The organism is Dactylosporangium sp. NBC_01737, assembly GCF_035963215.1.
GTDB lineage: Bacteria > Actinomycetota > Actinomycetes > Mycobacteriales > Micromonosporaceae > Dactylosporangium.
Window position 1 is genome coordinate 7,688,564 of sequence record NZ_CP109153.1, and the last position, 56,520, is coordinate 7,745,083.

At 73.2% G+C, this 56,520-nt stretch carries 53 protein-coding genes and 2 pseudogenes (2 of these 55 only partly in view); 34 read left to right on the forward strand and 21 right to left on the reverse strand.

Going from position 1 to position 56,520, the window contains the following annotated elements:
* Nucleotides 1-545 carry the 3' portion of a helix-turn-helix transcriptional regulator gene (locus tag OHA72_RS35080; RefSeq protein WP_327000339.1) on the forward strand. The gene continues 319 nt to the left of window position 1, outside the view, so only the last 545 of its 864 coding nucleotides appear in the window; the start codon falls outside the window, past its left edge; the stop codon is at nucleotides 543-545.
* A gap of 11 nt (nucleotides 546-556) precedes the next feature.
* On the opposite strand, the gene OHA72_RS35085 is transcribed toward OHA72_RS35080, so the two are convergent.
* On the reverse strand, nucleotides 557-985 hold the full coding sequence (locus tag OHA72_RS35085) for a GNAT family N-acetyltransferase (protein WP_327000340.1): 429 nt from the start codon (nucleotides 983-985) through the stop codon (nucleotides 557-559).
* A 51-nt stretch (nucleotides 986-1,036) separates the two neighbouring features.
* Between OHA72_RS35085 and OHA72_RS35090 the strand changes: the two genes are divergently transcribed.
* A complete protein-coding gene (locus OHA72_RS35090) occupies nucleotides 1,037-1,477 on the forward strand; it encodes a hypothetical protein (RefSeq protein WP_327000341.1) in 441 nt (146 codons plus the stop codon).
* Between the two features lie 233 nt (nucleotides 1,478-1,710).
* Here OHA72_RS35090 and OHA72_RS35095 read toward each other — a convergent pair whose 3' ends face one another.
* The gene (locus tag OHA72_RS35095) at nucleotides 1,711-2,955 is read right to left on the reverse strand and encodes a GNAT family N-acetyltransferase (protein ID WP_327000342.1); all 1,245 of its coding nucleotides are present in this window, start codon (nucleotides 2,953-2,955) and stop codon (nucleotides 1,711-1,713) included.
* Between the two features lie 227 nt (nucleotides 2,956-3,182).
* On the opposite strand from OHA72_RS35095, the gene OHA72_RS35100 reads away from it, so the two are divergent.
* From OHA72_RS35100 to OHA72_RS35120, 5 genes are all read left to right on the forward strand, one after another.
* A complete protein-coding gene (locus tag OHA72_RS35100; protein WP_327000343.1) occupies nucleotides 3,183-4,022 on the forward strand; it encodes a DUF1963 domain-containing protein in 840 nt (279 codons plus the stop codon).
* Between the two features lie 103 nt (nucleotides 4,023-4,125).
* Entirely contained in the window at nucleotides 4,126-4,362 is a 237-nt protein-coding gene (locus OHA72_RS35105; protein ID WP_327000344.1) for a hypothetical protein, read from the forward strand.
* Nucleotides 4,363-4,527: 165 nt separating this feature from the next.
* Nucleotides 4,528-4,983 (forward strand): DUF6069 family protein, encoded by a 456-nt coding sequence (locus OHA72_RS35110; protein WP_327000345.1) that lies wholly within the window; start codon nucleotides 4,528-4,530, stop codon nucleotides 4,981-4,983.
* Between the two features lie 77 nt (nucleotides 4,984-5,060).
* Nucleotides 5,061-5,747, forward strand: a complete 687-nt coding sequence (locus OHA72_RS35115; RefSeq protein ID WP_327000346.1) for a hypothetical protein — start codon at nucleotides 5,061-5,063, stop codon at nucleotides 5,745-5,747.
* A gap of 4 nt (nucleotides 5,748-5,751) precedes the next feature.
* On the forward strand, nucleotides 5,752-6,186 hold the full coding sequence (locus tag OHA72_RS35120; protein WP_327000347.1) for a hypothetical protein: 435 nt from the start codon (nucleotides 5,752-5,754) through the stop codon (nucleotides 6,184-6,186).
* On the opposite strand, the gene OHA72_RS35125 is transcribed toward OHA72_RS35120, so the two are convergent.
* Nucleotides 6,143-6,853: a GntR family transcriptional regulator gene (locus tag OHA72_RS35125; RefSeq protein WP_327000348.1), complete on the reverse strand. Its 711-nt coding sequence runs from the start codon at nucleotides 6,851-6,853 to the stop codon at nucleotides 6,143-6,145. The two genes, OHA72_RS35120 and OHA72_RS35125, sit on opposite strands and share 44 nt — an antisense overlap.
* A gap of 85 nt (nucleotides 6,854-6,938) precedes the next feature.
* On the opposite strand from OHA72_RS35125, the pseudogene OHA72_RS35130 reads away from it, so the two are divergent.
* The 6 genes and pseudogenes from OHA72_RS35130 to OHA72_RS35155 form a co-directional block, all read left to right on the forward strand.
* Nucleotides 6,939-7,328, forward strand: a pseudogene (locus tag OHA72_RS35130) (FAD-binding oxidoreductase); the annotation flags it as partial.
* A 523-nt stretch (nucleotides 7,329-7,851) separates the two neighbouring features.
* Nucleotides 7,852-9,651 carry an FAD-binding and (Fe-S)-binding domain-containing protein gene (locus OHA72_RS35135; protein WP_327000349.1) on the forward strand — a complete coding sequence of 600 codons (1,800 nt, stop codon included), beginning with the start codon at nucleotides 7,852-7,854 and terminating at the stop codon, nucleotides 9,649-9,651.
* Nucleotides 9,652-9,721: 70 nt separating this feature from the next.
* Nucleotides 9,722-10,996 carry a phage exclusion protein Lit family protein gene (locus tag OHA72_RS35140; protein WP_327000350.1) on the forward strand — a complete coding sequence of 425 codons (1,275 nt, stop codon included), beginning with the start codon at nucleotides 9,722-9,724 and terminating at the stop codon, nucleotides 10,994-10,996.
* Complete coding sequence (locus OHA72_RS35145) at nucleotides 10,993-11,394, forward strand: hypothetical protein (RefSeq protein ID WP_327000351.1); 402 nt, start codon at nucleotides 10,993-10,995, stop codon at nucleotides 11,392-11,394. The genes OHA72_RS35140 and OHA72_RS35145 overlap by 4 nt, the downstream gene beginning before the upstream one ends.
* Complete coding sequence (locus tag OHA72_RS35150; protein ID WP_327000352.1) at nucleotides 11,391-12,050, forward strand: hypothetical protein; 660 nt, start codon at nucleotides 11,391-11,393, stop codon at nucleotides 12,048-12,050. Before OHA72_RS35145 ends, OHA72_RS35150 begins: the two co-directional genes overlap by 4 nt.
* A 175-nt stretch (nucleotides 12,051-12,225) precedes the next feature.
* A complete protein-coding gene (locus tag OHA72_RS35155) occupies nucleotides 12,226-13,173 on the forward strand; it encodes an acyltransferase domain-containing protein (RefSeq protein WP_327000353.1) in 948 nt (315 codons plus the stop codon).
* Here OHA72_RS35155 and OHA72_RS35160 read toward each other — a convergent pair.
* Together OHA72_RS35160 and OHA72_RS35165 are read right to left on the reverse strand one after the other, a co-directional pair.
* Nucleotides 13,170-14,168 carry an ABC-2 membrane transporter-related protein gene (locus OHA72_RS35160; RefSeq protein ID WP_327000354.1) on the reverse strand — a complete coding sequence of 333 codons (999 nt, stop codon included), beginning with the start codon at nucleotides 14,166-14,168 and terminating at the stop codon, nucleotides 13,170-13,172. The two genes, OHA72_RS35155 and OHA72_RS35160, sit on opposite strands and share 4 nt — an antisense overlap.
* Entirely contained in the window at nucleotides 14,165-15,025 is an 861-nt protein-coding gene (locus tag OHA72_RS35165) for an ABC transporter ATP-binding protein (protein WP_327011727.1), read from the reverse strand. The genes OHA72_RS35160 and OHA72_RS35165 overlap by 4 nt, the downstream gene beginning before the upstream one ends.
* A gap of 117 nt (nucleotides 15,026-15,142) precedes the next feature.
* Between OHA72_RS35165 and OHA72_RS35170 the strand changes: the two genes are divergently transcribed.
* Both OHA72_RS35170 and OHA72_RS35175 read left to right on the forward strand, forming a co-directional pair.
* Complete coding sequence (locus tag OHA72_RS35170) at nucleotides 15,143-15,796, forward strand: response regulator transcription factor (RefSeq protein ID WP_327000355.1); 654 nt, start codon at nucleotides 15,143-15,145, stop codon at nucleotides 15,794-15,796.
* Between the two features lie 2 nt (nucleotides 15,797-15,798).
* Nucleotides 15,799-16,986 carry a sensor histidine kinase gene (locus OHA72_RS35175; protein ID WP_327000356.1) on the forward strand — a complete coding sequence of 396 codons (1,188 nt, stop codon included), beginning with the start codon at nucleotides 15,799-15,801 and terminating at the stop codon, nucleotides 16,984-16,986.
* Here OHA72_RS35175 and OHA72_RS35180 read toward each other — a convergent pair.
* Nucleotides 16,970-17,536 carry a TetR/AcrR family transcriptional regulator gene (locus OHA72_RS35180; protein ID WP_327000357.1) on the reverse strand — a complete coding sequence of 189 codons (567 nt, stop codon included), beginning with the start codon at nucleotides 17,534-17,536 and terminating at the stop codon, nucleotides 16,970-16,972. The two genes, OHA72_RS35175 and OHA72_RS35180, sit on opposite strands and share 17 nt — an antisense overlap.
* A gap of 104 nt (nucleotides 17,537-17,640) precedes the next feature.
* Here OHA72_RS35180 and OHA72_RS35185 point away from each other — a divergent pair, with 104 nt between their 5' ends.
* Nucleotides 17,641-18,567, forward strand: coding sequence for an NmrA/HSCARG family protein (locus OHA72_RS35185; RefSeq protein ID WP_327000358.1), 927 nt, complete (start codon nucleotides 17,641-17,643; stop codon nucleotides 18,565-18,567).
* On the opposite strand, the gene OHA72_RS35190 is transcribed toward OHA72_RS35185, so the two are convergent.
* The 3 genes and pseudogenes from OHA72_RS35190 to OHA72_RS35200 all read right to left on the reverse strand — a co-directional run.
* The gene (locus OHA72_RS35190; protein WP_327000359.1) at nucleotides 18,543-19,199 is read right to left on the reverse strand and encodes a response regulator; all 657 of its coding nucleotides are present in this window, start codon (nucleotides 19,197-19,199) and stop codon (nucleotides 18,543-18,545) included. The genes OHA72_RS35185 and OHA72_RS35190 overlap by 25 nt on opposite strands.
* Entirely contained in the window at nucleotides 19,196-20,350 is a 1,155-nt protein-coding gene (locus OHA72_RS35195) for a sensor histidine kinase (protein WP_327000360.1), read from the reverse strand. The genes OHA72_RS35190 and OHA72_RS35195 overlap by 4 nt, the downstream gene beginning before the upstream one ends.
* A 134-nt stretch (nucleotides 20,351-20,484) precedes the next feature.
* Nucleotides 20,485-21,297: pseudogene (locus OHA72_RS35200) on the reverse strand (lysostaphin resistance A-like protein); the annotation flags it as partial.
* Nucleotides 21,298-21,526: 229 nt separating this feature from the next.
* Here OHA72_RS35200 and OHA72_RS35205 point away from each other — a divergent pair.
* Nucleotides 21,527-22,027, forward strand: a complete 501-nt coding sequence (locus tag OHA72_RS35205; protein WP_327000361.1) for a YfbM family protein — start codon at nucleotides 21,527-21,529, stop codon at nucleotides 22,025-22,027.
* Between the two features lie 26 nt (nucleotides 22,028-22,053).
* Here the strand turns inward: OHA72_RS35205 and OHA72_RS35210 are convergent, their stop codons facing one another.
* The 7 genes from OHA72_RS35210 to OHA72_RS35240 form a co-directional block, all read right to left on the reverse strand.
* Nucleotides 22,054-22,500 (reverse strand): GyrI-like domain-containing protein, encoded by a 447-nt coding sequence (locus tag OHA72_RS35210; protein WP_327000362.1) that lies wholly within the window; start codon nucleotides 22,498-22,500, stop codon nucleotides 22,054-22,056.
* 19 nt (nucleotides 22,501-22,519) lie between these two features.
* Nucleotides 22,520-25,198, reverse strand: a complete 2,679-nt coding sequence (locus OHA72_RS35215; protein WP_327011728.1) for an anti-sigma factor RsbA family regulatory protein — start codon at nucleotides 25,196-25,198, stop codon at nucleotides 22,520-22,522.
* 117 nt (nucleotides 25,199-25,315) lie between these two features.
* Nucleotides 25,316-27,529, reverse strand: a complete 2,214-nt coding sequence (locus OHA72_RS35220; RefSeq protein ID WP_327000363.1) for an AAA family ATPase — start codon at nucleotides 27,527-27,529, stop codon at nucleotides 25,316-25,318.
* A 48-nt stretch (nucleotides 27,530-27,577) separates the two neighbouring features.
* Nucleotides 27,578-27,910 carry a DUF4387 domain-containing protein gene (locus OHA72_RS35225; RefSeq protein ID WP_327000364.1) on the reverse strand — a complete coding sequence of 111 codons (333 nt, stop codon included), beginning with the start codon at nucleotides 27,908-27,910 and terminating at the stop codon, nucleotides 27,578-27,580.
* Complete coding sequence (locus OHA72_RS35230) at nucleotides 27,900-29,282, reverse strand: acyclic terpene utilization AtuA family protein (RefSeq protein ID WP_327000365.1); 1,383 nt, start codon at nucleotides 29,280-29,282, stop codon at nucleotides 27,900-27,902. The genes OHA72_RS35225 and OHA72_RS35230 overlap by 11 nt, the downstream gene beginning before the upstream one ends.
* 41 nt (nucleotides 29,283-29,323) lie before the next feature.
* Nucleotides 29,324-30,283 (reverse strand): phosphoglycerate dehydrogenase, encoded by a 960-nt coding sequence (locus OHA72_RS35235; RefSeq protein WP_327000366.1) that lies wholly within the window; start codon nucleotides 30,281-30,283, stop codon nucleotides 29,324-29,326.
* Nucleotides 30,284-30,291: 8 nt separating this feature from the next.
* Entirely contained in the window at nucleotides 30,292-31,566 is a 1,275-nt protein-coding gene (locus OHA72_RS35240) for an MFS transporter (protein WP_327000367.1), read from the reverse strand.
* Nucleotides 31,567-31,665: 99 nt separating this feature from the next.
* Here OHA72_RS35240 and OHA72_RS35245 point away from each other — a divergent pair, with 99 nt between their 5' ends.
* On the forward strand, nucleotides 31,666-32,352 hold the full coding sequence (locus OHA72_RS35245) for a GntR family transcriptional regulator (RefSeq protein ID WP_327000368.1): 687 nt from the start codon (nucleotides 31,666-31,668) through the stop codon (nucleotides 32,350-32,352).
* A 5-nt stretch (nucleotides 32,353-32,357) separates the two neighbouring features.
* Nucleotides 32,358-33,473: a tartrate dehydrogenase gene (locus OHA72_RS35250; RefSeq protein WP_327011729.1), complete on the forward strand. Its 1,116-nt coding sequence runs from the start codon at nucleotides 32,358-32,360 to the stop codon at nucleotides 33,471-33,473.
* Here OHA72_RS35250 and OHA72_RS35255 read toward each other — a convergent pair.
* Together OHA72_RS35255 and OHA72_RS35260 are read right to left on the reverse strand one after the other, a co-directional pair.
* A complete protein-coding gene (locus tag OHA72_RS35255) occupies nucleotides 33,463-34,137 on the reverse strand; it encodes a 2OG-Fe(II) oxygenase (protein ID WP_327000369.1) in 675 nt (224 codons plus the stop codon). The genes OHA72_RS35250 and OHA72_RS35255 overlap by 11 nt on opposite strands.
* Nucleotides 34,138-34,141: 4 nt before the next feature.
* Nucleotides 34,142-34,924, reverse strand: a complete 783-nt coding sequence (locus OHA72_RS35260) for a hypothetical protein (protein WP_327000370.1) — start codon at nucleotides 34,922-34,924, stop codon at nucleotides 34,142-34,144.
* Between the two features lie 377 nt (nucleotides 34,925-35,301).
* Here OHA72_RS35260 and OHA72_RS35265 point away from each other — a divergent pair, with 377 nt between their 5' ends.
* The 3 genes from OHA72_RS35265 to OHA72_RS35275 are packed head-to-tail and all read left to right on the forward strand — an operon-like array spanning nucleotide 35,302 to nucleotide 41,202.
* Nucleotides 35,302-36,627 (forward strand): hypothetical protein, encoded by a 1,326-nt coding sequence (locus tag OHA72_RS35265; protein WP_327000371.1) that lies wholly within the window; start codon nucleotides 35,302-35,304, stop codon nucleotides 36,625-36,627.
* On the forward strand, nucleotides 36,624-40,745 hold the full coding sequence (locus tag OHA72_RS35270; RefSeq protein ID WP_327000372.1) for a tetratricopeptide repeat protein: 4,122 nt from the start codon (nucleotides 36,624-36,626) through the stop codon (nucleotides 40,743-40,745). The genes OHA72_RS35265 and OHA72_RS35270 overlap by 4 nt, the downstream gene beginning before the upstream one ends.
* A 40-nt stretch (nucleotides 40,746-40,785) precedes the next feature.
* Nucleotides 40,786-41,202, forward strand: coding sequence for a hypothetical protein (locus OHA72_RS35275; RefSeq protein WP_327000373.1), 417 nt, complete (start codon nucleotides 40,786-40,788; stop codon nucleotides 41,200-41,202).
* Between the two features lie 15 nt (nucleotides 41,203-41,217).
* Here the strand turns inward: OHA72_RS35275 and OHA72_RS35280 are convergent, their stop codons facing one another.
* Nucleotides 41,218-42,546 (reverse strand): amino acid adenylation domain-containing protein, encoded by a 1,329-nt coding sequence (locus OHA72_RS35280; RefSeq protein WP_327000374.1) that lies wholly within the window; start codon nucleotides 42,544-42,546, stop codon nucleotides 41,218-41,220.
* A 394-nt stretch (nucleotides 42,547-42,940) separates the two neighbouring features.
* Here OHA72_RS35280 and OHA72_RS35285 point away from each other — a divergent pair, with 394 nt between their 5' ends.
* The 9 genes from OHA72_RS35285 (at nucleotide 42,941) to OHA72_RS35325 (ending at nucleotide 49,454) form a co-directional block, all read left to right on the forward strand.
* On the forward strand, nucleotides 42,941-43,252 hold the full coding sequence (locus OHA72_RS35285) for an antibiotic biosynthesis monooxygenase family protein (protein WP_327000375.1): 312 nt from the start codon (nucleotides 42,941-42,943) through the stop codon (nucleotides 43,250-43,252).
* Complete coding sequence (locus OHA72_RS35290; protein ID WP_327000376.1) at nucleotides 43,249-43,938, forward strand: alpha/beta fold hydrolase; 690 nt, start codon at nucleotides 43,249-43,251, stop codon at nucleotides 43,936-43,938. Before OHA72_RS35285 ends, OHA72_RS35290 begins: the two co-directional genes overlap by 4 nt.
* Nucleotides 43,939-44,118: 180 nt before the next feature.
* Nucleotides 44,119-44,754, forward strand: a complete 636-nt coding sequence (locus OHA72_RS35295; protein ID WP_327000377.1) for a phosphotransferase — start codon at nucleotides 44,119-44,121, stop codon at nucleotides 44,752-44,754.
* 229 nt (nucleotides 44,755-44,983) lie between these two features.
* Nucleotides 44,984-45,559, forward strand: a complete 576-nt coding sequence (locus OHA72_RS35300) for a hypothetical protein (RefSeq protein ID WP_327000378.1) — start codon at nucleotides 44,984-44,986, stop codon at nucleotides 45,557-45,559.
* A 183-nt stretch (nucleotides 45,560-45,742) separates the two neighbouring features.
* Nucleotides 45,743-46,336 carry a hypothetical protein gene (locus OHA72_RS35305; protein WP_327000379.1) on the forward strand — a complete coding sequence of 198 codons (594 nt, stop codon included), beginning with the start codon at nucleotides 45,743-45,745 and terminating at the stop codon, nucleotides 46,334-46,336.
* A 136-nt stretch (nucleotides 46,337-46,472) separates the two neighbouring features.
* Nucleotides 46,473-47,357: a fructosamine kinase family protein gene (locus OHA72_RS35310; RefSeq protein WP_327000380.1), complete on the forward strand. Its 885-nt coding sequence runs from the start codon at nucleotides 46,473-46,475 to the stop codon at nucleotides 47,355-47,357.
* Between the two features lie 435 nt (nucleotides 47,358-47,792).
* Nucleotides 47,793-48,332 (forward strand): SigE family RNA polymerase sigma factor, encoded by a 540-nt coding sequence (locus OHA72_RS35315; RefSeq protein WP_327000381.1) that lies wholly within the window; start codon nucleotides 47,793-47,795, stop codon nucleotides 48,330-48,332.
* Nucleotides 48,319-48,483, forward strand: a complete 165-nt coding sequence (locus OHA72_RS35320; protein ID WP_327000382.1) for a hypothetical protein — start codon at nucleotides 48,319-48,321, stop codon at nucleotides 48,481-48,483. The genes OHA72_RS35315 and OHA72_RS35320 overlap by 14 nt, the downstream gene beginning before the upstream one ends.
* Complete coding sequence (locus OHA72_RS35325; protein WP_327000383.1) at nucleotides 48,468-49,454, forward strand: hypothetical protein; 987 nt, start codon at nucleotides 48,468-48,470, stop codon at nucleotides 49,452-49,454. Before OHA72_RS35320 ends, OHA72_RS35325 begins: the two co-directional genes overlap by 16 nt.
* Before the next feature lie 95 nt (nucleotides 49,455-49,549).
* On the opposite strand, the gene OHA72_RS35330 is transcribed toward OHA72_RS35325, so the two are convergent.
* Complete coding sequence (locus tag OHA72_RS35330; protein WP_327000384.1) at nucleotides 49,550-50,380, reverse strand: hypothetical protein; 831 nt, start codon at nucleotides 50,378-50,380, stop codon at nucleotides 49,550-49,552.
* 3,209 nt (nucleotides 50,381-53,589) lie between these two features.
* Between OHA72_RS35330 and OHA72_RS35335 the strand changes: the two genes are divergently transcribed.
* On the forward strand, nucleotides 53,590-54,228 hold the full coding sequence (locus tag OHA72_RS35335) for a GTP-binding protein (protein ID WP_327011730.1): 639 nt from the start codon (nucleotides 53,590-53,592) through the stop codon (nucleotides 54,226-54,228).
* Between the two features lie 28 nt (nucleotides 54,229-54,256).
* Entirely contained in the window at nucleotides 54,257-55,126 is an 870-nt protein-coding gene (locus tag OHA72_RS35340) for a DUF6892 domain-containing protein (protein WP_327000385.1), read from the forward strand.
* Here the strand turns inward: OHA72_RS35340 and OHA72_RS35345 are convergent.
* A complete protein-coding gene (locus OHA72_RS35345; protein WP_327000386.1) occupies nucleotides 55,113-55,556 on the reverse strand; it encodes a PPOX class F420-dependent oxidoreductase in 444 nt (147 codons plus the stop codon). The two genes, OHA72_RS35340 and OHA72_RS35345, sit on opposite strands and share 14 nt — an antisense overlap.
* Nucleotides 55,557-55,713: 157 nt before the next feature.
* On the opposite strand from OHA72_RS35345, the gene OHA72_RS35350 reads away from it, so the two are divergent.
* Nucleotides 55,714-56,520, forward strand: the 5' portion of a protein-coding gene (locus OHA72_RS35350; protein WP_327000387.1) for a M48 family metallopeptidase. Its footprint extends 123 nt past the window's final position; only the first 807 of its 930 coding nucleotides appear in the window; the start codon lies at nucleotides 55,714-55,716; the stop codon falls past the right edge of the window.

Sequence of the window (56,520 nt, forward strand, 5' to 3'; positions counted from 1 at the left end):
ACCCGGAGCAGGTGCCGCACAGCACCCGCCGGCTGCTGCACGTCATGGACACCCCCGCGGTCGTCCTCGGCCGGCACCTGGACGTGCTCGCCTGGAACCGCATGGCCGAGGCGCTGCTCGGCGACCCGGGCACCTACCAGCCCGACCGGCTCAACATGCTCCTGCTGATGTTCGACGACACCATGACGGACGAGCGCCGCTGCCCCGACTGGGAGCGCCAGGCCCTGGAGTACATCGGCATGATGCGCGCCGCGGTCGCCACCGACCCCACCCACCCGCGCGCCACCGCGATCGTCGGCGAACTGAGCATCCGCAGCCCCGAGTTCCGGCGCCTGTGGGCCCGCCACGACGTGCGGGAGTCGGTCAGCGGCTCCAAGACCTTCCGCGTCCCGGAGGTCGGCGACATCGTCCTGGACTGGGACACGTACCCCCTGCCCGGCAACCCCGGCCCGGTCATGCTGGTCTTCACCGCCGAACCGGGAACCGCGGACGCCGACCGCCTCCAGCTGCTGGCGTCCCTGCACGCCACCCGCGTCCGGACCTGATCCGGGGTTCCTCAGGGCCAGACGAAGACGCCGACCCGCCCGGCGGGCCGGAAGCCGTTGCGCTCGTAGAACGTCGAGGCAGCGCTGTCCCGGGCCGTCAGCAGGTACCAGCGCCGCACGTCGGGCAGGTGGCCCCTGAGCGCCTCGAGCAGCGCGGTGCCCTGACCCTGCCGTTGGAGCGCCGCGTCGACGCACATCTCCTGCAGCAGGAAGTGATCCTCGGATCCGTACCGCTCGCGACGCCCGACGGCGAAGCCGGTCATCGCCCCGTCCGCCGTGCTCGCACAGACACCGTGCGCACGTGGGGTCGCCAGGATGTCCCGCAGGCGTTGCGCGGCATCCGCGACCCGCCAGTCCTCGTTCCACGGCGGGGCGTTGAACGTCTCCGCGTACAGCGAGCTGCAGGCGGCAAGGTCACGCATCGTCAACGGCCTGATCACCGGCTCAGGATGCCACGCGCCGCGGTCCTGGATGTGCGACGATCCTGAGCCGTGGGCATCGTCGAGGACGTGCATGAGGCGGCGGCGTGGGTCGCGGCGGCGTTGACGTCATCGGGGTACCGGGCCGACTTCTCGCCGGGCTCGCTGTGGGAGGTCGAACGCTTCTTCGAGGTCGAGGCCCCGGACGGCCGGCCGCGCCCGGACGGCCTGCTGGCGCGGCAGCTCGGCGCGCGCCTGTTCGCCGTCGGCTCCTACGTCGGTGAGGTGATCCGCCGCAACGCCGGCGGCACCTGGTCCGGCGACGACAACGACCCCGCAGCCGAGATCAACGTCGCGCTGCAACAGCCCGACGGCGGCAGGATCTGGCCCGTCCAGCGGGTCATGAAGCGGTACTCCAACGGCGCCGAGGACAGCATCACCGCCTACGGCGCGGTCCTCGGCCTGGACATCGGCGCCCGCCCCGGGCAGCGCCGCCGCCGCTGGTTCCGCTGACCGCGACCAGGGCTGACGCCGTCCCGTGTGACTCAGGCGGTGCCGAGGGGTTCGAGGCCGCCGGCGCGCAGCATCCACTCGGCGACGCAGCCCATGCGGCCGCAGACCGTGCAGCGCGTCGCCACGGCGAGCGAACGGACGCCCATGCGATCGGCGTACAGGGAGAAGCCGACGGCGACGTTCGCCGGCTCCTCCTCGCAGACGCACACCGACTGGGCGCGGCAGGCGGGGGGTCAGAACCAGTGCAGGCAGTGCGGGTGCCGGTCGGCGTGGAAGAGGATGTCGGCGCGGGTGGCCGCGTCCGGGCGGTGGGCGCGGACATGTCCGGCACGCACGAGCGTGCTGGGCGCGGTGCCGCCGAGGTAGATCGAGCCGAGGTCGCGCACGTCCAGGGAGAGGTCGGGGTCCCGGTCTGTAGAGACGCAGCCGGCCTTGCCGTCCCGGACGGTCAGCAGGTAGCGGTGGTGCTCGCCGAGGAACGGGTCGTCGACGTCGAGGACGAGCTCGCCGTCCGTGAACCAGCCGCGTGCGGTCAACGCCTGCGGTACGTCCAGGAGCCGCACCCAGAGCCAGTCGGAGTCGCTGCTCACCTGGGCGGCACGGAAATCCGCCAGCTGCCAGCGCAGCGGGTGCCCGGGCGGGAAGTGCTTGAACGCGACCTGAGTGACGAGGTCGTGGCCGAGCAGGAATCCGATCAGGGCGGTGGAGACGGCGTCGTCGGTGGCGATGGTCTCGTCGACCGTCAAAATGCCGTCGCTGAGCGAGTAGCTGGCGTACCCGTCCGGGACGCCGTCGGCGTTGCGGTGGACGGCGATGTAGCGCGGCGCCTGAGTGATCGGGGGTTGCCCCGCGCCGAGGGTCCACCAGCGGTGCGGCCGGGACAGCGCGCCAGGCTGTGCACGGCGGTACCGGTCATAGACCTCCTCGAGGATCTCGCCGCACTCGGCACGCCGCATGACCTCGACCGAGCCGCTGTCCGAGGTGGTGCCCGTGTCCGCCGCCGTGGCGTCTGCCTGTCCGGGCGCCCGCAGTGCAGCGAGGGCGCCCTGGTGGCGTGCCACCGTGATCCGTCCCGTGTAGGTCGCCGGTCCGTAGCCGAACCTGCCGTAGATCGGGGCCTCGGAGGCCAGCAGGACGCCGAGGAACTCCCCGCGTGCCCGCAGCTCGGTGAGTTGGTGCCGCATCATCGCGGTGAGCACGCCCTGGCGCCGGTGCGAGGGCAGGACGCCGACGGCGCTGATTCCGGCGGCCGGGGCGAGGATCTCGCCGGGCAGCGTCAGTTCGAATGAGTATGCGGCGGCGGTCCCGACGGGCCGCCCGTCCGCGGTCACGGCCAGCAGCCCGCGGTCCATCTCGAACGCCGACCACCAGAGGCCGCCGCCGTCCTCGTCCGGGGTTTCCGGATGGAGCCCGAACGCGGCATGGAGTGTGGTGACGAAGACGTCGAGGTCCTGGTCGGTCGTGGGACGGATCTCCACTGTTGCTGCTGCCTCCCCCTGTGACTCGGGCACCACGACCGGTGGTGCCCGGCCCACAGTGCAGCGTCGACCCTTGGCCGGGTCAACCGAATTTCGCCGGGATCGGGAGGCGGCCGCGGCCGGTCGCTTGCCGCACCTCCCACGAAGGGCCGGCACCCATGAACAGCCCGACGCCGTATCGTTCGCACCGCGAAATGTGGGCTTCGTGAATCTTCAGGGACGGATCTGTGGAACTCGGCGCGGCCGGCCTGACGGCGCTGTACGCCACGCTTGACGCGGACGTCGCAGCGGCCGTGGCAGGCCTCGAACTGCCGTCGGTGCGGCTGGAGGCTGCGGCCGGGGCGTGCGAGCCCGACGCCGCCGTGACCCGGTTCGGGGGAGTGCCCCTGGTCAGCGGCGGCTTCGCGTGGCCGCGCACCGAGGACGGGCGACCGCTCTGCCTGGTCGGGCAGTGGGACTGCGACGAGGTGAACGGGTGGCTCGGCGAGGCGGTCCTGCCCGCCGGGACGCTGCTCAGCTTCTTCTTCGACGTCCTGGAACAGGCCGGCTGGGGTCTGATCCCGCAGGACGCCCCGCTCTGGCGGGTCGTCGTTGCCGCGGCCACCGCGGTCCCGGCCCGGCCCCCGGCCGGCGCGTTCACCTTTCCGGCCAGGCCGGCAGTGGGACGCCGGGTGGCGACCATGCCGGACGTGTGGGAGCCCGTGATCAGGGCCGTCTGGGCCGACGGCAGCGCCGCGGCCTGGGCGTACGAGCGCCTGCGGCTCGACGACGGACCCGGCCCGGTGCACCGCATGTTCGGCTGGCCCGACCCGCAGCAGGCATCGATGCACCTGGACTGCCAGCTGGTGGCCAACGGCGTCGATCTCATGCACGGCGGCTACGACGATCCCCGCGTCCCGGACCTGCAGGCCGGCGCCGCCGACTGGCGGCTGCTGTGGCAGGTCGGCACCGACGAGGAGCAGCTCGGGTGGATGTGGGGCGACATGGGCACCCTGTACTTCTGGATCCGCGCCGAGGACCTGGCCGCCGGCCGTTTCGACCGCGTCTGGGCCGTCCTGCAGGGCTGACGCCGCCTCCGGTGACTCAGGCGCCGGCCCGGCGGGACGGCCTCGCCTCGACTGCGGTGAGCTCGTTGAGCCACTCACCCTCGGGGCGGCCGTGTTGCGCGGCGTGCCGCTCGTAGATGTCGGCGACGACGCCGTTTCCGGGACCTGGGTGGCGTCGAAGGTCACGACCGTGGCCGGTCCCGAGCGCAGCCAGGCGGACGGGTCGAGCCCGAACTCCGCCATCGCGGCGAACACCCCGTCGCCGGTGCTGTCGACCAAGGGGAACTCCTCTTCGCTCGCCAGGGGCGTCGGCGACCCGCTCCACCACGGCGCCCGCGGCGAACGCGCCCGCGTGCCGTGACAACTCCTGCAACAGCGCGTCGGGCTCGGCGGCGGCGACGAGGTAACCACAGTGCAGGCCCATGGAGCCGCACATTAGCGGCACCGCCACGTCCGCGCCGTCCCGTCACGGGCGTCGTCGGACGTTCCGGTGGGCGTGTCGATCGGGGGCGGTGCCGTTCGACCTGTGGATGAGACCGGCACCGGGCCGGTCGTCATCCGACCGGAGGACACCATGACCACCACCACCGCCCCCAGCCGCACCGCGACGACCGCCTCGCTCGTCGGTGCCGGTCTCGTCGCCGCAGCCGTTGCCAGTGGCGCCACCACCGTCGTGGCGGCCGCGGGGAGCGCGGCAGGGGTCAGCCTCGACGTCGGCGGCGCGCCGATCCCCGTGCTGGGCTTCGCGATGCTGACCGCCTGCTTCTCACTGGTCGGCGTTGCCCTCTCCGCAGGACTGGCCGCCAAGGCCCGTCGCCCGCGCCGCGCGTTCGTGCGGACCACCGTGGCGCTGACGGCGCTGTCGCTCGTGCCGGACCTGGTCGCGGACGCCGCCCCCGGCACGAAGGCGCTGCTGATGCTGACGCATCTCGTGGCCGCCGCGATCGTTGTCCCGGCGATCGCGCGCCGGCTGGCCGGCTGACACCCGGCCACGGTCGACGGCCCGGACTAACCTGGTCGAGTCGGTGGCGGTGGCGGTGGCGGTGGTGAGGAGCGGACATGCGGTGGTTCCGGCGCAAGTCGGCCGGCAGGCCCCTCGCGGTCGACCCTGCGCGGCAGGAGGCGCTGATCGCCGACGTCCGCCGGCGGTACGGGGGACACGTCCCGAGAAGGTTCCGGGAGCAGGCCGGTGAGCTGGCGAGCCAGCTCGGCGGCGACGACGGGCTGGCGGTCGCGGACCGGATCGTGCACGAGACGGCCGAGCGGGCGCTCGCCGACGTCCGGGCGCAGGCCGCCGCCAGGGGGCTGGCCGCTGACCGGCGCAACTACCGCGCGCTGTACCAGCAGACGGCGCTGCAGTACCGGCTCCCCGAACCGCCGGACGGATGGCATCCCTACGTGCACCTCGCGGCGGCGCTGGCCGCGATCGACGCGGACGTCAAACGGGCGATGGCGCTGACCGATCCGAACTGGCTGCTGGTCCACACGCTCGAACTGCTCGACATGACGGTGTCGGGCTGGGAGTTCGGGCGGGTCCCGGTCACCGCCGACGCCGCCGACCTCGTGACCCGCCTCATCGCCGCCGCGACCCGGATGCGGCTGACGGAGGACGAGCCACCGGCGTTGCCGCCCGGGATCCGGGAGGTCATGCGCAGCAACCGGGCGACGAACGTCCACGACCAGGCCGGCGTGGTGATCGGCGTCATCAACGTGGGCGCGGAGACCCGCCGCTCATTCCTGGCCTGACGTCGTGGAGGCCGACCGGTTCCGGGATCCGGGGACAGGGCTGCACGAGCTCGCCGCGGCCGGCGTCGACGTGGTCTGCCCGCGGTGCGCGAGCAGGGCCGTGGTCACGCCGCAGCGCCGGTTCGTGTGCGCGGCCTGCGGGGCGACGGCATCCTGGTCGCCCGGGGACGGCCCGTCGCTGTGGGGCGCGCCGGTCGATCCGTACTTCCGGCATCCGCTGTGGCTGACCGCGCGGTGCTGCGGCGGGCGGACGCTGTGGGCGTTCAACGACGCGCACCTGACGCTGCTGGAGAACTCCGTGGCGGCCAGGCTGCGCGAGGGCGCCGGCATGACGCTCCTGGCCCGGCTGCCGGCGTGGCTGACGTCGGCGAAGCACCGCGACGAGGTGCTCCGCGTCATCGCCCGCCTCCGGAGGCCGCACGCCGGTCGGAGCCGCTGACCGGCTGCGATGACAGGTTCGCGGTCAGCAGGTGGCCGGTCGCCTCGAGGTGCGTGCGCATGGCCGCCTCGGCCGCGACGCCGTCGCGGGCGAGGACGGCGGTGACCACCGGCTCGTGCTCGGCGTGGATCTGGGCGAGGGTGCGGCCGCTGGCCGTGGTGGGCGGGCCGAGCAGGGCGGTGGTGGAGCGCAGCTGGGCGACGATGGCGGCGGCGCGGGCGTTGGCGGCGGCGTGCAGCAGCAGGTCGTGCAGCTCCCGGTCGGCCGGCCAGAAGGCCGCCTCGTCGTCGTGGTCGGCGGCGGCCGCCATCGTGCCGAGGGCCGCTCGGATGGCGGCATGCTGCGCCTCGGTACCCCACAGCGCGGCCTTGCGAGCGGCCGGCGGCTCCAGGGCGAGGCGGATCTCGATGATCTCCTGGATGTCGTGCGCCCGGGGCGGGGTGACGCGGAAGCCGCGGTTGCGCTGGATCACGACCAGTCCGGCCTCGGCGAGGCGGAGCATCCCCTCCCGGACCGGGCTGCGGGACACCCCGAGCAGCTCCGCGAGCTGATAGACGGAGTACGTCCGCTCGGGCACGAGCTCGCCGGCGGCGATGCCGTCGCGGACCGCCTGGGCGACGGCGTCGGCGAGGGAAGGGGCCTCCTGCGGCAGGCGGAGCGACGGCACGAGTAACATGTTACCCATGAACGACGTGGTGGCGGCGCTGGAGAAGGCCGGACTTGAGGTCCGCGCCGACGCCGGCACGCGCGGCATGTATTCCTCGGACGCCTCGCTGTACCGCATCCCGCCGCTCGCGGTGGTCCGGCCGCGGCACGTGGACGAGGTCGCCGCCGCGCTCGCCGTCGCCCGGGAGACCGGGGTGCCGCTCACGTCCCGCGGCGCCGGCACGTCCGTGGCAGGCAACGCCGTGGGCCGCGGCATCGTGCTGGACTTCTCCCGCCACCTCAACCGCGTGCTGTCCGTCGACCCGCAGGCCCGCACCGCGGTCGTGGAGCCCGGGACCGTCCACGCCGTGTTGCAGAAGGCCGTCCAGCCGCACGGCGTGCGCTTCGGGCCCGACCCCTCGACGCACCCCCGGTGCACGATCGGCGGGATGATCGGCAACAACGCCTGCGGTTCCCGTTCGCTGGCGTACGGGCGTACCTCGGACAACGTGGCAGGCATGGAGCTGCTGACGGCCGCGGGGGAGCGCCTGGTCACCGGCTACGACGGCAAGCCGTTCACGCGCGGGGCCGAGTCGACCGTCGACGCCGTCCGCGCGGCCGCCGGGCGGCACCTCGCCACCGCCCGCACCGAGTTCGACCGGTTCGGCCGGCAGGTCTCCGGCTACGCGGTGCAGCACCTGCTGCCGGAGCGCTTCGACCTCACCCAGGCGCTCGTCGGCTCCGAGGGCACCCTCGCCGTCATCACCCAGGCGACCGTGAAGCTCGTCGTCGACGCCCCGGTGCGGGTCGTGGTGGTCCTCGGCTTCCGCGACATCGTGGCCGCCGGCGAGGCCGCTCCGGCCGTCGTCGCGCACGGCCCGACGTCCTGCGAGGGCCTCGACTCGCGGCTCATCGACGTGCTGCGCGCCCGCACCGCCGCTCCGCCGCTGCCGGCCGGGGCGCCTGGCTCTTCGTCGAGCTCGCCGGCGACGACCTCGGCGAGGTCGAGTCCGGGCCCGGGTGCTCGCCGCGGCCGGCATCGGCGACGCCGCGCTGGTCGTCGCCGACCCCGTCACCCAGGCGCAGCTGTGGCGCATCCGCGAGGACGGCGCCGGACTGGCCGGCCGCGCCCCGTCGGACCGCCCGGCGTGGCCCGGCTGGGAGGACGCCGCCGTCCCGCCGCAGCGCCTCGGTGCGTACCTGGCGAGGTTCGACGAGCTCGTCGCCTCCTACCAGCTGACCTCCGCGCCGTTCGGGCACTTCGGCGACGGCTGCATGCACGTCCGCCTCGACTTCCCGCTCGACGAGCCGGGCGGCACGAAGATCCTGCGCGACTTCCTCACCGACGCCGCCAAGCTCGTCGGCGAGTTCGGCGGCTCGCTGTCCGGCGAGCACGGCGACGGCCGCGCCCGCTCCGAACTGCTGCCGCACATGTACTCCGCCGACGCGATCGCCCTGTTCGCCGCGGTCAAGCACGCCTTCGACCCGGGCAACCTGCTCAACCCCGGCGTCCTGGTCGACCCGGACCCCGTCGACGCCGACGTGCGACCCGCCGGCCGGTTCCCGCTCAAGGCCCTCGCGATGGCGTACCCGCACGACGGCGGCGACCTCGCCCAGGCCGTGCACCGCTGCACCGGCGTCGGCAAGTGCCGCGCCGACAACTCCGCCGCCGGCGGCGTCATGTGCCCCTCCTACCTCGCCACCCGCGAGGAGAAGGACTCCACCCGCGGCCGCGCCCGGGTGCTGCAGGAGGTCGTCCGCGGCGAGCTCGCGTGGTCCGACCCGGCCGTGCACGACGCCCTCGACCTGTGCCTGTCCTGCAAGGGCTGCGCCTCGGACTGCCCGACCGGCATCGACATGGCCACGTACAAGTCCGAGGTGCTGCACCAGACGTACCGTGGCCGGCTGCGCCCGCGCTCGCACTACACCCTCGGCAAGCTGCCGCTCTGGGCGCGACTGGCCGGCCGCACCCCTCGGCTGGCGAACCTGGGCATCCGGCTGCCGGTGCTCGGCCGGCTCCTGCTGTGGCTGGCCGGCGTCGACAGGCGGCGCACCGTCCCGGCGTTCGCGCGGCGCCCGTTCCGGCGCACGTTCCAGCCGGCGCCCGGCGGGACGCCGGTGGTGCTGTTCGCCGACTCGTTCTCCGACGCGTTCTCCCCGGAGGCGGCGCAGGCCACGGTACGGGTGCTGCGCGCCGCGGGATACGAGCCCAGGCTCCCGTCCGGGTCGGTCTGCTGCGGCCTGACCTGGATCACCACCGGCCAGCTCGACGCGGCCCGCACGATCCTGTCCCGCACGGTTGCGGCGCTCGCCCCCGACGCCCGCGCCGGCGTCCCGATCGTCGGCATCGAGCCGTCGTGCACCGCCGTGCTGCGCTCCGACATCCGCGAGCTGCTGCCCGGCGACGAGGACGCGGCTGCGGTCGCCGGCTCGGTGCGGACCCTCGCCGAGCTGCTCGCGCAGACGCCCGGCTGGACCCCGCCGGACCTGTCCGGGATCGACGTCATCGCCCAGCCGCACTGCCACCACCACGCCGTGCTCGGCTGGAAGGCCGACGCCGACCTGCTCAAGGCCACCGGCGCGCAGGTGCGGCGGCTGGCCGGGTGCTGCGGGCTGGCCGGGAACTTCGGCGTCGAGATCGGCCACTACGAGGTGTCGGTCGCGGTGGCCGAGCAGCACCTGCTGCCGGCGCTGGACGCCGCCCCGGACGCGGTCGTGCTCGCCGACGGCTTCTCGTGCCGCACCCAGGTCGCCGACCTGCGCGACCGCCCCGCCGTCCATCTGGCCCAGCTGCTCGACCCCGGGCGTGGCGGTCTCTGATCCGACTGCCCGGGCGGTCCCGCGGGCCGTATGGTTCCTCAGGGACGGCATCCCAGGTCGGAGGAGCGCGGTGACGGGCACGCCGGACGTCGACAGGGTCTTCCTGGACTACCTCAGCAGCCGGGGGAAGACCAGACCGTTCACCCTGGAGGGATCCGAGCACCTCGACGAGACCGTGATCCAGCCGATCGCCGACAGCGTCCTGGCCTTCGTCCGCGGCAGCGTGCTCGACCCGGCGCTCGGCGAGCTCGTGCGGCCGGACCGCGTCGTCGTGCGGACCGTCCCCCACGCCAAGGTCCAGGCCGTGACGATCTGGCTCGCCCCGGTCCACGCCATCGCCGTGAACCTCGGCCTGATGCTGTTCGTGTACCGCGTCGCCCGCGCCGTGGCCGGGCAGGTGATCGTCAGGACCGAGCAGGACCCGCCGGTGCCGCCGGAGCGGGAGGCGGTCGACGTCGTCGCCACCCTGGTCGACTGGCTGTCCTCACCGGTGCACGCGCCGCTCATCGACGACTGGCCGGCCGGACCCCGGGAGGTCCGCACCGCCGACAACATCGCCAGGGCCTGCGAGCGCTTCGTGCTGTGCCACGAGATCGCCCACATCCTGCACGGCCACCTCATCGCCGACGCCGGCCTGGCCGACCCCGCGGAAGTACCGCTGGAGCGGCTCGACCAACGCGGCTGGCAGCAGGAGATCGAGGCCGACGTGGTCGGCGCCGCGCTCACCATGGACTCGCTGCCGGACAGCGGCGTCGACCCGCGGGCCGGCGCCGTCGGTGCCGTGTTCTTCCTGCGGTGCCTCGCCATGGCGGAGTCTGTCGGGGCGATCACGCCCGGCGACACCCACCCGACCGCCGCGGAGCGGCTGGCCGCCGTCGACAGCGCCCTGCGGATGCGGTACGGCCCGCACGCCCCGAAGATGCTGGCGGCCGCCGACGAGTACGACGTCCTGCTGGAGCGCGTCGGCGCCGCCGCCCTCGTGGTGCGGGACCGGCGCCGCACCCAGGCACGGGCCGTGCTGGACCGGGCGTTCCGCGAACACCCGCTGATCTTCGGCGGCGACCGCGACTGGGACCGCGACGTCGCGCTGCTGGAGCAGGTGCAGACCATGCTCGCCACCGCGCCGAGCGCCGTGCTGGAGGCCGTCGCCGCGAACCTCATGGACACGGCCGAATACGAACGCTGGTGGAACGCCGTCGGCTCGCAGGAGCAGCTGCGCACCGACGACCGTTTCCGGCGGCACCATCTCGCGCTGTTCCTCGGCACCTACCTGCCGCCGCCCGTCAAACGGGCGCTCGGCATCAACACGATCGCCTTCACCACACCGCAGGAGCCGCCCTCGTGACCGGGACACTCACCTACACCGACTCGGTCGACGAGTCCTGGGCGGCGCGCGCGGTGGAGACCATCAGCGTGTCGGTGACGCCCGACGTCGACAACCCCATCGTGCTGGACCTGTCCGGCACGTGCCCCCGCTGCCGCGACGACATGGCCGACAGCCATTGGCTCATCGCGTTCAGCGGCGTGTCCGGGATGACCCGCGACGACGCGATCGTGGCCGCGACGGCGCTGCGCGACGCGGGCATCGTCGCGGAGTCGCTGCTGCCGGCGGAGTTCACCGTCCAGTGCCGGTGCGCCGTGCCGCACCCGGATCCGTTGCAGCGCACCGGCCTGCGCGGCTGCGGCGCCGCCTGGCGGATGCGGTTCGAGCTCACGGACGACGACCTCGCGGGGGACGAATGAGCGTGCCCGGGCGCCGGGTGAAGGCGGTGCCGCCGCTGCGCGCCACGCCGGGGCCGCGGGAGGTCGAGGACCGTGCACGCCTCGCCGATGAGCTCCGCACGGCGCTGGAGCGGACCAGGCGCAACGCGGAGAACTGGCGGACCGGGATGGCCGGGCTCCTCACCCTGGTCACCGCCACGCTGCTGTTCAAGGGCCGGGCGTCGATCGCCGACTACGCGCCGTGGGCCGGTTACGCGCTCGGCGCCCTGGTGCTCGCCGCGCTCGCCGCCGGCCTGGTGTCGCTGTGGCTGTTCCTGGCCGCCGCGTACGGCAGGCTGGCACCGACGAGCGCACAGCGGATCCTCGACGGCGGCGGGATCGAGCCGCACACCGTCCGGCTGGCCACGGTCGCCCTGGCCGACCTCAGGCTCGCCCGCCGCCTCGCCGTGCTCAGCGCCGGGCTGCTCGCGGTGGCGCTGCTGCTGTCCTGGTACGGGCCGGCGGCGGAGACCACCGCCCCGCTGGTCCAGGTGACGGCGCGGGAGGCGCCGCCGGTGTGCGGCACCCTCGACGGCATGGACGCCCAGACGGTGCTGGTGCGCGTCGCCGGCGAGCCGAGCGCCCGCAGGATCTCCGCCACCGAGGTCCTCTCCCTGCGTGTCGTGCAGCGCTGCTGACTCTCGCCCCCTCAGCGGTGATCCCCGGTCGCCGCCGGCCGCGTCGTTCTCCTTGCCGTAGACCGGCGTGGCCGGCCCGTCCGCGCAGTGCCGCCGGGCGACCTCCGGCGGTGCCTGCCCGCCGGCCGGATCAACGGGCGCACCAGGGTCGACGCCGGCGGGTAGGGTCGTCCGCGTGGATCTGGAAGACACCGCCGCCCGGCTCGCAGTGCCCGTCGAGGACGTCGAGCGGGTGCACCGGCTCGCCGGCGACCAGCCGTCGGCGCCGCTGCCCGCCAAGGCCGACGCCCCCGCCATCCTCGACCGGCTCGCCGTGCTCCCCGACGACGCCGCCGAGATCATGGCCGGCTGGCCCGACCCCGGCTCTCCACTGTGGACCCCGGAGCTGCGCTGGCTGCTCAACCGCACGATCGCCCTGGTCCGCGCCGACCTCGGCGGCCACGGCTGGCTACCGCCCGGCCCGGAGTTGCCCCGCGACCGCGGCCCCGCCTGGCAGCATCTCTACGTGTACGCCTACCTGGCCCTGGTCGACGTCGTCACCGGATACCACCGCGACCACGGCATCGCCGCTGCCGTGTCCTGGGCGACCCTCGCCGACCTGGGCCGCAACCTCGCGATCGACCGGCGCATGCACCGCGAGGGCTGGCCGGTCATGCAGGCCTGGCTGACCCTGCACGCCCGCGGCGGCCTCTACGAGCTGGGCCGCCTGCAGCACCAGCGCGGCGGCACCGCCATCGACCTGCACATCTTCGAGTCGGGGCCGCTGACCCCGGAGGCGATCGACGCATCGCTGGACGAGGCCCGCGCGTTCTTCCCGCGCCACTTCCCCGACGAGCCCTACACGGCGTTCGCCTGCGGCTCCTGGCTGCTCGACCCGCAACTGCGGGAGTACCTGCCCGAGGACTCCAACATCGTGCGCTTCCAGCGGCGGTTCGAGCTGGACCCCTACGAGGAGCCGGAGGGCCTGGACGCCGACGTCGAGGTCCTGCGATTCGTGTTCCGCTCCCTGACCACCCCCCTGGACCAGCTGCCCCGCCGCACCGTCCTCCAGCGCGCCGTCATCGAACACCTGAAGTCCGGCCGCCACTGGCAATGGCGCCGCGGCCGCTTCCCGATCGGCTAGACCCGGCGTCGCAGCCAGGCGAAGCCGAACGCGGCCAGCAGGAGCGACAGGGCCGTGTACAGGGACAGTTCGATCCACTGGAACGCCCAGTAGCGGTTGCCCGGCTGGTAGGTGTGCTGGAAGTGCAGGTGCTGCGCGACGGTGCAGGCGATGGTGGCCTCCACGCCGTCGGCGGCGGCGATGCAGCGCCTCGCATCGTCGCCGGTGTAGGGCGAGCCGTCCGCCTTGAACACCTGGGACGCGTCCTGCAGCGCCCAGCCGCCGGGGACGTGGTAGCCGTGGAGGTGGATGGTGTTGTCGTCCTGCAGGCCGAGGCCGACGCCGGAGTTCATGACGGACGCGTCCAGGGCGATGGTCTCGGTGACCGGCGGCATCAGGTGCTGCCGCACCACCGACGGGACCAGCAGCTGCAGGGCGGTGAAGGCGACGAGCGTGACCGCCATCGCCGGCAGGGTGCGCCGCGCGACCATGCCGGCGACGGTGCCGAGGACGAAGGCGAACAGGCCGTATCCGATGGGCACGATGTTGCGCGCGGCGAAGTTCATGGCCGCGAACCGGTCGCCGACGGCGGCGTCGTACCGGCTGACGGCCCAGGTCAGCAGGAGGCTGAACACGCCGGTCACCAGCGCGCTGCTCAGGCCGATGACGGTGAGCTTGGCCACCAGCCACCGGGTGCGGGTGACGCTCTGGTTCCACACCAGCCTGTCGGTGCGCTCCTCCAGCTCCCGGGCCACCAGCGGGGCGCCCCAGAAGATGCCGATCAGGGCGGGCGCGGCCATGAGCGCCAGGCCGATGACCGCGACGGTGTCGCTGTAGCCCCGGCGCAGCTCCATGAGCGCGACGCGGCACGCCTCGCCCGCACAGCCGGCGACCCTCGTGTCGGCGAAGGCGTCGATCTGGTTGCCGAGGTGGATGAGGTACAGCGCGAGCAGCGCCAGCGCGCCGCCTGCGGCCAGGGTCTGGGCGCGGAACTGCCGCCAGGTCAGCCAGATCATCGGTGTGCTCCTGTCATGGACGCCCGGGTCAGGTAGGCGAGGGTCATGTCCTCGAGGTCGACGGGCTCGCCGCCGGGCACCGGCCCGGGGCAGCGGACGATCATGGAGCTTTCGCCCCGGGTCTGCTCGGCGTGGATCAGCTCGGCCCCTTCCGGCAGCGGGTGCGGCGAGCCGGGGCGGCCCGTGATGCGGTGGTGGGCGGCGAGGAGGTCGGCGACGTCGCCGGCGATCTGCACGCGGCCGTCGGCGAGCACGATCAGGTGGTCGCAGACCTGCTCCAGGTCGCCGAGCAGGTGGGAGGAGAGCACGACGCTGACCTTGAGCTCGTCGACGAAGTCGAGCAGGTCACGCATGAACCCGCGCCGTGCGAGGGGATCGAGGGCGGCGACCGGCTCGTCGAGGACGAGCAGGTCGGCCCGCTTGGCCGCGGCGACGGTCAGGGCGAGCTGGGCGCGCTGGCCGCCGGACAGCGAGCCGGCCTTCTGGCCGAGGTCCAGCCCGCGCAGGCGGATCCGCCGCTCCGCGAGCTCCCGGTGCCATCGCGGGTTCAACCGGGCGCCGAGCCGCAGGTGTTCGCCGACGGTGAGCCTGCTGTACACCGGAGCGTCCTGCGCCACGAACCCCACCCGGGACAGCTGCTCGGCGCTGACCGCCGGCCGGTGGCCGAGCACCTCGATGGTGCCGCTCGTCGGCGCGATCATGCCGCAGACCAGCCCGAGGAGCGTCGACTTGCCGGCGCCGTTGGGGCCGACCAGGCCGACGATCCGCCCGGCGGGCACCGTCACCGTGCAGTCGTCCAGCGCGAGCCGCCGCCGGTACCGTTTGCTGAGACCTTCGGTATGGATGACCACGGTCATCACGTCCTCCTGGATGCTGTTGCCGGACACATGCCGCCTTTCTAGAGGGCGGGCGGTCACAGCACGGTCCGCGCCGTTGTGACCGGACTGTGACGGCGGAGTCGTTAGCCTGCAGCGATGCGGGTACTCGTCGTCGAAGACCAACCGGACCTGGCCGACTCCGTGGCCCGGGTGCTGCGGCGGGAGGGCATGGCCGTCGACGTCGCCTACGACGGCGGGGCGGCGCTGGAGCGGGCGGCGGTCGTCGCGTACGACGTCATCGTCCTGGACCGGGACCTGCCCGTGGTCCACGGCGACGACGTGTGCCGGACCCTCGTCAACGGCGGCTCGCTGAGCCGGGTGCTCATGCTGACCGCCTCGGGCACCGTCGCCAACCGGGTCGAAGGGCTGGGGCTGGGCGCCGACGACTACCTGCCCAAGCCGTTCGCGTACGCGGAGCTGATCGCGCGGATCCGGGCGGTGGGCCGGCGGTCGCAGCCGGCCGCCCCGCCGGTCCTGGTCCACGGCGACCTGCGTCTCGACCCCGCGCAGCGGACCGCCACCCGGGCCGGGGCCCGCCTGCCGTTGAGTCCCAAGGAGTTCGCGGTGCTGGAGTACCTGATGACGTGCGGCAGCCGGGTCGTGCCGGCCGAGGAGCTGCTCGACCGGGTCTGGGACGAGGCGGCGGACCCGTTCACCACCACCGTGAAGGCCACGATGAACCGGCTGCGGGCCAAGCTCGGCGACCCGCCGATCATCGAGACCGTGCCCCGCGCCGGATACCGGATCTGACCATGCGGTTGCGACGACACCCGCTGCGGCTCCGGCTGACGCTGCTGTACTGCCTCGTGTCGGTGATGTCGAGCGCGGTGCTGCTGGTCATCATGTGGGCCCTTGCCACGAGCCTGGACATGGGCGTACCGCCGATGCCCCTACCCCGGCCGCCGGCGCCGGTGTCCCCACCCGCCGACGCCCGGGGCGTCCCGGCGCCGAGGCCGGTGCCGGAGATGGACGTCGGTGTCGGCGTCGTCGAGACGTCCGGCGGGCTGGCGCGGCCCCTGATCGCGTTGGCCATCATGGCGGTGATCTCGCTGTTCCTCGGCTGGCTGATCGCCGGCCGCGTGCTGCGCCCCGTGCTGACCATGACCGAACGCCTGCACCAGATCTCCGACCGCAACGTGCACGAGCGCCTCGCCCTGCCCGGCCGCCGTACCGAGCTGAAAGACCTGGCCGACACCGTCGACGGCCTGCTCGGACGGCTGGAGACGGCCCTCGACGCGCACAAGCGGTTCGTCGCCAACGCCGCCCACGAGTTGCGCACCCCGCTGACGGTCGAGCGTGCGCTGCTCGAGGAGCCCCTGATCGACCCGGACGCCGACCTGGCGACGTTCCGGGCGAACTTCGAGCGGCTCCTGGCGATCAGCGAGCGGCGCGGGCAGCTGCTGGAGTCGCTGCTCACCCTGTCGAGCAGCGAACACGGCCGCGGCGCCGACGACCTGGTGGACCTCGCCGACCTGACCGAGCTGACGCTGCGCGAGCGCGCCCCCGAGGCCGAGCGGCGCGGGCTGCGGGTGACGACCTGGCTCCAGCCGGCGCGGGTACCGGGCGACCCGATCCTGCTCGGCCGGCTGCTGGTCAACCTGTGCGACAACGCGATCCACCACAACGTGCCCGGCGGCACGGTCGAGGCCAGTGTCCTGCGGGCCTTCGGCCGGGTGGTGCTCACCGTGGCCAACACCGGCGAGCGCATCCCGCCGGACCAGGTCGACCGGCTGTTCGAGCCGTTCCAGCGGCTGCACCGCACCGCTGACGACGGGCACCACGGCCTCGGCCTGTCGATCGTGCGCGCGATCGCCCACGCCCACGGCGCGACACTCACCGCACACCCACACCCCGACGGCGGCCTCGTCGTCGAGGTGGCGTTCCCGCTGGTCGCCGGCGCCGTCGAGGACGGCGCCCACGTGGTCACGGACGGGGGCTGACCCCCGCCAGGGTCAGTGCGAGGAGGCGGTCCGCCTCGGCCGCCGGGTCCGGGTGGTGTTCGGTGGCCAGGGCGATGCCGGTGATCAGGGCGAGGACGTCGGTGACGGTGACGCCCGGTGTCAGCTCGCCGGCCGCGGCAGCGCGGCGTACCAGTGGCTCGCCGGCCTCGGTGAGCTGGGCCGTGGCGCAGTGCTCGTGGACCGCGCCGGGGTCGGCGGTCAGGTCGCGGTTCAGGGCGATGGCCAGCCCCCGGATGGTTGCCGCGGAGGCGGTGACGGCGCTGAGCCACTCCAGCAGCGCGGCCCGGGTGTCGGGGCGGCCGGTCAGGTCGTGGGCGTGCGTGCACAGGGCCTCGACCCGTTCGCGGAAGACCGCTTCGAGGAGGGCGTGGCGGCTGGGGAAGTGGCGGCGCACGGTGGCCGAGCCGACGCCGGCGGTGCGGGCGATCTGCTCCAGGGACGCGTCGGCGCCGTGCGCGGCGACCTCCTGTGCCGCCACCGCGAGCAGGCGCGCGTAGTTGCGGCGGGCGTCTGCACGCTGGACGGGCATGGCGGTCACCTCGAGGTTGCTAAGTGGCGGGGCCCTCCGTATCGTAGGCCACGCAGAAACGGCGGGCCCCGCCGTTTTTCGTCAGCGCCGTCAAGAGGAGTCAAATGTCCACCGATTCGGCACCCGTCCTGGTCACCGGCGCCACCGGCCAGCAGGGCGGCGCCACCGCTCGTGCGCTGCTGGAGGCGGGGTTCCCCGTCCGGGCGCTGGTCCGCGACCCCACCACCGACAGGGCGAAGGCCGTCGCGGCGCGCGGCGCCGAGCTGGTGACCGGCGACCTGCGCGACCGCGACTCGCTGATCAGGGCCGCGCAAGGAGTGCGGGCCGTCTTCTCGGTGCAGATGCCCCCCATGCACGACGGCGGCATCGACTTCGCCGGCGAGCTCACCCAGGCCGTCAACCTGATCGAGGCCGCGCTGGCGGCAGGCGTGCCGCAGTTCGTGCACACGTCGGTCTCCGGCGCGGGGCAGCACACCGCGACCGCCGGCTGGGCCGAAGGCCGGTGGGCCGCCCTGGAGCCGTACTACACCACCAAGGCCGGCATCCAGGACCGCGTCCGTGCGGCGGGTTTCACGCACTGGACGCTGCTCAAGCCGGGCTGGTTCATGGAGAACTTCCTGCCCGAGGCCGCATACCTGTTCCCCCGCGGGGTCGAGGGCGGCCTGGTGACGGTGCTGCGGCCGCAGACCCGGCTGTCCCTCGTCGCGGTCGACGACATCGGCAGGGCGGCCGCCGCGGCCGTCGCCGAACCCGGCCGCTTCCACACCGTCGAGCTGGAGCTGGCCAGCGACCTCCGCACGATGACCGAGATCGCGGAGGTCCTCTCCCGAGCGCTGGGCGTGCCGCTGACGGCGCCGGACATGACCGAGGAGGAGGCGGTCGCCGCCGGCATGCCGGTGTGGGCGGGCGTCTCCCATGAGCGCATCAACGTGACCGGGCAGCCCGCCCGCCCCGAGGACGCGCGCGCCCTCGGCATCCCGCTCACCTCCTTCGAGCAGTGGGCGCGTCAGCTCACCAGCCCGCTGCGGTAGGCGTAGACCACCGCCTGGACGCGGTCGCGCAGGTCGAGTTTGGTCAGGATGCGCGACACGTACGTCTTGACGGTCTCCTGACTGATCACCAGCGTCACCGCGATCTCATGGTTGGACAGCCCCTCGGCGATGAGGCGCAGCACCTCCAGCTCCCGCGGGGTCAGCGCGGCGTCCCGCCCGGTCTCGGGCGGCCGGATCCGTGCCGCGTACCGCCCGACGAGCTCCCGCGTCACCTCGGGCGCCAGCAGCGCCGCGCCGGACGCGACGGTGCGGATGCCGTCCAGCAGCTGCGCCGGCCGGGCGTCCTTGAGCAGGAACCCGCTCGCGCCGGCGCGCAGCGCCTCGTACACGTACTCGTCGAGGTTGAACGTCGTCACCACGAGCACCTTCACGGGGTTGGCGACACCGACGCCGGCCAGCAGCCGGGTCGCCTCGATGCCGTCGAGCACCGGCATGCGGATGTCCATCACCACCACGTCCGGGTGCAGCCGGCCGGCGAGGTCGACCGCGGCCCGCCCGTCGGCGCACTCGCCGACGACCTCGAGGTCCGGCTGCGCGTCGATGATGGTGGTGAACCCGGTGCGGATGAGCGCCTGGTCGTCGCAGACCAGCACCCGCAGCCCAGCGGTCACGACTGGCTCCCGGTGGGGATGCTGGCACGCACCACGAAGCGGCCGTCGGAGCGCCGGTCGGCGTCGAACTCGCCGCCGAGGACGCCGACGCGCTCGCGCAGCCCGGCGAGCCCGCGCCCGCTCCCGCCGGCGTGCGCGGGGTGCGTGCCCGGGCCGTCGGTGCTGACCTCCACGATGGTCTCCCTTCCGCCGTAGTGGACGTCGACGGTGGTCCGGCTGCCGTGGGCGTGCTTGAGGGCGTTGGTCAGCGCCTCCTGCACGACCCGGTACGCCGCGACCTCGGCGCCGCCGGTCAGCTCCGCCGCCCTGCCGTCCTCGGTGAACTCCACCGGCTGCCCCGCCTGCCGGGCCTGCTCCACGAGCGCGCGGATCTCACCGACGGACGGCATCCGCGGCTCGGCGGTGTGGTCGGGGTTGAGCAGGTCCAGTAGGTGCCGCAGGTCCGTGATGGCCCGCCGGCCGGTGTCGGTGATCGCGGTCAGCGCCTGGTCAAGGCGTTCGGGGGCGGCGGTGAGATACCGCGCCGCCTCCGCCTGCACCACCATCGCCGTCACGTGGTGCGTCACGACGTCGTGCAGTTCGCTGGCGATGCGGGTCCGCTCGGCGGCGCGGGTGGTCTCCGCGACGCGCCGGCGGTGCTCCGCCTCGGTCGCCCGGGTCGTGCGCAGCCACGCCCCGATGCCCCACGCGAGCGCCAGCGCCAGGTAGAACGTGACGAATCCGGCCGGCCCCTCGGTCGACCCGTGCCGGTCGAGGGCGACGGCCAGCGGCACGTACGCGACGGAGGCCGCGACCATGGTGGTGCGCCGGAACCGCTCCAGGTGCGCCGCCGCGCTCAGCAGCGCGATGGGCAGCGCCGTCCCGGCGACCGTGTGATACCCGCGGAGCTGGTCGGCGGCGAACCCCAGCGACACCAGCGCCAGGCACACGGCCGGCCAGCGGCGGCGCATCGCGAGCGGCAGGCACTCCAGGGCGATCACCACGGCGGCGAACGCGTCCATGGGACGGCCCGGCAGGTCTCCGAGCTGCGTCCCGCGATTGTCGAGCGCGGGCACCAGCGACGCCGCGACGAGCAGCAACCCCAACGGGAGATCCCGGACCGTGACGTCGAAGCGTCGCCACAGGTCCGGGATGCGCCGTACGTCGATCACGGGGCGAGCGTAGCGGCCGCGCCGCCCGTGCCGCTTGTGCCCGTTGTGCCGCTGCCGTTCGTGCCGTTCGTGCCTGTGCCGCTGACGCCTGTGCCTTCCGTGCCGCTGACGCTCGTGCCGGTCGGGCCCGTCGTGCCGATGGGGGCGGCGCTCCTGCGGCGGGGCACCACGTTGCCGCGTCGCCGGGCGAGCCACATGAACACGATCGTCAGCGTCACGCCGGCCAGCAGCGAGTACACGCTGCCCTCCGGACCGAACCCGCCGCCGCTGATCGCGGCCGGGCCGGACGTCACGCCGTCGAGCAGGCCGTCCGGGGCGCTCTTGCCGGACACATCGGTGCCGAACACGCCGCCCGCGGCGAAGTTCCAGCCGAAGTGCACGCCGATCGGCACCCACAGGTTGCGGGTGGCCGCATACACGGCGGCGAGCAGGGCCCCGGCCTCCACCGCCACGGCGAGCGCGCTCCACAGCGTGGCGTTGGGGTTCGGCAGGTGTGCCAGACCGAACAGCGCGGCGGTCAGCAGCAGCGCGCCCCACGTGCCGATGCGCTCCTCGACGATCCGGAAGAGGATGCCACGGAAGATCAGCTCCTCCGTCACGGCGGCGGCGGCCATGAATCCGAACAGCGCCACCGCGCCCGTCACCGATCCCCAGCCGGCCACCCGGTAGCCGCCGAGCAGGGCGATGTTGGCGATGACCGCCGCGAACATGGCGACGCCGATCAGCACCCCACGGCCGAGCGCCGGCGCGGCGCCGTCCAGCGCCACCTCGACCGGCGCGCGACGCTCGGTGCGCCGCACCACCCACGCATAAGTGAGCAGCGACAGCACCGCCGTCGCCACACCGAGGATCAGGGTGAGCGGCACGTTCCACCCCGCCGCGCCGACACTCAGGCTGCCGGCGAGCGCGACCGCCGCGACCGCCCCGAACTGCTTCAGCAGTCGCATGGTTCCCCCTCGTTCGATCCCGCCGCCCAGCGCCGCGGGTACCTCGAACGTTATGGATTCCACGCCGCCGAATCGTCACCACGTGGTGGACATTGCCGGGTAGCTCGCACGGGGGACAGCAGGCGCACGGGCCGGGGTCACCTCGACCAGGCGTGGCGGGGCCGCGCGGCCGCCCGCAGCGCCGCCGTGTCCGGGCGGGCCTGGACGCGGCATGGTGGAGAATCTCGGCATGAGCATGATCACCGAGTACGTGCGGCTGCGGCCGCACGAGCTCGCCGAGCTTCGCCGGCTGCTGGCCGAGAAGCCGGATGACGCCCACGAGTACGCGGGCGACCTCGCCATGGGCGACGAGGACGAGGAGACGTCGTCGCGCGGCATGGACACCGACAAGGCCTGGGCCGGCCTGCAGTACCTCCTGTCCAGGCTGGACCCGCCCGTCGACGTCATCGGCGGCGGCGAACCGCTCACCGACGACGAGTGGGGCCACGACGCCCCGCGCCTGCTCACCACCGACGAGGTGCTCCGGGCGGCCAGGTTCCTCGCCGGCACGCCGTTCGCGTCGCTCGCACAGCACTACACGCCCGCGGAACTCGTCGCGGCCGAGGTCTACCCGGTGATCTGGGACGAGGGCTGGGCGCTGTCATCCCTGGAGGAGTGCTACGCGCGGATCGTCGCGCTGTTCGCCGCCGCCGCGGCCGACCATGAGCCGATGCTGGTCTGGAAGTCCTGACCGTCACCGGCGCGGCGCCGAGGCGTTCAGGGGCGCAGCAGCCAGTACACCTCGGTCCACACCTCGGCGGGGTCCTCGTGGTGCGGCCCGTAGACCTCCCACCGCGGACCCGCCGGCTCCCGCCCGTGCGCGGCGCACCAGCCGGCGACGGCCTGATGCGCCGCACCCAGCCCCGCATACGATCCGCGGTGCACGGTCATCGCCACCGGCCCGCCGGGCAACGCCGACATCGTCACCCGGCCGGTGAGCGGGCACGGCTCGTCCAGGGCCACACCGACCTCGACGTTCGGCACGCCGTCGCGGTACAGCATGACGTTGCGGCAGCCGCGGCTGATGCCGGCCGCCCGCAGGCAGCTCCACACCTCGTCCAGCAGACCCGGCCACAGCGCCGGGAACTCCTGCCACGTCGTCGTCGCCGCGACCACGGCGGTCGGCCTGGCGGCTACCTCGGTCGCCGTCACCTCGTGTGCCATCGGACTCCTTCCCTTCCGCTCAGCGCAGGAAGTGGACGCGGGTCGTGGTCCCGGCCTGCGTGGTGTACCGCTCTACCAGATCGGCCACCGCGTTGACCACCATCAGTCCTCGGTTGTGGGGGTCGTCCTTGTCCGGTCCGAGCTGGCCGGCCATGACGTCGGTGATGTGGCCGGCGTCGCTGACCTCGCACACGACCCGCTCGTCGTCATACCACGTCCGCAGGATGCCGGAGCCGCCGCCGTGCCTGATGCTGTTGGTCGTCAGTTCGCTCACCGCAACCTGCAGGTCGGAGATGCGATCCGGCGGGAGATCGGCCTCGAGCCCGATCTCGGCTGCGGCCCGCCGCACCTTGACGATGTCTCCCACCTCGAATCGCAGCGTGGTCGCGTGATGCGGTGAGTTGAGCAACGGCACGTTGTAGGTATCGGCGATGCTCAACGGCTTATACGCGTCGCTCGCCCGCAATCCGGTCGACTCGATGACGACGGGGTGCGTGGCGGAGACATCCTGGACGACGTCCCGATGCTCGCCGCCGTAGAAGCAGAAGATGGCAGCGTCGCGCCCGCCGAACGCCAGGTTGATCATTGCTTCGTACTGCATCCACGCCGCATACACCCCGGTGGAGTGGTCCGGCCAGACTGCCTCGATGATGATGCGAGCCCGCCGGCCGGCGTGTTCGTCCAGGAAGCGGCTCAGGGTCCACGGGATCATGCGCGCCGGGTTGCGGCCGATCTCGGTAACGTCCGCAATGCGCACCCGGTCGGCGAAGTCGCCGAGCCGCTCGCGCAGCAACGCCTCGGTCGCCGGTCGCACCGCGACCAGCAGCGGCTCGTCTCGAGCCACGGTCTCATACATCATTGCCATCATGGTCTCCAACTGCATCGTCGCGTCGTCGTGCAACCGGGCCTCGTGCACGAACGTGGCGACGTCCGGTGGCGAGGACCGTGCCAGCCAGCCGATGAGCGCTTCGACCTGTCCTGTCTCCTCTGCCGGCCAGGTCGGCACGAAATGAACCTCCGCGTGCGGGAGTAGCAGCAGCAGCGGCACCGGGCTCGGATCCGGCGTGCCGACGTAGAGGACACGCACCGGCATTGCGATGGATCTGGGATCGAAGTCCAAGTCACCGTGCAGGATCATGTCAAGGGTCGGGCCGGACACGACCGCCACGCGGGAGATCCGCCCGGTCAACAGGTCCGAAGCCGCGGCAGCCAGCGCGTGCTGCCCGCAGTCAGACTCACCCAACACCGCGAACTGCTCAAGGTCGAGAAAATCAGCAAGGAGGCGGATATCCCGAACGGTGCCGGCGACCGAACGGCCGTGCGCCCGCTGGAACACGATGAGCCGCACGCCGAGCCGGCGGAGGGCCGCATCCGGGAGCTTCGCGTCGCCGTGACCGCCGTGCAGGTACACCACCGGATAGCCGTCCGGGTCGCCGGAGACCTCGACCGACCGGTCGTCTTCGGGAACGGGACCGCCCATGGCGTGCAGGAGATCGGCCGCGACCGAGGCGAGCCGCACCATCGACGGCCGCGGCTGCGCGTCGCCGGGCAGCGCCAGCACGCGGAAGGTCTCCGTGCCGGGTGTGGTGACGTGCGCGCCGATCAGGTCGATGACCTCGAACGCCGTGTCGCGGGTCAGGTGGCGTTGCAGGACCGCGCGGACGCCCGGCAGGAAGTCGTACGTCGAGTCCTCGCTCTGCGAGTCGCAGTGCAACAGCCCGCCGAGCAGCACCTCGGCGAGGTCGGCCGGCGTGGACCGCGGCAGTTGGGCGCGCTGGACGAGGCGCATCGTCGGCAGCGTCAACGGCGCGGCGGCGAGCCGACACGCGAGGTCGAACGCCATCGGTGAGGCCGCCGCGCGGAAGGCGTCGACGAGCTCCGAGGCCGACATCGGCGCCGGGACCGGGATCGGCGCCGGTGGCACGAGCAGCGGGACGTCGTACCAGACCGGAGGGCCGCAGACCAGGTTGGCCCATCGTTCGAGGAAGCGGTCCGACAGGTGCAGCACCGGCAGCGGTGTGGCCCCGCGCCGGCCGGTCGTGGACCAGGACCGGTTCGCCAGTGCCGGTCGGGCGCTCAGCACGCGGCCGCGGGCCGCCGACAGCGCGGTGCCGGGCCAACGCGTTGGCGGCAACGGGTTCAGCAGGGCGACGCTGCGGTGCTCGGCCCACTGCCGGACGCGGGCCACGGCCGAGCCGTCCCGCCACTGCGGACCCGTGCCGTCGGTGAAGACCAGCGCCGCGCCGTGGCGGGCGGCGGGCAGGCGGCGCGCGGTGAGGGGCAGCACCTGCACCCGCCGGAACACGCCGGACTGCTCGATCAGGCGGCGGACCTCGTGCAGCGTCGGCGTCCACATCGCCATCGACGGTCCGGTGTCGACGACGAGCACGAGATCCAGCCAGCGGTGCCCGGCGCGGTGCCAGGCCGGGACCGGATAGGTCGCGGCGGCCGACTGCTCCGCGGTGACCGCCTCGTCGATGGTGCGCCGGGCGGGCGCGGCGTCCACGAGGCGGCGGGTGAAGGGCCGCAGCGCCCGCAGCATCGCCCGGGCGTGTGGCAGCGGCGGCACGGTGACACCTCGGGCGAGGTGCAGGGCTCGGCGCGCATCGTGCCGTCGGTGGTGTACAGCGCCGTCGCCGGCGACGGCGCGGGGCGGGCAGCTGCTCCGGCGGAGGGTCCGGCGCGGGTGGGCCGGCAGCGGCCGGTGCCGGTGCGGCCGATCCGTCGGGCAGGTCGGGGGTCATGAAACCGGCCAGCCACAGCACATCCGCGATCTCGGTCGCGGTCGCGTCGGACCGGTGCTCGAAGTCCGGGCTCATCGGTCGTCGGGTTCGGTCAGTTCCCTGAGCACGGCTTCGACCACGGCGTTCCAGGTCCACTTCGTTGCGTCGCCGCGCTGGGTGGTGAGGTAGACCAGGCTCAGCAGCTGGTCGCTGGCCAGCTCGTGCTGCGCCGCCCGGCGCAGGAAGTCCTCGACGAGCGCTCTGGTCGCGTCCGGCACCCCGCCGTCGAAGTGCGCCGCCACCATCTCCGTCAGCTCGGCCGCGGTCGGCGCGGCGAGGTCCAGCCGCACGCATCTGCGCAGGAACGCCGGTGGGAACTCCCGTTCGCCGTTGCTGGTGACCACGATGACCGGGAAGGCCCGGCACCGGACCCGGCCGTGCCGCACGTCGGCGTGGCCGTCCTGGTCGGCGGTCATCACCGTGACCGGCCGGTCGGCGTCTGGCAGGCGCAGCAGCTCCGGGATCTCGAACTCGCCGTCCTCCAGCACGTGCAGCAGGTCGTTGGGCAGGTCGAGGTCGCCCTTGTCCAGCTCGTCGACGAGCAGGACCCGCGGCCGGTGGCCGGGCAGCAGCGCGGTGCCCAGTGGGCCCAGCCGCACGTAGCGGCCGATGTCGGTGCGCCGGCCGTTGGACTGGGTGCGGTCGAGACTCTCGTCGTGCAGCCGGCCGATGGCGTCGTATTGGTAGAGCCCCTCGGCGAGCGCGGTCCGGCTGGTGACGCGCCAGCGCAGCACCGTGCCCAGTCTCAGCTCCCGGGCGATCGCATCGGCCAGGGCGGACTTGCCGACTCCCGGTTTGCCGGTGACCAGCAGCGGCCGGCGCAGGTACAGCGCGGCGTTGATGATCGCCAGCTCCCGGGTACCGTACCGGCGACCGGCGCCGACCGCGCCGAGCCGGCGCAGTGATGCCGGGTCGATGCCGCTGTCGCTGGCACCGTCGCCGATCTCGAAGTTCCGCCAGTTCGGCGGCGGCGGGAGTCGTTCGATGCCGTCATGGGGTACGCCGGCACCGTTGAAGATCTGCCAGGTCATCAGATGTGCGCCTTCCGGGGCTTCGGCGGCTGCAGTACGGAGGGGAGCGTCGCGGTCGCCTCGGGGTCGTCCCAGAGCAGCACGACGTCGTGGCCGGGGTGATCGGGTCCGGCGTCCGGCTCGGCGGCCTGCGCCCGTTGCGCGCGCACCGCCCTGGGCAGGTCCGCCAGCGGCCGCCCGCCGAGGACGTCGCGCAGCGCTGAGCGCCGGTCGATGCGGCGGCCGCGATGCCAGATCGCCACGTTGCAGTTGAGCCGGCGCAGCAGCCGTACCACGGCGGCGGGCTGCCCGGCGAGGCGATCGCCGATGACGGCGACGCAGGCGGCCCCCGGGCCGCACGTCCGTCACGTCGTCCACCCAGGTGACCCCGTCGGCGTCGCCCGTGGTGCCGAGGGTCCGCCGCCACCGCGCCACCTCGGCCTGGGCGTCCCGCGCCGGCGGCGACGTCGTGGGCCGCACCGTCACGATGCAGCAGGTGCCGAGCGCGACCGCGGCGCCCTGGCGGGGGACCTGCCACTGCTCGAACGGCGCGGCGACCAGGTGATCGGGCACGACGAAGGTCAGCCGTGCGGGCACGCGGGCGGTGTCGTGCGCGGTGTGCCGGCCGATGAGGTCGGCGACGACCCGGGACACCTCCGCGAGTCGCAGCGGCTGCCGGGGGACGGCGACCTGCGCCGGGCCGGCGCCGCCGTGCGCGTGCAACACCGTCAGCAGGTACCGGCCCGGGGTCAGCAGGTCGTCGTCCAGCCGGACCGTGATCAGCTGCGGCCCGATCAGCCCGGCGGCGTCACGGTCGGCGTCGGCCCGTACCGACGCCAGCTGCTGCCGCCGCTCCGGCTGCCGGATCTCGCCGATGTTGTCGTCGACCCAGGAGCGCAGCTGCCGGCGCATCGGGTCCCGGCAGCCGGCGGCGAGGTGCTCGACGAACGCGAACAGCGGGTAGGTGTCGACATAGGTGCGGAGCAGGTCGACGCAGCGCTGCGGATCCGACGGAGGGTCGGTGGCGCCGGCGATGCCACCGCCGGCGGTGCGGAACAGCAGCGGGACGTCGGCGACCGCGGGGAGCGCGCTGAGCAGGTCCGTCAGGGAGGAGTAGGCGGCCTCGTCGAGCGAGAGGCGCAGCTGCGAGTGCCCGCTGACGTTGTACTGCACGTTGCCGTCGCCGATTTGCACACCTTTCGCGTGCGGCATCGAATGTGGCGGCAGCTCCTCCATCGCCGCAGATTATCCATCCTGCGCCAGTGCACGTCACTGCCTCAGCCGTCACCCGGACGGGTGGGGCAGTGGGAGCAGGGCGAGGGGGACGTGGTGCTGGCCGGCGTGGATGTCGCGGTCGTGGAGGCTGCCCTGCGGGACCGGGCGGGGGAAGGAGATCTTGACGACGTTCAGGTCGGGCAGCCGGAAGATCTGCACGGTGTCCGCGGCGACCCGGTACAGGCGGGCGACCACCGCCTCGTCCAGGTAGCCGGGGTCGGCGACGATGGCGTACCCGGTGCTGTCGCGCATGAACAGCTCCATCGTCACCCAGAACGGGCCGGCGTTCTTCGACCGGACCTCCAGGGCGAGGTCGGCGACGGTGCGGGGGTTATCGGGCATCGGGGGCCTCCGGGAGGTGGATGCGGAACAGGCCGGTGGGGGAGTCCACGTCGACGGCGTGGTTGAGGGCGAACTCGTACGTCGCGCCGCGTTCGGTCTCGGCTGGTGAGGTGGGGAAGGCGAGGCTGGGCAGATGGCGCATGTCCGGGGTGGGCAGGTGCAGCATGAGCGGGTTGGCGATCTTCGCGACGGCCGTGGCGGTCTGCTGGTCGGCCGCGTGGACCAGGAGCATGACGCCGACCTCGCGGGGCGGGCGGGTGTCCGGGTCGATGGCGTCCAGGACGGCGTTGTGGCCGTACAGGCGGATGTCGAAGGCGTACTCGTCGGTGCGCAGCGCCAGGGTCTGGGTGACCCGGTCGACGAGGACCTGGCGCAGCAGCGCGGCCCAGGTGTCGATCTGGCCGAGGATGTGCGGGTCGCGGATGGCGGTGAACGACATCGTCTCGTACCCGGTGATGCGCGAGCCCTCCAGCTTGATGGTGTGCTGCGCGGCGGGCTCGAACCGGGAGTGCTCCACGCGGACGCGCCGGGAGTCCAGGGCGCGGTACGTGGCGTCGCCGACCATCAGCGTGCCGGCGGGTTCGCGCATGGAGAACGGGTTGACGGTCTCGTACAGCATGTGCGCCGCGACCGAGGTGGGTGTGCAGGAGACGGCCGGGTCGAGCGGCTCGATGGTGAAGCCGGTGGCGTCGATGGTGGCGAAGACGCCGCCGGAGCGCGGGTCCGTGGTGCACTGCGCGCCGCACTCGACGATCTTCGAGGCGTGCCAGGTCGGGCCGGCGGGCATGCCGGCCATGAGCGGGAAGGCCGCGACGACGGCGGTGTCGGTGGCGCGTCCGGCGAGGACCACGTCGGCGCCGGCGGCGAGGGCCTCCGCGATCGGTTCGTGGCCCATCATGGCGACGATGTGCTCGCAGCTGTCCAGCGTCGCCTGGTCCAGGTCGCCGGACGGCGGGAGCGGGCGGATCCGGCCCTGGTCGAGGTGTTCCTTGAGGTCGGCGGCCCGCTGTTCGCTGTAGACGGTGGCCACCCGCAGGCGCAGCCCTTCCGAGGCCAGGACGTCACGGGCGATGCCGGCGACCCAGTCGACGCCGGAGTCGGTGCCGCTGGTGCCGCACGAGCCGATGATCAGCGGGATGCCGGCGGTGGCCGCGGCGCGCAGCAGCAGGCGCAGGTCGCGGGCGACGGCGGCGGCGGTGGTCTTGGCGGTGCCGGTGCCGAGGTAGTACGGCCCGGAGTCGGTGGAGCCGCCGTCCAGGGCGATGACGTCGGCACCGAGCTCCAGCCCGCGGGTGACGATCTCGGGCGGGAAACCCGAGCCGAGCATGCCGGACGGCACCAGGATTCGGACGCAGTCACGGGGTGACGTCATGGGATCGCTCCTCGGAGTTCATCAGGTGGGCGTCGACGGGTTCATGAGGTGGACGTAGACGGGTTCATCAGGTGGGCGTTGACGGAGGATGCGGGGTGGCCGGCGAGTGCGGCGACGAGCTCCGTCGCGCCGTCCAGGCCGGCGGCGCGGCGCGCCTGCGCGGTCTGCCCGGCCATGTGCGAGTAGACGGTGATGCCGTCGACGCCGCGCAGCACGCTGTCGGCCGGCAGCGGCTCGACGTCCACGACGTCCAGGGCCGCGCCCGCGATCCGGCCGCTGCGGACGGCGTCGGCGAGGGCGGCCTCGTCGACGATCGGCCCGCGGGCGGTGTTGACGAGGTGGGCGGAGGGCTTCATCCGGGCCAGTGCGGCGGCGTCGATGAGGTGCCGGGTGCGGTCGGTCAGGGCGGTGTGCACGGACACGAAGTCGGCGTCGCGGAGCAGCTCGTCCAGGGTGACGAACCGGGCTTGAGCGGGCCGCGTCGGGACGGTGGTGTGGCACAGCACCGTCATGCCGAACGCGACCGCGAGGGGCGCCACCCGCTGCGCCGCCGCGCCCCAGCCGATGAGGCCGAGGGTCCTGCCGCGCAGCTCCTGGCCGTCGGCGCGGGGCCACTGCCCGGCGGCGACCCCGGTGGCCAGGGGCACCAGCCGCCGGGCCTGGGCGAGCAGCAGCGCGATGGTGTACTCGGCGACCGCGTTGCTGTTGACGCCGGGCAGGTTGCTGACGCTGATGCCGAGCCGGGTGGCGGCGGGCACGTCGACGGAGTCGTACCCCACGCCGGTGCGCACGACGGCCCGCAGGGCGGGCGCCTGCTCCAGCACCCGCGCCGTCATGGGCTCGTTGGCGATGAGCGCGCCGTCGACACCGGCGAGGGCGGCGATGAGCTGCTCGGGCCGGCGGGGCCCGCGCATCGGGTCGTGCCGGGTGGTGAAGCCCAGGCCGGTGAGGTAGACGTCCACCTCGTCGCCCGGCGTCAGGTAGTCGGTGGTGATGAGCACGGCCGGCATCAGAAGGCCACCGGTGCGGCCGCGTGACGGCGCTGCAGGCGCCCGAGCCGCACGATGACGAGGACCGCGAGTGTGGCGAGCACCGCGATGTCCAGCAGCATCCCGTGCCAGCCGGTGAGGTCGACCATGGCGCCGATGAGCGCGGGCCCGCCGAAGCCACCGAGGTACCAGGTGACCGCGTACAGGCCGGTGTAGGTGCCGAGGACCCGGCTGGACGGTGCCAGGTTCCACAGGGCGACGACCGCGTTGATGGAGAAGGCGGCGGCACCGGCGGCGGCGATGCAGAACACCACGACGGTGCCGGTGGCGGTCTGCACGAGCGTCCCGGCGGCAAGGGCCACGGCGAAGACGATCATGCCGAAGGCCATCGTGCGCAGCCGGCCGAACCGTTCGGCGGCGAGGGCGGCCGGGTAGCAGGCGAGCAGGTAGGCGACGCCGCTGGGCAGGGTCAGCCCGCCCGCCTCGCCGCGGGTGAGGCCGAGGGCCTGCATGCCGTACGGGGTGATCAGCGAGCGGGAGGCGAACCACGCCCCGCCGAAGAGCACGACGGTCAGCAGCAGCAGGAGCCGGCGGCGGTCGGGGTCGCGGATCAGCTCGGTGAGCACCTGCCGGAACGGCACCCGGGCCTCGGCGTGCCCGGCGGCGGCGTCCTCGGTGAGGGCCGCCTGGTACGCCGGCGACCGGCTGTCGCGCACCTTGGCGATCAGGACCGCGGTGGCGAGCAGCATGATGACCGCCGGGATGGCGAACGCGCCCCGCGGGTGCTCGTCCACCACGAACAGGCTGATCAGCGACGCGACGATGATGGTCAGCGAGGTCGCGATCTTCACGGCGGCGTTGGCGCGGCTGCGCCGTTCCGGGCGGATGAAGTCCGGCACCAGCGACTCCGCGAGGGGGCGCGTGCTGTTGGCGACCAGCGCGTACAGGAACATCACGGCGACCAGGGCGGCCAGGGACGTGGCCCAGGGCAGGAGCAGGAAGATCAGCGCGCCGAGCGGCATGCCGACGGCGATGTAGGGCATGCGCCGCCCCCACCGGGTGCGGGTGTTGTCGGAGCGGTTGCCGATCCACGGCTGGACGAAGATGCCCAGCAGGTTGTCCGCGCCCATGAGCAGGCCGACGAGCGCGGCGCTGCTCACGTGCTCGCGCAGCAGGACGGGCACCTGGTTGTCGTAGAAGTTCCAGGTCGACTCCTGCGCGAAGAGCGCCAGAGCGACGAAGAACGTGATCTTGCGGTTGGACACCGTACCGTCGCGGACCTTCAGATCGGCCATGCGGATCCTCCTTGGGGTGTCCGCGCCACGGTAATTTGCTATAGCAAACTCGTCAACAGTTGCAATTCAGTTTGCCATGGCATGCGCTAGAGTGCGGTCATGTCCGCTGAAACGCTCGCCGATCAGGCGTACCGCCACGTCCGCACCGCCATCGCCACCGGCGAGCTCGCGGCGGGGGAGAAGGTGACCGAGCGCGGCATGGCCGAGCGGCTCGCGATCAGCCCGACGCCGGTCCGCGAGGCGCTGCGCCGGCTGGAGCTCGACGGGCTCATCGAGCGCATCGGCCCGCGCACCGTCCTGGTCGCCGCGATCCGCGACGCCGCCATCGACGACCTCGCCGAGGTGGAGGTCGGCCTGCGCGGCCTGGTCGCCAGGTTCGCCGCCCGGCACGCCACCGCCGCCCAGCTCGACGCCCTCGACGCGATCCTCGACCGCGCCGACGACCTGCTGATCCTGCTCAAGGACCGGCGCGGGCAGGGCCAGCCGACCGACCGGCACCTCAACGCGCTGCTGGACACCATGCAGGAGTTCAACGACACCGTCGACGCGTGCGCGCACAACCCGGTGCTCGTGCGGATGCTGGAGCAGAGCCGGGTGTTCTCCCGCCCGCGGCGCCGTTCATTGTTGCTGCAGCACGTCGCCAGGGACGACACATTCGGCCTGGAGCGCTACACCAGCCACCGGGCCCTGGTCCGGGCGCTGCGCGCGGGCGACTCCGCCACCGCGGAGCGCATCGCCCTCGAAGACTCCCAGGGCGGCCTGTCGGCGCTGCGGGAGGAGCGGTGAGCGCGATGGGCACGGCGGGCACGCATCGCATCGCCGTCATCCCCGGCGACGGCATCGGCAAGGAGGTCGTCCCCGCCGGGCTTCTCGCTCTGGAGGCCACCGCCGGCCGGTTCGGGCTGCGGCTGCACTTCGACACCTTCGACTTCGCCAGCGCCGACTACTGGCAGCGGCACGGCACCATGCTGCCCGCCGACTGGGAGGAGACGCTGCGCGGCTACGACGCCATCTACTTCGGCGCGGTCGGCTGGCCGGCGGTGGTCCCGGACCACATCTCGCTGTGGGGCAGCCTGCTGCAGTTCCGGCGGACGTTCGACCAGTACGTGAACCTGCGCCCGTGCCGCCTCATGCCCGGCGTGCGCAGCCCCCTCGCGGGCCGTGAGCCGGGCGACATCGACTTCGTCGTCGTGCGGGAGAACACCGAGGGCGAGTACTCCAGCGTCGGCGGGCGCATCTTCGAGGGCACCGAGCGCGAGACGGTCCTGCAGGAGACCGTCATGACCCGCATCGGCGTCGACCGGGTCCTGCGCTTCGCCTTCGAGCTGGCGAGCCGCCGGCCGGGACAGCACCTGACGTCCGCCACCAAGAGCAACGGCATCTCCATCTCCATGCCGTACTGGGACGAGCGCGTGGCCGCGATGGGCGAGCGGTACCCGGGCGTGCGGCTAGACAAGTTCCACATCGACGCCCTCGCCGCGCAGTTCGTCCTGCACCCCGACTGGTTCGACGTGGTCGTGGCCAGCAACCTCTTCGGCGACATCCTGTCCGACCTGGGCCCGGCGTGCACCGGCACCCTCGGCATCGCCCCGAGCGCGAACATCAACCCGGAGCGCCACCACCCGAGCCTGTTCGAGCCGGTGCACGGCTCCGCCCCGGACATCGCCGGCAAGGGCATCGCCAACCCGGTCGGCCAGATCTGGTGCGGCTCCATGATGCTGGAGCACCTCGGCCACCCCGACGCGGCGGCGCACCTGCTCGGCGCCATCGAGGACGTCCTGGCCCACGGCCCCCGCGACGCCCCGCTGACCCCCGACCTGCACGGCACCGGCACCACGGCCGAGCTGGGCCACGCCGTCGCCGAACGCGTCCGGGAACGCCGACCGGAGGGGGACGTCAGCGGCTGAAGAGCTGCTCGTCCAGGCCGGCGGGGCGCAGCGTCTCCGGGCACGACGGCGAGTAGTAGTTCATCGTCAGCACGGCGCGCAGGGCGTCGTCACGGCGCAGGGGCTCGACGTAGTGCGCGTGCCGGCGGGCGTCGAAGAAGTACAGCTGACCCTTCGCCGGGTAGATCCGCATGGCGTCGGCGTCGACGGCTGCCACGTCGCGGGCGGCGCGGTTGCGGGCGACCACGAGAGCGCCGCCGGTCTCCTCGGTGCAGGAGGTCAGGTACAGCAGCCCCTGCATCGGGTTGCTGTCGACGTGGCACGGGTACCGCATCGTGATCCCGTCCTGGACGTTGAGGCTCAGCGCCCGGTTGTCGCTGCTGGTCTCGTGCAGCTTCTCCTCCGCGGTGCGCTCCCCGAGCTCCTTGAACCAGCCGCTGTACAGCTGATGCGTCCACGGCGCGGCCTCGCGCAGCACCTCGCCGTCGACGCTGTGCATCGGGATCTGCGCGTCGGCGACCTCGCGGGCGGTGGCCATGGTGGGCCGGAACACCCGCCGGACCGCATGCTCGCGGGCCACGCCGAGCAACGTCTCCGCCCAGCCGGCGGGCAGCAGGTGGCCGACGTCGTACACGTGCCAGTGGAACGGCAGCTCCTGCGGCGGCCGCCAGACGGTGCTGGTCATGCGCTCATTCCTTTCCGCGCCGGGTCTCGCCGGTCATCGATTCGTGGCAGTGCTGCACCGCCTGCCACAGGCGCGGGAACCGCATGTGCGCGACGAAGCGGTCCAGCACGTCGACGGACCGGCCGGTCAGGCTGACCGGCCCCTGGGCCTGCGGCATCGCGCGGAGGGTCGGGTGCCCGCCGAGGCGGGCCCACACCATGCGCTGGTGCTCCTGCTGCCAGCCGAGCATCGCGTCGTCGAGCTCCAGCATCTCCAGCGCGACCGCCCCCAGATCGGGGTGCGCCGTGCCGGCCTCCAGCAACTGCGACTCCGACGCCACACCGTCGGACTCCATCGCCGCGCAGAAACAGCGCCACAAATGCCGGCACGCCTTTTGCAGATTGCGCATGCCGGGAGAGTCCAGGCCGCTGCCACCATCCGGGAGACCCGCCCGTATCTGCAGGAACTCCGTCTGCGGAATGCCGGACCGCACCTGCTTGAGATGCGTCACCGTCAACCGTTGCAGCTCGGTCGCCCGGTGTACGAGACGTCGCGCCGAGCGATAATCGCGGCGCCCCAGGTCGTCGGCCGCGCGCACGATGTCGAAATGCATGTTGTACCAGAGCAGTTCCGCGGTCAGATGCAACGTCTGGAACAGCAGGAAATCGGGGTGCGGCATTTCCGGCAGCGGATGCAACGCCCGGACCGCGGCGGTGAACCGCACCACGTCGTCATACGCGGTCGGCCCGCCGACGGCGAAGACCGGCCCGGACATCCCGTGCTCGTGCTGCCCGTCACCGCTGGACACGCGACATTCGCTGGTAACGTAAATGTTTCACTCCGTTTCCACGCATGACGGATTATGCCGCGCACGTCCATCGGCGAGAATCGCACGCGGAGCATTGTGCCGGTCCGCATCATCGACGATCACTAACCATTGTCCGACCGCCCTGTCGCGGACACGCTACCGAGAGACACTGAGCAGTGTCAATGACGTCTGCAATATGCACCGGCACTTACGGCGCCGGCCAAGGAATGGTCAGACATCGGTCGTCATCACCGCGTGAGAACGTCGCGAGCGAGCCAGGCACGGCACGGTTGCCCAAGCGTCGTGCCGGCCGTCCTGAGGCTGTCCGTCAGAGAGCCCCAAGGATGGTGATCTGAGAGGTCGATGCGTCCGTGGGGATGAGCGCTGAGGAGATCCGGCGGCTGGCCGAGCAGGTGCGGTTCCGGCTGTCGCCGGTCGACGACGAGCTGGTCACCCGGGTCGAGGGGGAGATCGACGGATACCGCACGACCATGGGGGAGCCCCAGCCGATCCTGCCGCCTGCCGAGCTCGCCGAGACGCTGCCGGTGCTGGGGTGGCTGATCTCCGAGGCGGCGCTGAGCTACCTCTGGAGCGTGGCATCGGGCTTCGAGACACTGCCCGGCGACGAGGGGGAGGAGTCGCGGCAGGCCGCGCGGCTGATCGGCCGGCTGGCGGACGCGGCGCGACGGATGCCGTGGCCGGAGTTCGCGCCGCGGGCGCTCGGGGCACTGCGGGCGCAGGCGCTGGTGGAGTCCAAGCGGGACACCGAGGCCGGCTACGACGCCGCGTACATCTACCACGCGGAGGCCCGCGACAGGCTGAAGCACTACCGCGACAGCCACGGCGAGGATCCCGCCCGTGGGCGATACGCCCTGGCGCTCGACGAGACGCTGCTGCAGCTGGTGCTGGCCGAGACCGGCACTGCCTGCCGCACCGCCGAGCGGGTCGTCGGGCTCTGGGCCGAGGAGTGGGTCGACGGGGACAGCGCGGCGTGGACCGGCAGGATGTTCCGCCAGCTCTCCGACGGGGCGACGATCGGGGAGCACGCGCTCGCCACGGCCGAGCGGATCGAGCGGGAGCACCAGTTCACCTTCAAGGTGACCGAGGACCGGCTCGCGATACCGACCAGCTACCGCAACCCCGCGATCATGACCTGCCGCGCGCTGCTGCTGGTGTATTCGATGAGCCCCGAGATGCAGGCCCTGGGCCACGCGCCGAAGGACGCCGACACGTGGGACGCGTTCCGCGAGCAGGTGATCGGGCGGGTCGACCGGGCGTTCGGGTACCTGCGGCGGCCGGTCGTGCGGCAGGACGGCAGCCCGTGGCCGCTGCTGGCCGATCACCGCCGGTCGATGGTGCAGATCTGCCTGCACCTGGCGCTGCTCGTGCCCGGGCACGAGCTGGCGGCCGAGCTCGTCGTCGACGAGACGCTGACGCTGCGGCGGCTGGACGACGACGCGGCCGAGGCGATGTCGGCGTGGCTCGCGACGACGATCGACGGCCGGCAGCGCGGGGACGCCAACATCATCGGCAGCGCCTCCAAGCCTGACTTCATCGCCGCCGTCGAGGCGTGCCGGGCCGATGCGGGCGCCGCGCCGTACTACCGCGAATGGCGGCGGCGATGGACCAGGCTCGACCGGTACGCCGGGATCGAAGGCCGCCGCGAGCGACTGGCCGCCATCCTCGGCGATGGGCGAGCATGACGGCGCCCGCAGAGGTCCCGGCGTTTCTGGGGCGGGTCGTCGGCGCGGACGGTGCCGTGGGCGGGTCGTGCTTCCAGGTCCGGCCGGGTGTGCTGGTCACCGCGTGGCGGGTGCTGGACCTGCTCGGCGCGGGTGTGCCCCGGGCCGAGGTGCGCGTCGCCGACCTGCACGGCACCGGCCCGGTGCCGGCCACCGTGCACGCCGTGGACGAGCTGCGGGATCTCGCTGTGCTGGTGTGCGCCGAGCCGTTCGCCGTGTCCGTCGCGGGCCTGGTGGCCTCGGAGTCCGTGCCGGAGACCACGAACCTGCAGGTGACCGGGGGCGACCAGGACGCGGGCACGCACGGCGCGTGGCTGGGCTCCGCGGTCAGGGACAGCCAGGTGCCGTGCGGGGTGTTCGAGGCGGACCGGCTGACGACGGCGATGATCGGCGCCCCGGTCCGGCGGACCAGCGACGACCACGTGGTCGGCGTCGTGTCGGCGGTGCAGTACGGCAGCCCCGACGCCGCCCGGCGGCTGGTGTGGGCGGCCCGGATCGAGGACCTGATCCCGCTGCTCGCCGGCGTCGCCGACGTGGGGCTCGCCGACGACCGGGTCGCGGGCGCGCCGCTGGACCTGACGCTGACGGTGAGCGCAGGCACGGTGCGGCTGCGCGGCGCCGGCACGGACGTGACCGCCCCGCACGACGGGGTCCGTCCCGGGCTGGACAACGCCCTGCGCGACGCGTTCCGGGAGCGGGCCCGCGTGGCGCCGCTGGACGCGCCCCCCGGCCGCGACCTCTCCGCCGTGGGGTCGCTGCGGCCGGCGGGTGACCTGGTCGCGGCGTCGTTCCTGCCCGAACGGGTACGGCAGACGCTCGCCGTTGTGCTGGAGCGTGCGCGGCGGGAGACGGCACCGGTGCGGCTGGCCGTCGACGCGCCCGGTCACGGGCGGCTGCCGTGGGAGTCGATGCCCGATCCCGCGACCGGGACGCCACTGGCGTTGCATCCGCTGGTCTCCGTGTTCCGCCGCGTCCCCGCCGGCATGCCGGCGGCACGCCCGGGGCCGCTGCGGATCGTGGTCGCCATCGCGTCGCCGGAGCTCGGCGGCGGGCCGCTGCTGGACTACGAGCACGAGCTGAGCGCGGTGCTGGACGCGGTGCGGGCGGCCCGGCAGGACGCCGCCGAGGTGTCCGTCGTCCGGTTCGCCACCACCGCGGCGATCCGGGCCGCGCTGGACGGCGCCGACGCGCACGTCCTGCACCTGTCAGGGCACGGCCGCCCGGGCCGGCTGATCATGGAACACGAGGACGGCACCGCCCGCGAGGTCACCGCGGCGCAGTTCGTCCAGGAGGCGGTACCGCCGGGCCACATGCCGCCCGTCATCGCCCTGGCGGCCTGCTACACGGACGTCGCCGGGCAGGAGCAGGGCATCTCGTTCGCCGAGGACCTCGCCGCCGCCGGGGCGTGCGCGGTCATCGCGACGCGGACGTCGGTGAGCGACCGGTACGCGACGAGGTTCTTCGCCCGCGTCTACGCGGAGCTCGCCTCGACCGCCCGCACCGACGTGATCCGTGTCGTCGCCGACGCGCGCCGGGCGGTGCAGGAGGAGCTGGTGCGCTCCAGGCAGCCGTCCGACCTGCGGCTGGCGGGCCTGGACGAGTGGAGCGTGGTCACCGTCCTCGCCCAGTCGCCCGAGGTGACGCTGATCGACCCCGCGCGGTCGCGGCCCGCGTCGCGGGCGACCGCCGACACTGCCTGGGCTCCGGGGCAGTTCGTCGGGCGGCGCAGCGAACAGCGCCGCCTGCCCGCCGTGCTGCGGTCGCGCTCCGGTGCGGGGCTGGTGCTGTACGGCATCGGCGGCGTCGGCAAGACCACCCTCGCCGACGAACTGCTCGACCGGGTGCTGGACCAGGACACCGCCTGGCGGGTGGTGCGGTGCGCGGGGACGCTGACCGTCGACGGCCTCCTCACGGCTGTCGCGGACAAGCTCCGGCCGGAGCTGCTGCGCCGGCAGCTGTTCGACGGACCGCCGGTGGTCGCCGTGCAGACCCTGCCGCGGGTCGGCGTGCCGTGGCAGGACCGCCTCGCCCTGCTGCAGCAGGACCTGCTGAGCCGCATCCCGGTGCTGCTGCTGCTCGACAACTTCGAGGACAACCTGGGCGACATCGGGGGCGGCGGCTGGGTGGTGGCGGACCCGTCGGTCCGCGGGCTGCTCACGGCCTGGGCGACGGGACCGGCCCGCAGCCGGCTCGTCATCACCTCGCGGTACCGGTTCGCGATGCCCGAAGGCGCCGACGATCAGCTGCACTGGCACCACGTGGCGCCGCTGAGCTACGCCGAGACCCGCAAGCTCATGTGGTCGCTGCCGTCGCTGGAGCGGCACACCACCGACCCGGCCGTCACCGAACGGATCTGGCGTGCGCTGGGCGGCCACCCGAGGACCCTGGAATACCTCGACGCGTTGCTGAGCAACGGCAAGGGCCGGTTCCCGGACATCACACGCCGGCTCGCCGCCGCTGTCGAGAGCCGCCTCGGGGCGGCCGGCACCGCGCAGTTGCGGGCCCGCGCGTGGACACTCGACGCGGCCCTGGCCGAGGACGCGGCGCTCGCCGCGGACGAGGTCCTGCTGACCAGGCACCTCGGCCACCTCGGCACCGTCGCGGGCGCCGTGGAGCTGCTCGCCACGATCAGCGTGTTCCGCCGGCCGGTCGACGCGAAGCGCCTGCTGGTCCACCTCGGCGCCGACGCGGCGCTCGGGCCGGCGAACCTCGCGGCCGTGCTGCAGACCCTGGCGAACACCGGCCTCGTCAGCGTCGACCAGCAGGAACGCGCGGTGATGCACCGGTGGACGGCGACCGAACTGGACCGGCACTGGTGCGCCCACGACCGGGCCGCCCTGGTCGAGCAGGCGCACCTGCGGGCCGCCGCCTTCTGGCGATGGCTCGTCGACGGCCGGCCGCAGGCGTCCGCCGCCGACGTCGACGACTGGGAAGAGGCCCGCCACCACCTGTTCACGGTCGGCGACACCGTAACCGCCGACGCCGTCTCCGAGCGCATGTGCGACCGGCTGGACCGGACCGGGGCCTGGGACCGGGAGCACAGCCTCGTGCACGACACGCTGCGCCGGCTCGCGCCCGGCTCGCCCCGGCGCTCGTTCTGGAACCACCGGCTCGGGCTGCTCGCGCAGGCCCGGGGCGACTACGCGGACGCACGGGCCCGCTACCTCGAGTCGCTCAGGCTCGACAAGGACTCCGGCGACCGGGCCGGGCAGGCGCGAAACCGCCACCAGCTCGGCACGCTGTGCCTGGAGCAGGGCGAGTACACCGCGGCCGAGATCCACCACCGGTGGGCGCTGAGGCTGTCCGAGGAACTGGGCAGCCGGGCGGGCGTGGCGGACGCCAATCACGACCTGGGCGTGCTGGCGCAGGTCCGGGGCGACTACCGGGAGGCGGAACGCCGATACAGGCTGGCCCTGGTCATCGCGGAGGAGGTGGACAGCGCCCCGAGAATGGCCGACGCACGGCACCGGCTCGGGACGCTCGCCCAGGTACGCGGCGACTACAGCACCGCGGACGACCTCTACCGGTGGTCGCTGGGCGTGTTCGAGGAGCTCGGCCACCGGCCCAAGACGGCCCGCGGCGAGCACCGGCTCGGCACCCTCGCGTTCGAGCGCGGCGACCTCGCCGAGGCCGGCCGCCGGTACCACCGTGCCCTGGACATCTTCGAGGACCTCGGCAGCCGCGCCGACGTGGCGGAGAGCCTCCACCAGCTCGGGGTCCTCGCCGACGCGCTCGGCGACGACCCGGAGGCCGACCGCCGTTACCGGCAGGCGCTGCACATCAGGCGCGAGCTGGGCAACCGCGCCGGTGTGGCCGCCGCCTTCAGCCGGATCGGGCTGCTGCTGTCGCGGACCGGCGCACCGCAGGAGCGGGTCTCGTGCCACTGCCAGGCCTTCGCGATCCGCCGCGAGCTCGGCGTCTTCGAGACCGACGTCGACGTCGAGGCCCTCGACACGCTGTACCTGCGCCTCGGCCGGGACGTGTTCGCCGGGCTGGCCTCGGCCGTGCTGAACGAGGCCGAGATGACCGACCTCATGCTCCTGCTCCGGGACTTCCGCGAGACCCGCGACAACGAGTGAACGCCGCCTGCCCGGTACCCTCCCGCGCAGGGGGTGGGCGTTGGCGGTACCGATCTCCGAGCAGAGGAAGCTGTTCCAGCGCTCGGGCGACATGTGTGCGTTCCCCGGCTGCCGGGCCGCGCTGACGGCCGAGGCGTCCGGCGCCGACCGGCTCGTGGCGCTGGGGGAGATGGCGCACATCGTGGCCGACGGCCCCAACGGGCCGCGCGGGGCGTCGGTGCTGAAGATCAACGACCTCAGCGAGCTGGTCGACGGCACGCGGCCCGCGCTCACCGACCCGGCCGCCGCCGGGTACCGCCTCGGCGTGCTGCTCGCCCGGCGGGCGCCCGCGCTGCTGGTCGTCGACGACGTGCACCTCGACACCCCCGTCACGGCGCTGGCGGCCGACGGCGACACGCTGCTGGTGGGCACCGCCCGCGGCCTCGCGGGCCTGCGCCTGCAACCGCCTGCGCCGTGACGGCACGGCACCGGCTCACTCGTCCTTGAACGGCAGCGTCTCCGGGGTCCAGGCGCCGAGGGCGATCGCCATCCCTTCCGGCGGCTGTTCGTTCGCCAGTTCCCGGCCGTCGTCGTCGAGGATGCGTTCCATGACCGGCACCGGCAGGTGCGGGTTGGCCGCGGCCTGGCCCGTGAAGTCGGGGTCGTCGAAGAGCTCCAGGACCCGTCCGGGCGAGAGGCGGGCGTCGGCGGCGACCCACGATCGGACGAAGCGCACCGGGTCGTGGCTGAGCCGTTCGATGACGTCGGCGGGCACCGTTGGATCGAGGTGCGTGAACGCCCGCAGCCGCGGGTCGGGCGACGCGGCGAGATGGCCCAGCCGGTCACGCTTGAGGCTCGGATGCTCCAGCAGCAGGCCGCGGCTGAGCACCCGGGCCTCGATGTACGTGGCCAGCACCAGCTCGGCCGGCACCGCGGCGTGGGTCTCGCACAGCAGCAGCCGCACCGCGAAGTCGTCGTCGGCGCCGAGCAGCGCGACCAGGTCCGGCGGCAGGTGCCGGTTCAGCGCGGCGCTGCGGCGCAGCCCGATGTGGACCGACGTCGCGCACCGGCGCTGCACGTCGGGATCCTCGCTCAGCCGCACCCAGTCCAGCGGCATCAGGCGGGTGCCCGGCTGTATCACGTAGTCGATGGCGGCCCGCTGCTCCTCGGTGAGCTCGGGCCGCATCGACACGGTGAGCCGGACCCACGGCTCGGCGTCGACGGCCAGGCGCGCGACGAGGTCCGCCGGCAGGTCGGGATGCGCGGCGACCGCGGCGCGCTCCCACCGGTTCTGCGCTGCGACGGCCGCCTCCGCCTCGGCGCGGGTCAACGGCTGCGGCGGTGGCGGCGCCGCGTCCTGCTGGGGCGCGCGCAGGCGGTCGCGCAGCTCGCGGGGCACCCACGGGTTGTCGGCGAGCAGGTCCGCGAGCCGTGGCCTGCGCTCGATGAGCCGCTCGAACGCCCACACCGGCATCCTCGGCTCCGGGTCGTCGGTCCACAGCCGCGCGAACGGCTGCTCGGTGAGCGCGCCGAGGACCCGCGCGTCCGGGTCCTCGACGAGCCGCGCCCGGTGCGCCGGCGGGAGATGGTGGGCCTCGGCCAGGACGACACGCACCGCGACGTCGGGGTGGTCGATCAGCGCGCCGACCTGCTCGACGGTCCACGATGGACGGTCGCGGACCGCCCAGCCGATCTCCTTGAGCTGCTCGTCGACGAGGCGCCGCAGCAGGGCGCCGGGGATGGCAGGGTTACGGCCGAGGCCACGCAACCGTTGGCGGGCGGGCTTGTTCTCGTGGTCGTGGAACGCCTTGTTGCCGAACACGCAACCTCCCGGTCGGGGAAGGTGCCCGCCCCCGTGACGGGCACCCGAACGGCAAGGCTAGGAACGGTTTCCGGGAGCTGACAGGGCCGTTTGTCCGATTGACACGCTTCTTTCCCTTCACGGAGGATGAAGGCAGTCGTTTCGCCCAGCCGCGCAGCTCCTCGGCCGGCAGCCGGAACGCCCCGGTGGCCGCCGGACCCAGCACGCCACCGTCGAAGACGAACATGACGCCCTCGGTGCGGTCCTCCTGCGGTGGTACCCAGTCGACCACGAGCAGCCGGCCCGGCGACATCGCCAGGCCCAGTCCCTCCGGGCGACTTCTTGAACCCAGGTACTTCCGCCGGCCGGGTTGAGATGGAAACATCGGTTCGCAGAGCGGAACGAGGGGAGTCTCATGCACGTCGTCGTCAGCCAGGCCTGGACCCTGGACGCGGAGGGCCACGCCGACGCGTACGTCGCCCTGTCCGCGCGGTTCGCCGACTACTTCGCCGCCCATCCGGGCTTCCGGGGGCGCTGGCTGGTGCGCGACGTCGAGGACCCGACACACTTCACGCACATCCGGCTGTTCGACACGGCCGAGTCCTACGCCGAGGCGACCCGCACCCCCGGCTACGTCGAGCACACGGTGGCCATGTACGAGCACCTGCGCCCGTACGACAGCTACCCCCGCACCATCGGCGAGGTCGTCCTGGAGGACCGGCCGTGACCGTGTTCGTCCTCGTGCACGGCGCGTTCCGCGGCGCCTGGTCGTGGTCGCGCGTCCGCCGCCGGCTGACCGCCGCGGGTCACGAGGTGTACACGCCGTCGCTGACCGGCATGGGCGACCGCCGGCACCTCACCGCCCCACCGCCCACATTGGACACCTGGGCCCTCGACATCGCCAATCTCCTCGTCGAGGAGGACCTGCGCGACGTGGTCCTCGCCGGGCACAGCCAGGGCGGCATCGCGATCGCCGCCGCCGCCCGCCGGTGCGCGGACCGCCTGGCCCGCCTGGTCTTCGTCGACGCACCCGAACCCCTGCCGGGCGAGCGCGCCGCCGCCCTCCTCGGCCCGGTCCCGGACCTGCCGCGCGACCTGTGGCTGCCGCCGAAGCCCCTCGACCCCGCCGCCGACCCGTCCCTGTCCCCGGACACCGTCGCCTGGATGAACGCCCGGCTCTGCCCGACCCCGCTGGCGCCCTCCCTCGACCCGATGCCGGAGCAGACGGAAGCCTCGGCGGCGGTACCGCGGCAGTACATCTTCTGCACCGCGACCCCGCCCGGCTACCCGGCATCGGTCACACTGGAACGGCTCCGCGCGCTCGGCACCCCGTACCACCACATCGACAGCGGCCACGACGTCGCACTGAGCAGACCCGGCGACCTGGCCGCGCTGCTGACCGCAGGGACGTAGGGTTCTGCGCAGACGGGATGAGCACGCACTAGCAGGAGCGCTGGAGGTCCTGCGTGGCTGTGCCGACGGCGATCGGGCGGTGGTGTCACGGCTGCGGGACACCGCGCGCCGGCTCGCGGTCGGGGCGTAGAACTGTGCGCCCGGCAGCTCGGCGCGGCGCAGGCACGATGGGCCGGCCGGGTGCCGGACCTGCCGTGGCTGTCGCGCCGCTGGCTGGCCCAGTACCTGGCCGAGGGACCCGCCCGTGGCGTCCGGACCGACAGCGACGGGCACTGGGACCACCCCGGCGCCGCGGTGTGGCCAGGGGCCGTGCGCGAGCAGCTCCGGCGGCTGTGGGAGCGGCGTCACACGGTCCTCGCCGCCGCCGAGGCCACCCCGCGGACCGTCTGCCACCTGGACGTGTGGCCCTCCAACCTGATCGAGGACGGGGCGACCACCGTGCTGGTGGACTGGTCGTTCACCGGTGAGGGCGGCATCGGCGAGGACATCGCCAACCCGATCGTGGACAGCGTCGCCGACGGGCTCATGGACACCGCGCTCCTGCCGGACATCGCCGCAGCCGTCACCGAGGAGTACATCGCGGGCCTGCGCGACGGCGGATGGAACGGCGCGCCGGACACGGTGCGCCGGGCGATCGCGGCCTGCGGCGCGGCGAAGCACAGCTGGTTCGCGCCGCTCGCCCTCGGCCGCGTGCTCCGCGACGGCTCGTTCGGGCACCCGCAGTACGGCCGCGACACCTCCGGCGAGTCGGCCCTGCAACGGCTCCAAGGCCTGGTGACACTCCTGGCCGACTGGGCACGGACGGTTGCGCGCTGAACCGGCCGGGGCGCCCCGGGCAAGGCCCATCGGGGCTCCACTGTGGACGCACCGCGCCGCGACCGGTAGTGCGCCGGTCGGCAGCAGGACGGCGGGCACGACGCCGGGATCGACGAAGGGCACTGTGTCAATCCTTCGACGGTGGACACTCATCTCGTTCATCCCTGGTGTGGCAAGGGCAACACGGGCTTGCCGGTACCAGTGGCGAGCGTCGATCACATACTGATGCATGCGGATCGAATGGCCCGAGGCGCCGGATGTCCGGTTCGACGGTGAGGGGGTCCACCTTGCCTGGCCGAGGCCCGGGGCCGAGGCGCGGTACTGCGGGGCGGCCGTCCCGTGGCGGGCCGTCCGCGACGTCGACGACCGGTCCTCGCCGCAGCTGCGGCTGCACGACGGGCGCACCGTGTTCCTCGGGCGGGACACCGCCCCCGCGCTGCGGGCCGCCGCGGCCGACGCCGGCGTGCCCTGCGTCTTCCGGGCGCCGGTGTGGAGCTGGCTGCTCGAACCGTTCCTGGACAGCGACTACGCCGCGAACCGCGACGACGTGGAGCACAATCTCCGCGAGCACGGGTTCACGGCCGCGGAGACCCGCCGGATCCGGCGGCGGGTCGGTGCGCGGATGACGGCCTACAACCTGCTCATGTGGGAGTGGTTCGACCTGGACCAGCGTGACCTGCTCAACGCCTGGCGGCTCGTCCGGCCGACGCCGACGCACGCGCCGTGGCGGTCGTACCGGCGCTTCCGGCAGTGGACGGACCGGATCGCCGACCGCGGCCGGCCCGGCGGGCCCTTGACCGCCTGACCCGGGGATCGACCAGGGCGGTCGCGCGTCGCGGCTGGCGATCGAGACCCGGCGCCTCGACGAACTCAAACACAGCGGCCTGGGGGTCCGCGCCAGCATCGCCCTCACGTACGACCACCTCGACCCCGACGCGCAGCGGCTGCTGCGGCTGCTGACCGTGCCCGACGTCCCGCACCTGTCCGGGTGGGCGCCGCGGCGCTGCTGGACATGCCGCTGCCGGACGCGCAGGACCTGCTCGACGAGCTCGCCGACGCGCAACTGGTCGAGACCAGCGCATCGAGCCGCGGCGAGTCCACCCGGTACCGGCTGCACGACCTCATCCGGGTCTTCGCCCGGGAGCGGCTCCTGCAGGACGAGCCGGCCGCCGCCCGCGACGCCGCGCTCGCCCGCTACATGGGTGCGCTGCTGCTGCTCGCCGGCGCCGCGCACGACGCCATGTACGGCGGTGACTTCCTGCGCTTCCGGTCCCAGACGGTGCTGTACCCGCTGCCACCGTTCACCGCGGCGAGCGACCTGCCCGCCGTCACCAACGGCGTCCTGGCCGCCGGGTCGCTGCTCGGCGGCCTGCTCGTCCCGGTCGTGCTCTTCCCGGCGTCACTGGCCGACCTGGCCAAGGCACTGCCGACGTACTGGCTCGGCGAGGTCGGCCGCGGCGCCGCCGACGGCCACACCGGCGTGCGCGACGCGGCCCTCGTGCTCGCGGCCTGGACGATCGAGGCGGCGCTCGTCCTGGCGGTGCGGCACTGGCGCACCGCGCAGTCGAGGCCGGATCGGTGACACGCCGGGGGACCTTCCGCCTCAGAACCACCAGCCGAGCACGCCCGCGACGATCAGCTGTGTGCGCCGGGCCGTGGCCTGCGGGTCATTCAATTAGGATCTTGCGGACATGTACCCCGGACAGAAGGAGCCTGTCGTGACGCTTTCGACGACGTACCTGCTGGAGTGCCTGCTCCGGGCGGGGATGCACGATGTCGTCTCGGTGGAGCCGGCCACGGGTGGGCTCGCCGCGCTCGCGGGCACGGCCGCCCGCCGGGACGCGCCTCCGGTGTTCGTCAAGGCGTTCACCGACCCGCCGGCCGACGACGTCTTCGCCGCGGAGGCCGAAGGGCTGGCGGCCCTGCGCGAGCTCGGCGGCGTGGCGACACCCGAGGTGATCGTGGCGGACCGGGAGCTGCTCGTGCTGTCGATGCTGCAGCCGAGGCCGCACAGCGAGACCTTCTGGGAGCAGTTCGCGCACGTGCTCGCCCGCCTGCACACCGGCACGACCCACCCCCGCTTCGGCTGGCACCGCGACAACTGGCTGGGCCGCCGCCGGCAGATCAACACCTGGCACGACGACGGCTTCGCGTTCTTCGCCCAGCACCGGCTGCTGCGCTGGCTCGGCGAGCCCCGCGTCGACGCGGCCCTCGACCCCGCGGACCGCGCGGCGCTGGAGCGGCTGTGCGACCGCCTGCCCGACCTGCTGCCGGTCCGCCCGGCCTGCCTGACGCACGGCGACCTGTGGGCACAGAACATCCTGTCCACCCCCGACGGGCGGCCCGCACTGATCGACCCGGCGGTGTCCTACATGTGGGCCGAGGTCGACCTCGCCCATGTGTGGACCACCGCGCCCCCGCCCGAGGCGCACCGGTTCTTCGCGGTCTACGCGGACCTGACCTCCCTCGACGCCGGCTGGCAGGCCCGCATGCCGATCATCCAGCTGCGCCAGCACCTCGCCGTCCTGGCCCAGTTCGACGACGACTGGGGCGCGGCCGACCTGATCCGCGCCACCCTGGCCCCCTTCCGGACCCGCACCTGAACAGCGTTCCGACGGTTGGCCTCTTCGGCACGGCGGGATTCCGCAGGCGGTCACAGATCGATCCGATCTGTCCTTCCGCGCCTACGATGCGGGCACCACGACGACGGAAGTGCATCGTGCGACGGTACGTGAGGTTCGTTTCCGTCACTGAGATCACCGCCGACGTCGTGGCCTGGGGCCCGGACGCCGAAGGCCGGTGAGGTGGACGAGGCCCGCGACTGGTTGCACGGACGAGCCCGGCTGCCGGTGCACTGGATGCAGGGCACGGGCGGGCAGGGCAAGACGCGCCTCGCGCACCAGGTCGCGGACCTTCGCCGCCGTCATCGCCGAGTGACCCGGCCACTTCCTGTCTCGGCGTCGTCCTTGCCGCTGACAGTGTCGTCAGCCTGTCAACCGCCGGCGGCTTCCATCCGGTTGTACCGGCAGGAGGACCGGATGACCCGAGCACCCGCACCACCCGAAGGCTTCGCCGAGTTCGTCGCCGCGCGCTCCCACGTGCTGCTGCGCGCGGCGTGGCTGCTGACCGGTGACGCCGGGCGGGCCGAGGACCTCCTGCAGACCGCCCTGGCTCGCAGCTGGCAGCATTGGGACAGGATCGCCGAAGGCAGCAATCCCGAGGGGTACGTGCGGCGGGTGCTGTACAACACGTACTCGAGCTGGTGGCGGCGGCACTGGCGGGGTGAACTGCCGAGCGCGGCGCCACCCGACCGGGCCAGCGCCGAAGACGTCGCCGCGGACTCGGCCGGCCGTGACGGGCTGCGCCGCGCCCTTGCGCGCCTGACCGGCCGGCAGCGGGCGGTGGTCGTGCTGCGCTACGTCGAGGACCGCACCGTCGCCGAGACGGCCGAGCTGCTGGGCTGCTCCGAGGGCACCGTGAAGACCCTGGCCTTCCGGGCCCTGCAGACGCTGCGGGCGGACGCCGCCGTGCGGTCGCTGCTCGCCGACGAAGGAGTCGAGCACAATGACGCAACCTGACCACGGCGGCCGTGACATCGGCCGGCTCCTCGACGCCCTGGTGCCCGAGCTCGCGGCGCCACCGGACCGCCTCGCCGCGGTCGGCCGCCGGGTGCGCCGCCGGCGGCTGCTCACCACGCGCTGGCCGCCGCCGGCGTGGTCCTCGTCCTAGCCGGCGGCGCCGCCGTGTTCGCCACCTCCCGGCCGGCCTCCCACTCCGCCGCCGCCCCGGAGGCCAGCGCCACGGCCGGACCGGACCGCCCGGTCACTGGCGACTGCCCGTCGGCGCCGCCGCTGTTCGAGGGCGGCAACTGGGCCCTGCCCTCCACCGCACCCGGCGACGTGGCCCCGCCCGGCGCGGTCCGCGCCGTCCTGTGCCGGTACAACCCGGTCCCCGAGCTGAACACCGTCCGCCCCGGCCCGCCCCGGCGGCTCGTCCTGACCCGCGACGTCGCCGGCCTGATCACCGTGCTCAACGACCTGCCGACCAGCGACATCGACCCCTGCTTCTCGGCCGGCGACGGCGGCGGGTACCTCACCCTGGAGTACGGCGACCGCACCAGAGCCACCGTCGAGCTGTCCAACGGCTGCGGGTTCGTCCGCCGCGGCGCGGTCACCCGCTACCAGGGCGGCACCGCCGTCGAGGCGTTCGACGTCCGGTACACGGCGCAGGAGCTCGCGGTGGCCCGACCGGCCGACGTGCCCCCGGCCGGCTGCGTCCAGCGGCTCACCATCGGACCGGCCAAGGCGAGGTACGACCCGCAACCGGTCTTCGACGTCTGGGTCGGCACGCACGGCTTCCTGCCGGCACCGCCGGCGGTCGTCACCGCCTGCCGGTTCGTGCGCGGCTCCGACGGCACCTGGGACCGCATCCGCGAGGTCACCGACCGCGCCGTCACCGGCGACGCGGCGGCAGCGGTCGAGGCCGCGTCGAAGCAGGCCCTCGGCGAGGTCCCGTACCTGCAGTGCTCGGCCGACCCGAAGACCATCGACGTCCTGCTCCTGCGCGACGCCCTCGGCGAGACCCGCGAGGTCCGCGCCACCCGCGACACCTGTCCCGTGGTGACCTTCGACTTCGACGGCGCCCCACCGTCCACCGCCCTCGACGCCGTCCTCGACCACCTGCTGGGCCGCCCGGCGTAGCCCCCGGTAGAAGGTCCACCCAGACGTCACGCAGGCAGGTGCTCCGCCCAGAGATCACCAACGACGGCGAGGCGGTCATCTGCCATCGCTTGACCTCAAAGGTATGTGTCGATCGCGGCGGCGACGAGGCTCTGGCTGAGGTACGAGTCGAACGCGTGGTACGCGAGGATGCCGAGGAACAGTTCCTCGTGCTGATCGACCGGGAACTTGTCACCCAGCCGGGCCGGGACCGCGACCACGTCGCCCTCGTCGGCGATGTTCAGCCACCGCTGCACTCCGGCCGGGCGCGCACCGCGGCCGTCGATCGGCTCCGGCCGCAGCGCGTCGAAGATCGAGCCGGGCAGGCCGAGCGGCGATCCGAGCGTCACGAGCAGGTCAACGCGCATCTCCGGGTGCGCGCAGAGCGCCTCGTACGTGACGACGGTCCCGAGCGAGTGCGCGACGACGATCTTCGCGCCGCTTTGCTCGATAGCGTCAAGCACACGCTGCTGGCACCGTTCACGGACGCCGGCGCGGGTGAGGTAGACGTACGTCTCCCGGAGCAGCGCCGTCATGATGCGCGAAAGCATGTCGGCGGGCGCGCCCTTGCGCGTGCTCAGCCAGTTCAGCGCCTGCCGGAACGGTTTTGACAGGGCGCCCTGCTGCCCGTCGGGCTCCGGAACGCCGAGCGCGCGCAGCCACTGCCAGGCCCATTCCTGCTCCGTCGGCGTCAGGATCTGAAGTTCCCCGACGCCTTGGGCCTGTGAGTCGAGCAGATCGGCGTAGTAGGCGGCGGCAAGCGGTGGGGCCGGCCGGACGAGCTGCGCGTTGCGGTAGCCCGTGGCGAGCTTCTCGGCCCAGCCCTCGGCCAGCTTGGCGGCGGCCTCAGGGGCCGGCTCGCTCTGCAGTGTGTTGACGCCGTGCACGGCGACGATGGGAGCCTTCATGCCGTTGTCGCGTCCTCTCGACCTGGCGGTCTGGGAATGGGCGGCCAAGCCGGTCGTGCAGGTGTGACGTTGCCCTGCTCGCCGGCTCGGAGCGTACAGGTTTCCATTCCATGGATGTGTGACGGACGCAGCGCGCCGTAGTAACGACGTATTGATCTCGATCGTCGGCCGACTGTACGCGAGTCGACCGGTCTGCCGTCGTTGCCCGAATCGCGGTCGCTTCGACCGGATAGGCGAAGGCCGCTGCGACCGGCGGACGGTTACGCTGCGTCGAACACAAGAATGACGCGATTGTCAGCGCCGTGGCGGCAATGGCAGGAAGACGGGTGTCGGCGGTGCGGCGGCGGGTGGTGTCGATCGGGGCGGGCGGCGCGGGCCCACGGGCGTTGACCTTCGTGAACGAACGGCTGGGCGAGCTGGAGCGGGCCCTGCGCCCCTACGGTTACGAGTGGCGGGCGCCCGACCCGGCGACGCTGCTCGGCCCTGCGATGCGCCTGGCTGTGATCGAGGCCGCCGCCGGGCTGGACCGCGACGACCTGCTGATCGTGCACGTCATCGGACACGGCGAGCTGAGCGCGAGCGGCCGCCTTCTGGTGCTCGACGCCAGGGGTGGCACCGGCGACGGCGCCAATGACCCGAACGAGTGGGTGCGGACGTTCGCAGACACGCCCGGCCTGCCGGCGACACTGTTTCTGATCGATTGCTGCTATGCCGGCACCGCGGCCCGGCAGCCCTGGCAGGTGCAGGAGCCGGCGGCCGCAGGGCGGGCCTGGATCGTCGCCGCTTGCGGTGGACAGGAGCTCGCCTACCGTGGGCGGTTCACGCAGGCCGCCGCGAACGTGCTCAACGCGCTCGTCGACAGCGCGGCCACGTTCGGGCACGAGCCCGAGTTCCTGAAGCTCGGGCCGGTCGGGCGACTGATCAAGCAGGAGGTGGTCCGGCTCGCCGCGCAGGACGAAGACCACTTCGGGCAGGAGATCGTCGCCGGGCTCACCGACATGATCGCCGACGATGAGGCCGCCTTCTTCCCGAATCCGCACCACCGGCCGACGACGGGCGCCGTCGTCGATCGGCGGCGGATCGTCGCGGGACTCGACGCCGGCACCGTCCCCATCTTCGACGAGGTCGACGAGGGGCTCGACCCGCGGCACTTCACCCGCAGCGCCAGCGGCCTCGGCGACCGTGTGCGGGACGGGGCCGGATGCTTCCGCGGGCGCGAGGACGAACTGTTCACGCTCAGCGTGTGGTTCGCCGGTGCGGACCCGGCGCCCGTGCGTGTGGTCACCGGCAGCCCCGGCGCCGGGAAGTCGGCCCTGCTGGGGGTTCTCGTGTGTGCCGCGCACCCGGTGCTGCGGGTGCCGACGTCGTACATCTGGCGCCACGCCCGGCACACGCCCGACCCGATCGCGGGGCTGGCCGCCGTGCACGCCCGGCAGCGGACGCTGATCGACATCGTCGAGTCCATCGGCCAGCAGCTCTTCCCCGGCGCACGCCCGCCGCGCACCGTTGCCGAGCTGGTCGTGGCGCTGCGTGAACGGCCGGAGCCGCCGGTGATCGTCCTGGACGCGCTGGACGAGGCGATCGACCACCGCGGTGTCCTCGACGGACTTGTCCTGCCACTGGCCGCCGCCGTGCGGCCGGATGGGCGGGCGGTCGGCCGGCTGCTCGTGGGCACCCGCCCGTGGCCCGACTTCCGGCCCCTGCTCGACCTGGCCGCAGCGGCCGGAGGTCTGATCGACCTGGACATCGTCGATCCGGCGCAGCTGGCCAGGCACCTGGAGGACTACGTCATCGCGCTGCTGCGCTGGCACCCGCCGTACGACGGGGAGCGCTACGTCGCCGCACGCGGTCGTTTCGCGTTCAACGTCGCGCTCGCGCTCACCAGGGAGGATCATCGCGCCGACGAGCGCCGGTGGGGCGAGTTCCTGGTCGCCGGCCTGTACACCAATCACATCCTCGCGACCCACGACCCCATCGAGGACCCGGAGGAGGCGGCCCGGGCCGGCCTCGCGGTCCCGCATACGCTGCCGGACCTGTTCGAGCTCGACCTGGCCCGCCGGGGCGGCGCCGGCTCGTTGCGGGCCGTGCTGACCGCCTTGGCCCATGCCTGCGGTGAAGGTATGCCGGCCCACCCGGCCCGCCACGCGGCGGGCGTGTTCACCGGCGCCGGACCGCTCGGGTGGGCCGCGGTCGCGCGCGCCCTCGACGAGGGCTCGTTCTACCTGCGGCGGGCGACCGACGTGGACGGGACCACGCTGTACCGGCTGTTCCATCAGGGCCTGGCCGACCATCTCAAGGGTGCCGCCTCGCGCGAGGCGCAGGTTCTCGACGCGCTCGTCGCGTCCGTGACGACGCCGGAGGGGCGACGCTGGGACTTCGCCGAACCGTACCTGTTCCGCCACGTCATGCAGCACGCCGGCCGCGGTGCACGGCTGCTCGACCCCGAGTTCCTGCTGCACGCCGACCCGGCCGATTGTCCCGAGCATCCACTGCGCTGGCTCACCCGGGACCGCTGGCTCCAGATCATCGCCGAGGCCGGGCCGTCGCTGACCGCGCGAAGGCAACTCCTGGCCCTGGAGGCGGCCCGCACCAGCTTCCCGCACGCCGCTCGGGCGCTGTGCCAGCCGCCCGGTCAAGCCCCGATGCCCTGGCGCCCGATCTGGTTCGGCCCGGGCATGACGGCGGCGCACCACCTCGGCGACATGGAGGCCACGGCCTTCGGCGACGACCACGGCTACGTGTCGGTCCATCGGTGGTCGCGCCTCGACCGGCCGCTACCGCAGAGCAGGCACGCCGGGCACCCGGTCACGGCGTTGTGGGCGGGGCCGGTGGCCGGTATGCGCGTCGTCGTCGCCGGCTTCGAGGACGGGCGGGTCACCGTCACCGACGTCGAACGTCCGGTGCGCGAGCGGCACCACACCGGGCACACCCACCCGATCGCCGGCATCCAGGTGATCCAACTGTTCGACCGCATGCTCGTGCTGGCGGTCGACAGAACCGGGCGCATCTCGACGGCCGGCCTCACGACGATGCGGCCGGCGATGCTGGACGGCCCGCCGGTCCAGGACGCGGACCGCGTCGCCGTTGACCGGCTGCCGTTCAGGCTCGACGCGCCGGTCCGGTCGATCGTCGCGGCCGGCGCAGGTCACCTCGCCGTGGTGACCGGGAGCGGCGTCTACTTCTTCGAAAGCGCCTCCGCGCCTGTCCAGATCCCCGCCGGTGACGCCAAGATCCCGTTCAAGATCAGTATCGCGGGTGGATTCGGTGCCGGCAAGACAACCTTCGTCGGCTCGCTGTCGGAGACGACTCCGGTGACCGGCGAGGGCATCATGACGTCGGCAGGCGTGGAAGTCGACGACACCCGCAACGTGCCGGGCAAGATGACGTTGACGGTCGGCCACGACTTCGGCCGGACGACCGTCGGCGACGATTTCGTCCTCTATCTGTTCAGTGCCGGTGGTCAGAGACGGAACTGGTTCATGTGGGACGAGCTGGTCATTGGGAGCGTCGGCGCCGTCCTGTTGGTCGACACGCGGCGTATGGCCGACTGCTTCGCGTGGCTCGACTTCTTCGAGGACCGCGAGGTGCCGTTCGTCGTGGCGATCAACGCCGTCGACGGTGTCCAGCACCACCACCTGGACGATGTGCGCGAGGCGCTCGACCTGGACCCGGACGTTCCCGTGCTCGTCTGCGACGCGCGCCATCGCGGGTCCGCCCAGCGGGTCGTGGTCGCGCTCGTCGAGCATGCGCTGACCCGCAGGCTGGGTCGGGAGCGCTCGCCCGTGGACACCCCTCCGCGGAAGTCCCCGACCCCGGCACCGCTGCCCAGGCGGAAGGCAAGCCTCTGAATAGGGCACCTCGATAAGGTGCTCAGCCATGGATCCGCGCCTGCATCTCGCCCTGCTCGAACGCTGCTACGACGACGACACGGTCGAGGAGGTGCGGGAGCTGGACTGGGACGAGCGCTCCGAGCGCTACGACGACCTGCTCGCCGCCGCGGTCCCGGACGACGTCGACGTGGCCGTGTGGACGGACGAGGCGGACCTCTTCAGCGCGATCCCCGACGGTACCGACGAGCACGTCCGCTCGCTCGCCGGCATCGAGCGGTACCGGGACCTCACGACCGTGCACCTCGAATACTCCGAGGTCGACGACCTGACCCCGCTCACCGGCCTGCCCGCACTCGAACTGCTCTGGATCGGCGTCGCGGACGGCGCCGACCTCGGCCCGCTGCTGGCGTGCGAGCGGCTCAAGCGGGTCCACATCGAGGGTGCCGTGCCGTCCGGCGGCTGGGGCGTGCTCAGGGAGCTGGCCGCGCGGGGCGTCCACGTCGACGACCTGGTGCCGGGACGGGCGGGCGGGCTCGCGCCGTTCACCGACCCGATCCTCAAGCTCGTCGTGCTCAACGCCCTCGACGTGGCCGGGACGATCCGCCTGCCCGAGACGTACTTCTTCGACGACAACACGTTCGACGACGACAACCTCGACCGGCTCATGGCCATCGAGCTCACCCAGGAGCAGCTGGACAGCATCGAGTCCCTCTCCTGGGACCCGGCCGGCTCGCGTGACGCGATCTTCCTGGTCTGGCAGCAGTGGGACGGCGAGTCCGGCGAGTTCGACGTCACGGCGCTGGACGGCCTGGAGGCGCTGCGCAACCTCAAGGAGCTGCGGGTGGGCTGGCCGCCGTCCGCCGTCCCGGAGCCGCTGGCCACCGTCCTGCGGGACCGCGGCGTCACGGTGCGCTGACGTCATCCTCGCCCGGCGCCTGGTGCGTCGCCCGCCGCGGTTCGTACCAGGTGTCGCCGACGGGTTCGCCCGCCATGTTCCAGCTCCAGGAGACGGTCGGGGTGATGCGCATGAAGATGCCGGGGCCCACCATCCCGACGCGTTCGAAGGGTGCGGCGGCGTTGCCGTAGATCCGGATCGAACGGGTGATGAACGGGTCGAAGGACACCATGTCGTCAACCACGAGGGCGACCCGCTGATGACCGGCCCGGACGTTGCGGAACTTCCGGGTGTCCAGCACCGTCCGCCCGGAGCCACCGACCCAGATGAATGTCCCGTCGAATTCGAAGGCGACGGGGACCACGTCGGGCTGTTCGTCTGCGCCGAGCGTGGCGAGCCGTGCGATCGGTTGGGATCGCAGGTACGAGATTTCCTCGTCTGTGAACGACATTTGAGGTCTTTCTCCTTTGCGGCGGCGGCCGGTTCTGCTGTCCGTCAGATATGGCCGATGGGACGGACCGAACGAATCCGGGGATGAAATGACGACGTTTTCCGCAAGTGACGTTATGCACCCGGCGGACGAGCAGGCGCGGCGACATCTGGAATCGATGAGCGGGCTGCAGGGCGCCATCAAGGCCTACCACAAGAACTACAGCGAACGGTTGATCCGCAGCGGCCAGCTCGCCGAAACGCTGCGGCTGGGACCGAACCAGCTGCCGGAGATCTACCGGCTGCTGCCGCCGATCTGTGAGGCGTTCGGCATCGAGGAGCCCGAGCTGTTTCTGGCGCTCGGGCCGGTCAACGCCTTCACGACCGGCGCGACCAGAACCTCCATCACGTTGTGCAGCGGGCTGCTCGACCATCTCGCGCCCGACGAGATCGAAGCGGTGCTCGCGCACGAATGCGGGCACATCCTGTGTCAGCACATGCTGTTCCACTCGATGGCGCAGTTCCTCGAGCTTGCCGTCAACCTCGGCAGCTCCGCCAACATCCCGTTCGCCTCGGCCCTGCTCAGTCTCGGGTCCGGCCCGCTGCGCATGGCGCTGGGCAACTGGAGCCGCAAGAGCGAACTGTCCGCGGACCGGGCGGCCGCGGCGTACATGGGCAGCGCCGAGGCGATCACCCGCGTGATGTTCCGGTTCGCCGGCATCCGGCACGATTCCCGGTACACGCAGAACGTGCAGCCCTTCGCCGACCAGGCGCTGGAGTACGAGGCGCTGCGGGAGTCGAAGTGGGACCGTTTCCTGCAGTGGCAGATCGGCCAGTCCTCGACGCACCCGCTGCTGGCGGTGCGGGTCAGGGAGATCCAGAGCTGGGTCGGCACGCCGACGTTCGCCAACCTCGCGGCGCTGGCCGCGTCCGTGCGTGCGGCGGCCCGCTGCCACAGTTGCGGCGGGCGTACCCAGCCCGGCTGG

Coding starts and splice junctions, on each gene's coding strand:
- OHA72_RS35115 (WP_327000346.1), top strand. CDS start 5,061: ATGCGGTGGTTCCGGCGCAAGTCGGCCGGCAGGCCCCTCGCGGTCGAC.
- OHA72_RS35150 (WP_327000352.1), top strand. CDS start 11,391: ATGAGCGTGCCCGGGCGCCGGGTGAAGGCGGTGCCGCCGCTGCGCGCC.
- OHA72_RS35160 (WP_327000354.1), bottom strand. CDS start 14,168: ATGATCTGGCTGACCTGGCGGCAGTTCCGCGCCCAGACCCTGGCCGCA.
- OHA72_RS35165 (WP_327011727.1), bottom strand. CDS start 15,025: ATGACCGTGGTCATCCATACCGAAGGTCTCAGCAAACGGTACCGGCGG.
- OHA72_RS35170 (WP_327000355.1), top strand. CDS start 15,143: ATGCGGGTACTCGTCGTCGAAGACCAACCGGACCTGGCCGACTCCGTG.
- OHA72_RS35175 (WP_327000356.1), top strand. CDS start 15,799: ATGCGGTTGCGACGACACCCGCTGCGGCTCCGGCTGACGCTGCTGTAC.
- OHA72_RS35180 (WP_327000357.1), bottom strand. CDS start 17,536: ATGCCCGTCCAGCGTGCAGACGCCCGCCGCAACTACGCGCGCCTGCTC.
- OHA72_RS35185 (WP_327000358.1), top strand. CDS start 17,641: ATGTCCACCGATTCGGCACCCGTCCTGGTCACCGGCGCCACCGGCCAG.
- OHA72_RS35205 (WP_327000361.1), top strand. CDS start 21,527: ATGAGCATGATCACCGAGTACGTGCGGCTGCGGCCGCACGAGCTCGCC.
- OHA72_RS35210 (WP_327000362.1), bottom strand. CDS start 22,500: ATGGCACACGAGGTGACGGCGACCGAGGTAGCCGCCAGGCCGACCGCC.
- OHA72_RS35220 (WP_327000363.1), bottom strand. CDS start 27,529: ATGGAGGAGCTGCCGCCACATTCGATGCCGCACGCGAAAGGTGTGCAA.
- OHA72_RS35225 (WP_327000364.1), bottom strand. CDS start 27,910: ATGCCCGATAACCCCCGCACCGTCGCCGACCTCGCCCTGGAGGTCCGG.
- OHA72_RS35230 (WP_327000365.1), bottom strand. CDS start 29,282: ATGACGTCACCCCGTGACTGCGTCCGAATCCTGGTGCCGTCCGGCATG.
- OHA72_RS35240 (WP_327000367.1), bottom strand. CDS start 31,566: ATGGCCGATCTGAAGGTCCGCGACGGTACGGTGTCCAACCGCAAGATC.
- OHA72_RS35245 (WP_327000368.1), top strand. CDS start 31,666: ATGTCCGCTGAAACGCTCGCCGATCAGGCGTACCGCCACGTCCGCACC.
- OHA72_RS35250 (WP_327011729.1), top strand. CDS start 32,358: ATGGGCACGGCGGGCACGCATCGCATCGCCGTCATCCCCGGCGACGGC.
- OHA72_RS35255 (WP_327000369.1), bottom strand. CDS start 34,137: ATGACCAGCACCGTCTGGCGGCCGCCGCAGGAGCTGCCGTTCCACTGG.
- OHA72_RS35265 (WP_327000371.1), top strand. CDS start 35,302: ATGAGCGCTGAGGAGATCCGGCGGCTGGCCGAGCAGGTGCGGTTCCGG.
- OHA72_RS35270 (WP_327000372.1), top strand. CDS start 36,624: ATGACGGCGCCCGCAGAGGTCCCGGCGTTTCTGGGGCGGGTCGTCGGC.
- OHA72_RS35285 (WP_327000375.1), top strand. CDS start 42,941: ATGCACGTCGTCGTCAGCCAGGCCTGGACCCTGGACGCGGAGGGCCAC.
- OHA72_RS35300 (WP_327000378.1), top strand. CDS start 44,984: ATGCGGATCGAATGGCCCGAGGCGCCGGATGTCCGGTTCGACGGTGAG.
- OHA72_RS35315 (WP_327000381.1), top strand. CDS start 47,793: ATGACCCGAGCACCCGCACCACCCGAAGGCTTCGCCGAGTTCGTCGCC.
- OHA72_RS35320 (WP_327000382.1), top strand. CDS start 48,319: ATGACGCAACCTGACCACGGCGGCCGTGACATCGGCCGGCTCCTCGAC.
- OHA72_RS35330 (WP_327000384.1), bottom strand. CDS start 50,380: ATGAAGGCTCCCATCGTCGCCGTGCACGGCGTCAACACACTGCAGAGC.
- OHA72_RS35340 (WP_327000385.1), top strand. CDS start 54,257: ATGGATCCGCGCCTGCATCTCGCCCTGCTCGAACGCTGCTACGACGAC.
- OHA72_RS35345 (WP_327000386.1), bottom strand. CDS start 55,556: ATGTCGTTCACAGACGAGGAAATCTCGTACCTGCGATCCCAACCGATC.